Below are 57,671 nucleotides of genomic sequence, written 5' to 3' on the forward strand. Positions count from 1 at the left end.
TTGATCATGGCTCAGATTGAACGCTGGCGGCAGGCCTAACACATGCAAGTCGAGCGGAAACGACAACATTGAGCCTTCGGGTGATTTGTTGGGCGTCGAGCGGCGGACGGGTGAGTAATGCCTAGGAAATTGCCCTGATGTGGGGGATAACCATTGGAAACGATGGCTAATACCGCATAAGTGCCTACGGGCCAAAGAGGGGGACCTTCGGGCCTCTCCGCGTCGGGATATGCCTAGGTGGGATTAGCTAGTTGGTGAGGTTAAGAGCTCACCAAGGCGACGATCCCTAGCTGGTCTGAGAGGATGATCAGCCACACTGGAACTGAGACACGGTCCAGACTCCTACGGGAGGCAGCAGTGGGGAATATTGCACAATGGGCGCAAGCCTGATGCAGCCATGCCGCGTGTATGAAGAAGGCCTTCGGGTTGTAAAGTACTTTCAGTCGTGAGGAAGGGGATATCGTTAATAGCGGTATTCTTTGACGTTAGCGACAGAAGAAGCACCGGCTAACTCCGTGCCAGCAGCCGCGGTAATACGGAGGGTGCGAGCGTTAATCGGAATTACTGGGCGTAAAGCGCATGCAGGTGGTTTGTTAAGTCAGATGTGAAAGCCCGGGGCTCAACCTCGGAATAGCATTTGAAACTGGCAGACTAGAGTACTGTAGAGGGGGGTAGAATTTCAGGTGTAGCGGTGAAATGCGTAGAGATCTGAAGGAATACCAGTGGCGAAGGCGGCCCCTGGACAGATACTGACACTCAGATGCGAAAGCGTGGGGAGCAAACAGGATTAGATACCCTGGTAGTCCACGCCGTAAACGATGTCTACTTGGAGGTTGTGGCCTTGAGCCGTGGCTTTCGGAGCTAACGCGTTAAGTAGACCGCCTGGGGAGTACGGTCGCAAGATTAAAACTCAAATGAATTGACGGGGGCCGCACAAGCGGTGGAGCATGTGGTTTAATTCGATGCAACGCGAAGAACCTTACCTACTCTTGACATCCAGAGAAGCCGGAAGAGATTCTGGTGTGCCTTCGGGAGCTCTGAGACAGGTGCTGCATGGCTGTCGTCAGCTCGTGTTGTGAAATGTTGGTTAAGTCCCGCAACGAGCGCAACCCTTATCCTTGTTTGCCAGCGAGTAATGTCGGGAACTCCAGGGAGACTGCCGGTGATAAACCGGAGGAAGGTGGGGACGACGTCAAGTCATCATGGCCCTTACGAGTAGGGCTACACACGTGCTACAATGGCGCATACAGAGGGCGGCGAGCCAGCGATTGGTGAGCGAATCCCAAAAAGTGCGTCGTAGTCCGGATTGGAGTCTGCAACTCGACTCCATGAAGTCGGAATCGCTAGTAATCGTGGATCAGAATGCCACGGTGAATACGTTCCCGGCCTTGTACACACCGCCCGTCACACCATGGGAGTGGGCCTGCAAAAGAAGTAGGTAGTTTAACCTTCGGGGGGACGCTTACCACTTTGTGGTTCATGACTGGGGTGAAGTCGTAACAAGGTAGCGCTAGGGGAACCTGGCGCTGGATCACCTCCTTATACGAAAGATTATTGCGATGAGTGTTCACACAGATTGATGGTTTAGAAGCGAAAGCTTCGAGCTATAATTGCTCTTTAACAATTTGGAAAGCTGACTGATAACAACAACGTTGTTATCAAGTAAAGTTCTCAATGTTTATCGTAAAGATAAACACCAAAACAACACATTCAAGTGTTCTTGGGAATATCACTATTGCAGTGATTATTCGAAATTGAGTCCGGCAAAATCGAAATGTCTCTCGCTCATTCAAATAATGAGAGACAACTTTGGTGATTTGAACATCAACTCGAAACTCCTTCGGGTTGTATGGTTAAGTGACTAAGCGTACACGGTGGATGCCTTGGCAGTCAGAGGCGATGAAGGACGTATTAACTTGCGATAAGCCCAGATTAGGCAGTAAAAGCCACTTGAGTCTGGGATTTCCGAATGGGGAAACCCACTTACATAAGTAAGTATCGCTGCGTGAATACATAGCGTAGCGAGGCGAACCGGGGGAACTGAAACATCTAAGTACCCCGAGGAAAAGAAATCAACCGAGATTCCGAAAGTAGCGGCGAGCGAAATTGGACTAGCCCTTAAGCTTTATAGGCGTCAGGTGAACAAGCTGGAAAGCTTGGCGATACAGGGTGATAGCCCCGTAACTGACGACGCATATGCAGTGAAATCGAGTAGGGCGGGACACGTGATATCCTGTCTGAATATGGGGGGACCATCCTCCAAGGCTAAATACTACTGACTGACCGATAGTGAACCAGTACCGTGAGGGAAAGGCGAAAAGAACCCCTGTGAGGGGAGTGAAATAGAACCTGAAACCGTGTACGTACAAGCAGTAGGAGCACCTTCGTGGTGTGACTGCGTACCTTTTGTATAATGGGTCAGCGACTTATATTCAGTGGCAAGGTTAACCATCTAGGGGAGCCGTAGCGAAAGCGAGTGTTAACTGCGCGACTTAGTCTCTGGATATAGACCCGAAACCAGGTGATCTAGCCATGGGCAGGTTGAAGATTGAGTAACATCAATTGGAGGACCGAACCGACTAATGTTGAAAAATTAGCGGATGACTTGTGGCTAGGGGTGAAAGGCCAATCAAACCTGGAGATAGCTGGTTCTCCCCGAAAGCTATTTAGGTAGCGCCTCGGACGAATACTACTGGGGGTAGAGCACTGTTAAGGCTAGGGGGTCATCCCGACTTACCAACCCTTTGCAAACTCCGAATACCAGTAAGTACTATCCGGGAGACACACGGCGGGTGCTAACGTCCGTCGTGGAGAGGGAAACAACCCAGACCGCCAGCTAAGGTCCCAAATTACTACTAAGTGGGAAACGATGTGGGAAGGCTCAGACAGCCAGGATGTTGGCTTAGAAGCAGCCATCATTTAAAGAAAGCGTAATAGCTCACTGGTCGAGTCGGCCTGCGCGGAAGATGTAACGGGGCTAAGTAGTAAACCGAAGCTGCGGCAATACTCTTTGAGTATTGGGTAGGGGAGCGTTCTGTAAGCGGTTGAAGGTGTGTCGTAAGGCACGCTGGACGTATCAGAAGTGCGAATGCTGACATGAGTAACGATAATGGGGGTGAAAAACCTCCACGCCGGAAGACCAAGGGTTCCTGTCCAACGTTAATCGGGGCAGGGTGAGTCGACCCCTAAGGCGAGGCCGAAAGGCGTAGTCGATGGGAAACGGGTTAATATTCCCGTACTCAATCAAATTGCGATGGGGGGACGGAGAAGGCTAGGTGGGCCTGGCGACGGTTGTCCAGGTTCAAGTGCGTAGGCTGAAGAGTTAGGTAAATCCGGCTCTTTTTAAGGCTGAGACACGACGTCGAGCATCTACGGATGTGAAGTCATTGATGCCATGCTTCCAGGAAAAGCCTCTAAGCTTCAGATTTGATGGAATCGTACCCCAAACCGACACAGGTGGTCGGGTAGAGAATACCAAGGCGCTTGAGAGAACTCGGGTGAAGGAACTAGGCAAAATGGTACCGTAACTTCGGGAGAAGGTACGCTCTTGGCGGTGAAGTCCCTTGCGGATGGAGCTACTAGGAGTCGCAGATACCAGGTGGCTGCAACTGTTTATTAAAAACACAGCACTGTGCAAAATCGTAAGATGACGTATACGGTGTGACGCCTGCCCGGTGCCGGAAGGTTAATTGATGGGGTTAGACTTCGGTCGACGCTCTTGATCGAAGCCCCGGTAAACGGCGGCCGTAACTATAACGGTCCTAAGGTAGCGAAATTCCTTGTCGGGTAAGTTCCGACCTGCACGAATGGCGTAATGATGGCCACGCTGTCTCCACCCGAGACTCAGTGAAATTGAAATCGCTGTGAAGATGCAGTGTACCCGCGGCTAGACGGAAAGACCCCGTGAACCTTTACTACAGCTTGGCACTGAACATTGACCCTACATGTGTAGGATAGGTGGGAGCCTTTGAAGCACGTACGCCAGTATGTGTGGAGGCAACCTTGAAATACCACCCTTGTAGTGTTGATGTTCTAACTTAGCCCCCTCATCGGGGGTGAGGACAGTGCCTGGTGGGTAGTTTGACTGGGGCGGTCTCCTCCCAAAGCGTAACGGAGGAGCACGAAGGTGGGCTAAACACGGTTGGACATCGTGTGGTTAGTGCAATGGCATAAGCCCGCTTGACTGCGAGAATGACAATTCGAGCAGGTGCGAAAGCAGGTCATAGTGATCCGGTGGTTCTGAATGGAAGGGCCATCGCTCAACGGATAAAAGGTACTCCGGGGATAACAGGCTGATACCGCCCAAGAGTTCATATCGACGGCGGTGTTTGGCACCTCGATGTCGGCTCATCACATCCTGGGGCTGAAGTCGGTCCCAAGGGTATGGCTGTTCGCCATTTAAAGTGGTACGCGAGCTGGGTTTAGAACGTCGTGAGACAGTTCGGTCCCTATCTGCCGTGGGCGTTGGAGAATTGAAAGGGGCTGCTCCTAGTACGAGAGGACCGGAGTGGACGAACCTCTGGTGTTCGGGTTGTGTCGCCAGACGCATTGCCCGGTAGCTAAGTTCGGGATCGATAACCGCTGAAAGCATCTAAGCGGGAAGCGAGCCTTGAGATGAGTTCTCCCTGATACTTTAAGTATCCTAAAGGGTTGTCGTAGACTACGACGTTGATAGGCAGGGTGTGTAAGTGCTGCGAGGCATTGAGCTAACCTGTACTAATTGCCCGTGAGGCTTAACCATACAACACCCAAGGGGTTTTGATGGGCTCAATACAAGAAAACTTGATTGTGTTAAGAACTGAAACAGCTTTCCAGATTATTAATTACTGCGTTGGCGGTAGTTAAAAAGAATTTGCTTGGCGACCATAGCGTTTTGGCCCCACCTGACTTCCATGCCGAACTCAGAAGTGAAACGAAATAGCGCCGATGGTAGTGTGGGGTTTCCCCATGTGAGAGTAGGACATCGCCAGGCTTTACATTTAGTTTTTACCTTTATAAGTAAAAACAGAAATAAAAAAGCCCGCTCAAAGAGCGGGCTTTTTTACGTTTAGTGAATCTGGAAATTAATACCTGACCTGAGCTCGGGATAAAAATAGGCGGGAACTAAAAGCTGGTTCTTCGATCAGATCTTCGACCAAGAAGGAAATCATCGCAAAGGAACCAGCTACGAAAAAGTTAACCGACCTATTCTGTCATGTCGACGATTTTTGTCAGGCTTTTCTGCCCCAATGGCAAAAACTTCAAATTGAGAGCGGTGAGCGCAAGCGAAACCGTAAAGGACGTATGTCTGAAAGTGAAATAATGACCATCATTATTGCTTTTCATATGACATATCAACGTGATTTCAAGAATTTCTATTTTGGTATCATCCACCGATACCATAAAAATGAATTCCCGACATTACTTAGTTACACACGCTTTCTTGAATTAATGCCTTCTGTGCTTGTTCCCCCCTAGCTCCTTTTTTACTCATGTAAAAGGAGAGCCAACAGGTATTGAGTTTATTGACTCTACCAGTATTAAGGTTTGCCATAATTTGCGCATCCCAAGGCACAAAGTATTTAAAGGAACGGCCGCAAGAGGTAAAGGTACGATGGGCTGGTTCTATGGCTTTAAACTTCACATTATTACCAACCACCTTGGTGATATTGTTGCAGCCAAACTCACTCCAGCAAATACCGATGATAGAAAGCCCGTTCGTGAGTTATCTAAATGTCTACTCGACAAGCTTTACGCTGATAAAGGCTATATCAGTAAAGCACTCACCGAAGATTTAAAAGAAGATGGCATTACGCTAATAACAGCTCATCGAAAAAACATGAAGCCCAGAGTTCTTGCTGCATGGGATAGAGCTATGTTGTCGAAACGCTTCATGATCGAGACCATAAATGACCAATTGAAAAACATATCTCAAATTGAACACTCTCGTCATCGGAGCTTACACGGTTTATGTTGAACTTGCTTGGTGGCTTAATTGCTTATTGTCTAAAACCAGAAAAGCCATCACTCAACATTACCAACACTGAAAAATCTGACTTGATGGCAATAGCTTAAACCGAACTCAGGTTTTGTTAGCTCGCAAGCTTCTTGAAGTTGATATCATAAGGCTATCCATAGCGAATACTGTTGCTTTTGAATAGTCTTAATTCGATCATATTATCTTTTAGATTGGTATAAGTCTTACTGAAAAGGAAATACTCTTAGCCCGGCATAAGCTTGAAATGTTAAGCCATTGTCCGTGACTTCGTTTCCAATATTATCTTGAAATTCTAACCGGGCAACTCCAAAGCCCAACCCAGAAGTTAATTCGAAAAGCGAGTTTAAGCGATAATCGGCACCAATATAGCTTTGAAGTTTATAAATATTACCGGTGATATTATCGAAAGACTCAGTTCCTCCGCCAAAGCCAACAGTGATAAAAGGAACAAACCCATCAATCGGATAATCGACAAAACTCTTTTTGTAGTTTAGTTCGACAAGAGGTTCTTGGTATGAAAGTTCAAAGCGGCTAGACGCATTTGTTTTAAAACCAACCACATACCTTGGTGAGGTGTCTCCCATAAATTGGTCATATTTTAAATGGCTTGCATCTGCTCCCCAAAAAAAATCTGTATTCGGTTTGGCGATTGCTAAACGAAAAGGACTAGCGATCGAGAGCGTAAAAGCGATAAGGCATACTGTATTAGTGCGCATATTTGGTACCATTAATGAAATTAGCTAAATGATATTAATGAGGAAATCATTGAGGTTTTAATAGAGTAACGATGCAACGAGAGGTTAGTTTGGCTAGATATCTTTGTGAATGAAAGATTTGAACAGGGTAAGCAACAATTCACCCCTTATAAGCTAAGCTCAGAGTTCCTTCGTTTTAAGAACACGTGTCTATTACAAAACAATGCGACATTTTATTAAAAAAATTAAATGACGAAGAAGCAAATGTGTGGAGAGCTAATAAACGAAGATGTAAAGAAGGAAAGTAAACGTTCTCTGATGTTGTGCTTACTAATCCAAATAAAAAAGCCCAACACGAGAATGGTGGTTGGGCTTAAGCAGAGCCTTACAGAATGCGCTTTAAAATGCCATCTGCCTTTAAGCGAGTGATTTTTCTTACCAGCCGTTGTACGTCGATAGGGTAGTTTTCTAATTTTTCGAGCTGTTTGTAGGTGCATACGAGGTGAGTGTGCTCAAGAATGCGAGAGACTTCGTCTTCAAATTTATGAGTCAGTTTGGCGTAATCATCTTGAATGAGTAAACCATTTTCTAGATCGAGCGACCAAGCTCTTGGATTGAGGTTATTACCTGTCAGCAGCATATAACGCTTATCGACCCAAATGCCTTTGAGATGGAAGCTGTTGTTGTCGTGTTTCCATAAATGAATCGACAATTTACGCGCGGCAATACTCGCTTCATTCGCTTTTGCGAAGCGGCGTAGATTCACTTCATAAAGATAAGGCAAACCACCTATGGTTTTAAAGTCTTCTTCTGGCGCAATATAAAAGTCATTCGCAGTTTTGTCACCAACGACGATGGTCACTTTAACCCCACGTTTCATTGCTCGTTTTACTTCACGATGAAGCGGTTTAGGGAAATTAAAATATGGCGTGCAAATGAAAATTTCGTTTTTAGCGGCTGCCAGAAGTTTTACTATCTGTTGGTTTAACAGGTTACGGCGTTTTCCTAGGCCCACTAGCGGCGTGATTTTTACATTTTCTTCCGTTGCAGCCTCATGCTCAAATTGATAATTGGCTTGAGTAAGCGACGAGCGTAATTGGCGAATTGCCGACTTAATATCTTTTGTCTCTGGTTTGTTTTGGTCTGCGAGATCATTGACCGCAGGGTGGGCAATCATTTCATCACGAAGAAATTGCGCCATTGAATCTGCTAAAGGTGCATGTTGGATGACATGATAGCGGTCAAAGCGATAACGACCGTGATATTGAAGGTAGACATTGTTCAGACTCGCGCCGCTGTAAATCACTGTGTCGTCGACAATGAAGCCTTTTAAATGAAGTACTCCGAAGACTTCTCGTCCACGAACTGGGATCCCATATACGGGAATCGAATGCTGGTACTTCTTGGCATACGCTTTATAAAGCGCTGAGTTGCCTTCTGATGTTTCCGCACCAATGAGACCGCGTTGAGCTCGATGCCAATCTACACAGATATTGATGTCCAACCCAGGATTGCGTTGCTTTGCTTCGTAAAGCGCGGTGAGAATCTCACGTCCAGCTTCATCATCTTCCAGATATAGAGCGACTAGGTAAATTCGCGACGTTGCTTTGCTGATGGCATCCAAAAGACGAGTTCTGAATGCTTCTGCTGAATGCAGAACCTCAAAGCCTTCAGGATTTACGGCGAAACTTGGCAACTGTTCGAATGGATTCCTACTTACTATCATATCGGTATGAGTACCTTAATTTAGTGCAATATTGCGAACCTACCATTTTACCAAAGATATGATTTCTCTGGCTACAAAAGCACGCACTTTGATGCCATAGATGGGACGAATTGCATTGGAATGAGATCTTTGCCGCTACCGACATAGCGTTGAAAGGCTATTTTGAGTGAGTTCGGTAATTCAGAACTCTCAATGGTTTTAAAACCGTGTTGTGAATAATAGGCTTCCAAATACTTAAACGCAAAGCAATAGTCGCCGTCATTGAAAACTTTGTTTTCGCAATGCCTTAATAACGCTCTTCCTGCTCCAGTGCTTCTGAACTCTGGGAGCACCAACATACCCGTCAATAAACGGGAATTTTCGACGGTTTTCAGGCGCAGTAGGGCCACTATCTTACTTTCATCGCTGGCAGTAAGGATCAATTCATCTCTTTTAGCTCGTCCTGAAGGATAATGAGCTTTGTATAACCTCTTAATAAGAGGAAGCTTGATAGGATTTAACACTTCTATGGTTAATGAGTTAGGCATTGTCACTGCGGTTAAAAGATAACTAATGTAGAATAACCCCAGTTTAAGAGAATTTTATCTGGCGTTGCAAACCTACTATGCAAATTAAAAAAAATGCTAGCCTTAAGGCTTATCACACTTTTGGTATTGAACAATCGTGTTCCTACTTAGCCATCGTTGAATCAGTCGATGATGTTATTCATCTTTTTCAAAGCGCTATGTTTAAAAACTTACCAAAACTTTTTCTAGGCAAAGGCAGTAATGTTCTGTTCACGGAACATTTTGAGGGCCTTGTGATCGTTAACCGACTTATTGGCAAAACGGTGACAGAAACCGATGAGAATTACTTACTACATATCGCCGGTGGTGAAGATTGGCCAGAGTTAGTTTCTTGGTGTGTAGCGCATGGAATCGGCGGAATAGAGAACTTGGCGTTGATTCCGGGTTGCGCTGGTTCGGCTCCCATTCAAAATATTGGTGCTTATGGATTGGAGCTAAAAGATATCTGTGATTATGTCGATATATTGGATCTTTCAACATTCAAAAGCAGAAGAATGAGTGTAAATGCGTGTGAGTTTGGTTATCGCGATTCCATTTTCAAGCACGCATTGCATGACAAGTGCTTTATCACTGCGGTAGGGCTTAAGTTAGACAAGCAATGGCAAGCCATTAACCAATACGGTCCACTACAGAGTATTCCGGATGAACAATTGACTCCTGCTTCTGTCTTTGAGCGTGTTTGCCAAGTGCGTATGGAAAAACTGCCAGATCCAGCCAAAGTGGGTAACGCAGGAAGTTTTTTCAAAAACCCAGTGATCACGCAAGATCATTATGAACGACTTTTAAAGCAACATGATAATTTGATGGCTTATCCTACACTCGGAGGAGTGAAAGTCGCAGCTGGCTGGCTTATCGACCAGTGCGGTTTGAAAGGGAAGTCTGTGAATGGTGCTCAAGTTAACCCAATGCAAGCTTTGGTGCTGACGAATGTCGATAACTGTAGTGCAAATGATGTGGTTGCATTGGCATCTTTGGTGAAAAAAAGCGTATGGGACAAGTATCAGATTGAACTCGAACATGAAGTTCGCTTTATGAATCGTACTGGCGAAACCAGCCTTAATCAGATTGAGGCGGTAGAATGAGAAAAGACCACTCAGCGAAACTACATATTTTGCAGTCACTGAGCGACGGAGAGTTTCACTCGGGTGAGGCATTAGGCCAAGAGCTCAATGTATCTAGAGCCGCGATTGCCAAGCACGTTAAAGGCTTGAGTGAATGGGGCATCGACATCTACCGGGTACAGGGGCGTGGTTACCAACTCGCATCACCGCTACAACTTTTGGATGAAGTGAGGCTTTCTGCTGAATCAACAGCGCTGCTTGAGCTGATTCCCGTCATTGACTCAACTAACCAGTACTTGCTCGAGAGAGTCAGCCAATCTGAGAAAGGGCGTGTCTGTTTGGCGGAATATCAAGCTCACGGCCGTGGTCGCCGTGGTCGTCAGTGGGTTTCACCGTTTGGTTCTAACTTATACTTGTCGATGTACTGGCGGTTGGATGCAGGAATGGCAGCGGCCATGGGGTTGAGCCTTGTTATTGGTATTGCGGCTGTTGAAGCACTAGAAGAAATGGGTATACAAGGCGTTAAACTTAAGTGGCCCAATGATCTGTACTATCAAGACAAAAAGCTTGCTGGGATCTTGGTTGAAATGTCAGGCCAAGCTGGCGGCGCTGCTCATCTAGTGATTGGCATGGGGCTTAATATAGGAATGCCTGATACTCAGCCTGAAATTGATCAACCATGGACGACACTAAACCAAATTTGTGGTGCACGAGAAATTGATAGAAATACACTTGCAGCCAGCTTAATCAAACATTGGAACCTAGCATTAGTAGATTATGAGATGAAAGGGTTAGCAGGTTTTGTGGAGCGCTGGAATCGATTAGATAATTTTCTTGATCGCCAAGTTAAGCTATTAATCGGTCCTAGAGAAGCTCATGGGGTGGTGAGAGGAATCGACCATCAAGGTGGTATTGTACTAGAGACCGAGCAAGGGGTAGAGACTTACATTGGCGGAGAGATCTCATTACGTAAAGGGGAGTAACTCTCGTTATTTTCTTAACGATACATAATCAACCAAGTGGTTGATTCCTTTGTGTAAAATTAGATGAGCCCTTTCTCTGGTAGGGAGAATGTTCTGCTCTAAGTTGAGCCCATTAATATTATGCCAAATTTCTTTCGCTTTGTTCGTCGCTTGTTCGACAGACAGCTGTTTATAGTGACTAAAATATGAGCCTGGTTTAGTAAAAGCCCCTTGGCGAAACTTTAAAAAGCGTTCCACATACCACCGCTCAATAGTCTCCGTTTCTGCATCGACGTAAATCGAGAAGTCTAAAAAATCAGACACAAATACACGATGGGGGTCGTGTGGGTAGTCCATACCGCTTTGTAGTACATTCAACCCTTCAATTATGAGCACATCAGGTCGATCTACCGCCTTCAGTTCGTCAGTAATATCATACGTAATATGAGAGTAAGTCGGCACTTCAAGGTCAGGTTTTCCCGCTTTTACGTCGGACATAAATTCCACTAAACGCTTGATATCGTAGGATTCAGGGAAACCTTTACGATGCATAATCCCGCGCTCTTCGAGTACTTTTTTGGGATATAAAAAACCATCCGTTGTGACTAATGACACTTTCGGATGATTTTCCCAGCGTGAAAGCAGCGCTTTGAGAATACGCGCCGTTGTACTTTTACCGACCGCGACGCTCCCAGCAATACCAATAACAAAGGGAGGGGCGTGCTCTTCGGTATTCAAAAATTGCTGTAAAACTGAATTTCGACTTTGGCGGGCTTGTACATACAAATTCAATAGGCGAGACAAAGGAAGGTAGATTTCTACCGCTTCCTCCATGGTTAAATTTTCGTTGATGCCCTGAAGCGCAGTCAAGTCGTCCTCAGAAAGTGTCATTGGTACAGAGTTTCTCAGTTCTGCCCAATTTGCACGGTCAAATGACAAAAATGGACTCATGGGTCTCTTTTATCCTTGGTTTAGTAGAACAAGAACATACATCAAGCGCACTTCAAAGCAAACGACAAAGGTCGAAGTTTACTTTAAAAAAAGCGTGGTTTGTACGAATTTACAGCAAACGAATCTAAAAAATCGAAATTTGTGATTTTTTTTTAAATACCTATTGCAACCTAGAAAATCATTCAATAGAATGCGCACCACTTATGCCGACTTAGCTCAGTAGGTAGAGCAACTGACTTGTAATCAGTAGGTCACCAGTTCGATTCCGGTAGTCGGCACCATTCTTTCCTTTAGTAGTCTGAATGGCTTGAAAATTTGGAGGGGTTCCCGAGTGGCCAAAGGGAGCAGACTGTAAATCTGCCGGCACTGCCTTCGATGGTTCGAATCCGTCCCCCTCCACCATATTCTTTAGGAAATAGCTCTCAGAGTTACGTGTTGCGGGCATCGTATAATGGCTATTACCTCAGCCTTCCAAGCTGATGATGCGGGTTCGATTCCCGCTGCCCGCTCCACTCTAATTTGAGTGCTGATATAGCTCAGGCGGTAGAGCGCATCCTTGGTAAGGATGAGGTCGGCAGTTCGAGTCTGCCTATCAGCACCAGCTCTCAAGTTTATTTCCTTTTGATATTAGATTTACCAATTATTATTTTTTGGTTGCGTGGTCAATTTGGGCCACCTAAATCCGTACCTAGAGGGACCACTCATGTCTAAAGAAAAATTTGAACGTACGAAACCGCACGTTAACGTTGGTACTATCGGCCACGTTGACCACGGTAAAACAACTCTAACTGCTGCAATCTGTACTACTCTAGCTAAAGTGTACGGCGGTGTTGCAAAAGACTTTGCTTCTATCGATAACGCTCCAGAAGAGCGTGAGCGCGGTATCACTATCGCAACGTCTCACGTTGAGTACGACACTCCAACTCGTCACTACGCACACGTTGACTGTCCAGGACACGCTGACTACGTTAAAAACATGATCACTGGTGCTGCACAGATGGACGGTGGTATCCTAGTTGTTGCTGCGACAGATGGCCCAATGCCACAAACTCGTGAGCACATCCTACTAGGCCGTCAGGTTGGTATCCCATACATCATCGTATTCATGAACAAATGTGACATGGTTGATGATGAAGAGCTACTAGAGCTAGTAGAAATGGAAGTTCGTGAACTTCTATCTGAGTACGATTTCCCAGGTGATGACCTACCAGTTATCCAAGGTTCTGCACTAGGCGCACTAAACGGCGAAGAGCAGTGGGAAGCGAAAATCGTTGAACTAGCTGAAGCACTAGACTCTTACATCCCAGAGCCAGAGCGTGCAGTAGATCAGCCATTCCTAATGCCTATCGAAGACGTATTCTCAATTCAAGGTCGTGGTACAGTAGTAACGGGTCGTATTGAGCGTGGTATCCTAAGAGTTGGTGACGAAGTTGCTATCGTAGGTATCAAGGAAACAACGACTACAACATGTACTGGTGTAGAGATGTTCCGTAAGCTTCTAGACGAAGGCCGTGCTGGTGAAAACGTTGGTGCACTTCTACGTGGTACTAAGCGTGACGACGTAGAGCGTGGTCAAGTACTGGCTAAGCCTGGTTCAATCACCCCACACACTAAGTTCGAATCAGAAGTATACGTACTGTCTAAAGATGAAGGTGGTCGTCACACTCCATTCTTCAAAGGCTACCGTCCACAGTTCTACTTCCGTACAACTGACGTAACTGGTGACATCCAGCTACCAGAAGGCGTAGAAATGGTAATGCCTGGTGACAACGTACAAATGACTGTTGAGCTAATCGCACCAATCGCAATGGACGAAGGTCTACGTTTCGCGATCCGTGAAGGTGGCCGTACAGTAGGTGCTGGTGTTGTTGCTAAGATCTTTGACTAATTCATAGCGAATTAGGAGATGTTTTCGGAAAATCTTGAATTAGATTTGACGAACCAGTAGCAAAAAGGGCATCATTTGATGCCCTTTTTCTGCACTCAATATTATTTTTGTTGTTTTCTTGTTCAGAAGTGAGTTGAGTGTAGAGCAAGATTAAGCAAAGAGGCTTAATCTTAAGAAGTGTACGCTGATTTTTTCAGCGATATGGAGTTTGCCCTGCAACAGCGGGGTCGTCGTCGTCTATATTAAGACTTGTAACAGGTTGGTTTTATGAAAGCAAATAATGCTGAAACTCCTGATAGCTCAAACGCAGCAGATACGTTTAAGTGGGTAGCCGCTTTCGTATTAGCAGCTACCGCTGTTGTGGGTAATTACCTGTATGGTGAAATGTCTGTAGTCATTCGTGCTGCAGGCGTTGTTGTTCTTATTGCAGCTGCCTTAGGCGTTGCAGCAACAACGACTAAAGGTAAAGCAGCGATCAGTTTTGCAAAAGAATCACGTATGGAAGTACGTAAAGTTGTTTGGCCTACGCGCCAAGAAACCATGCAAACCACACTGATCGTTTTAGCTGTAAGTATTGTAATGGCTCTAGTGCTATGGGGTATTGACGGAATTATGGTTCGTCTAGTATCTCTAGTAACTGGGGTATAGAGGGTTTTTATTCATGAGTGAAGCTCCAAAAAAACGCTGGTATGTGGTTCAAGCCTTCTCTGGATTTGAAGGTCGTGTAGCTCAATCTCTGCGTGAGTACATCAAAATGCACGGCATGGAAGAACTATTCGGTGAAGTACTGGTTCCTACTGAAGAGGTAGTGGAAATGCGCGCGGGTCAGCGTCGCAAATCTGAGCGTAAGTTCTTCCCAGGTTACGTCCTTGTTCAGATGATTATGAACGATGAATCATGGCACTTAGTACGTAGTGTGCCGCGTGTCATGGGCTTCATTGGTGGTACCTCAGATCGTCCTGCACCGATCACGGATAAAGAAGCTGACGCGATTCTTAATCGTCTTGAGAAAGCGAGTGAAGCGCCTCGCCCACGAACTATGTACGAAGCGGGTGAAGTGGTACGTGTTAACGAAGGTCCATTTGCTGACTTTAACGGTACTGTTGAAGAAGTGGATTACGAGAAGAGCCGCCTGAAAGTGTCTGTTTCGATCTTTGGTCGTGCAACACCAGTTGAGCTTGAATTTGGTCAGGTTGAAAAACTGGACTAATACTCTTACTTAAAAGAGTATAAAAAATCACCTTTTTAGGGTTGTATCAGGCGCGGATTATGACTATAATTTCGCGCCTTTTTACTTCTCTTGAAGTGAAAAGCTTTTGTTGAAACGGGGAGCTGATCAGTTGATTAGCGCTGGTACCCAAAATTAGGAATAATCATGGCTAAGAAAGTTGAAGCTTACATCAAGCTACAGGTTGCTGCTGGCGCTGCAAACCCAAGTCCACCAGTTGGTCCTGCACTAGGTCAACACGGTGTTAACATCATGGAATTCTGTAAAGCGTTCAACGCAAAAACAGAATCTATCGAGAAAGGTCTTCCTACCCCAGTTGTTATCACTGTATACAGCGACCGCTCTTTCACGTTCGTAACTAAGACTCCACCTGCAGCAGTTCTTCTTAAGAAAGCGGCTGGCGTTAAGTCTGGTTCTGGTCGTCCAAACACTGAAAAAGTGGGTACGGTAACTGACGCTCAAATCCAAGAAATCGCAGAAACTAAAGCTGCTGATATGACTGGTGCTGATATCGAAGCAATGAAGCGTTCAATTGCGGGTACTGCTCGTTCAATGGGCCTAGTGGTAGAGGGTTAATAAGATGGCTAAACTAACTAAGCGCATGCGCGTAATCCGCGAAAAAGTTGACGTAACTAAAGAATACGAAATCAACGAAGCTGTAACTCTTCTTCAAGAACTAGCAACTGCTAAGTTCGTTGAATCTATTGACGTTGCTGTTAACCTAGGTATCGATGCTCGTAAATCTGACCAGAACGTACGTGGTGCAACTGTACTACCTCACGGTACTGGCCGAGACATTCGCGTTGCAGTGTTCACTCAAGGTGCAAACGCTGAAGCGGCTAAAGAAGCTGGCGCAGACATTGTTGGTATGGAAGATCTTGCTGAGCAAGTGAAAAAAGGCGAACTGAACTTTGACGTAGTTGTTGCTTCTCCTGATGCAATGCGCGTTGTAGGTCAACTAGGTACTATCCTAGGTCCTCGCGGTCTAATGCCAAACCCTAAAGTTGGTACTGTAACTCCTAACGTCGCTGAAGCAGTTAAGAATGCTAAAGCAGGTCAGGTTCGTTACCGTAACGACAAGAACGGCATCATCCATACTACTATCGGTAAAGCAAACTTCTCTGCTGAGCAGATCAAAGAGAACCTAGAAGCACTTCTAGTGGCTCTGAAGAAAGCTAAGCCATCTTCTGCTAAGGGTACATTCCTTCAGAAAGTAAGCATCTCTACGACAATGGGTGCTGGTGTTGCTGTTGATCAGGCTAGCCTGAGCACGCAAGCATAATTTATTTGATTAGGCGTAAAATTAGTGTATAATTTTGCGCCTAATATTTGTGGTTGGGGCTGAACTTTGGTTCATCGAATTCGTTAAGAGTTCACTGTGAATTATGACCCAGTCTCCATCCAAGACCGTAGGTGCCTATTTTTAAAATAGGCTTAATGTTCCTACGTAGATGGTGCCCGAACTGACAGAAAGCTCTATGTAAATAGTTACCTTTCTTCTGGGAAGCACCTCAATAGCTCTCACTGTTGTGATAATAGTGAGTGGTGTAACGACAACCAGGAGTAAATCCAAGATGGCTTTAAACCTTCAAGACAAAAAAGCAATTGTTGCTGAAGTCAACGAAGCTGCCAGTGGTGCACTTTCTGCAGTTGTAGCTGACTCTCGTGGCGTTGAAGTGGGCGCGATGACTTCTCTACGTAAACAGGCTCGTGAAGCTGGTGTTTATGTACGAGTTGTTCGTAACACTCTAATGCGTCGTGCGGTTCAGGGTACAGATTATGAATGTCTTACTGAGACATTTACTGGTCCTACTCTGATCGCATTCTCTAACGAGCACCCAGGTGCTGCAGCGCGTCTTTTTAAAGACTTCGCTAAAGAGAATAAAAACTTCGAGATCAAAGCTGCTGCTTATGAAGGCGCTCTAACTGACGCTGAAGTACTAGCAACACTACCAACTTACGACGAAGCAATTGCACGCCTAATGATGTGCATGAAAGAAGCTTCGGCTGGCAAGCTGGCGCGTACTATCGCAGCTATCCGCGATCAAAAACAAGAAGCAGCGGCATAGGCCTTGCTTTTTACTGGTTGCTTAATAAACTTATTGTTGACTTAAAAGAGAATTGTTATGTCTATTACTAACGAGCAAATCCTAGATGCAGTTGCAGAAATGTCTGTAATGCAAGTTGTTGAACTAATCGAAGCAATGGAAGAGAAATTCGGTGTTTCTGCTGCTGCTGCTGTTGTAGCTGGCGGCGCAGGCGCAGGCGAAGAAGTTGCTGAGCAAACTGAATTTGATGTAGTCCTAGAAGCTGCTGGCGGTAACAAAGTTGCTGTAATCAAAGCAGTACGTGCTGCAACTGGTCTAGGTCTTAAAGAAGCTAAAGCTCTTGTAGACGGCGCTCCTGCACCTCTTAAAGAAGGTGTTGAGAAAGAAGAAGCTGAAGCGCTTAAAGCGACTTTAGAAGAAGCTGGTGCAACTGTTGCTGTTAAGTAATTATTGCTTAGTTTCTTAGCCTAACGGCTAACTGGCTGGTGGTTTTTAACCACCGGCCTTTTTGCGCTGTAGGGTATAGGTGAATTTCCCCGCTGTTTAAGCGCCTGATACCCGAGCAAAAAACATTTCATTCTTACGAAATGAAATGTCACTACAGTAAACAGCTATATTAGTCACTGTCCCTTACCCCCCTTAAGTAACTAGGAACGGGCGGACAGTTTGGGTCACTTATCAGCGAGCTGAGGAACCCCATGGTTTACTCTTATACCGAGAAAAAGCGCATCCGTAAGGACTTTGGTACTCGTCCACAAGTTTTGGACATTCCATACCTGCTATCGATCCAGCTCGATTCGTTCGACAAATTCATCGAACAGGATCCTGAAGGTCAATACGGTCTTGAAGCCGCTTTCCGTTCTGTATTTCCGATTCAGAGCTACAACGGCAATTCTGAGCTGCAATACGTTAGCTACCGTCTTGGTGAGCCAGTTTTTGACGTTAAAGAATGTCAAATCCGCGGTGTAACTTACTCAAAGCCACTACGTGTAAAACTACGCCTAGTTATCTTTGATAAAGACGCGCCAGCAGGTACTGTAAAAGATATTAAAGAGCAAGAAGTCTACATGGGTGAAATCCCACTCATGACAGACAATGGTACCTTCGTAATCAACGGTACCGAGAGGGTTATCGTATCCCAGCTGCACCGAAGCCCAGGCGTGTTCTTCGACAGCGATAAGGGTAAGACCCACTCTTCAGGTAAAGTTTTATACAACGCACGTGTTATTCCTTACCGTGGTTCATGGCTTGATTTCGAGTTTGACCCTAAGGATAACCTGTACGTTCGTATCGACCGCCGTCGTAAGCTACCAGCGTCGATCATCCTTCGTGCACTAGGTAAATCGACAGAAGAAATCTTAGATCTCTTCTTCGAAAAAGTGAACTTCGAAGTGAAAGACCAAACTCTACTGATGGAGTTGGTGCCAGATCGCCTACGTGGTGAAACTGCGTCATTTGATATCGAAGCGAATGGTAAAGTTTACGTTGAGCAAGGTCGTCGTGTGACAGCTCGTCACATCCGCCAACTAGAAAAAGATGGCATTGATCACATCGAAGTACCGGTTGAGTACATCGTTGGTAAAGTTGCAGCGAAAGATTACATCAACGATGCAACGGGCGAGATCATTGTTAACGCTAACCAGGAAATCAGCCTGGAAGCATTAGCAAATCTATCTCAGGCTGGCCACAAAGCGCTAGAGGTTCTATTCACGAACGATCTAGACCACGGTCCATTCATGTCAGAAACACTGCGAATCGACAGTACCGTTGATCGTATTTCTGCGTTGGTAGAAATCTATCGCATGATGCGCCCTGGTGAGCCGCCAACAAAAGAAGCTGCAGAAGCGTTATTCGAAAGCCTATTCTTCTCTGAAGAACGTTACGATCTATCGACGGTTGGTCGTATGAAGTTCAATAGCTCTATCGGCCGTGAAGATGCCCAAGAGCAAGGCACACTTGATGAAAACGATATCATCGAAGTGATGAAGAAGCTGATCGGAATCCGTAACGGCATCGGTGAAGTCGATGATATCGACCACTTAGGTAACCGTCGTATCCGTTCTGTAGGCGAAATGGCTGAGAACCAGTTCCGTGTCGGTCTAGTACGTGTTGAGCGTGCAGTTAAAGAGCGTCTAAGCCTAGGCGATCTTGATGCTATCATGCCTCAAGACCTGATCAACGCGAAGCCAATTTCTGCGGCAGTGAAAGAATTCTTTGGCTCTTCACAGCTTTCACAGTTTATGGACCAAAACAACCCGTTATCAGAAGTAACGCACAAGCGTCGTATTTCTGCATTGGGTCCTGGCGGTCTGACTCGTGAACGTGCTGGCTTTGAAGTTCGAGACGTACACGTAACGCACTACGGCCGTCTATGTCCTATCGAAACGCCGGAAGGTCCAAACATCGGTCTGATCAACTCTCTATCTGCGTTTGCGCGCTGTAACGAGTACGGTTTCCTAGAGACGCCTTACCGTCGCGTGGTAGATGGTGTTGTAACAGACGAAGTCGATTACCTATCTGCAATCGAAGAAGGCCAATTCGTTATCGCCCAGGCGAACGCTATGCTTAACGAAGATGGCACGTTTGCCGATGAGTTGATCACCGCTCGTCAGAAAGGTGAATCTGGTCTACACCCTCGTGAGCACGCTCAGTACATGGACGTTGCGACAAACCAGGTTGTATCTATCGCTGCCTCGCTTATCCCGTTCCTAGAACACGATGATGCGAACCGTGCATTGATGGGCGCGAACATGCAACGTCAGGCTGTTCCAACACTGAAAGCGGATAAACCGCTTGTTGGTACTGGTATCGAACGTAACGTAGCGGTTGACTCAGGTGTAACTGCGGTTGCGAAACGTGGTGGTGTCATCCAGTCTGTAGATGCTTCTCGTATCGTTGTTAAAGTGAACGATGAAGAACTAGTACCTGGTGAAGCAGGTATCGACATCTACAACCTGACTAAATACACACGTTCTAACCAGAACACATGTATTAACCAACGCCCATGTGTGATGCCAGGTGAACCTGTATCACGCGGTGACGTAGTTGCTGATGGTCCTTCAACAGACCTGGGTGAGCTCGCGCTTGGTCAAAACATGCGTATCGCGTTTATGCCTTGGAACGGTTACAACTTCGAGGACTCGATCTTAGTATCTGAGCGCGTAGTTCAAGAAGATCGTTTCACGACTATCCACATTCAAGAACTGACTTGTGTGGCGCGTGATACCAAGCTGGGCTCTGAAGAGATCACCGCGGATATTCCAAACGTAGGTGAATCTGCTCTGTCTAAACTAGACGAGTCAGGTATTGTTTACATCGGTGCTGAAGTTAAGGGTGGTGACATCCTGGTTGGCAAAGTGACACCTAAAGGTGAAACTCAGCTAACGCCAGAAGAGAAGCTACTACGAGCAATCTTCGGCGAAAAAGCATCTGATGTTAAAGACACTTCACTACGTGTACCTAACTCTGTGTCAGGTACAATTATCGACGTTCAAGTCTTCACTCGCGATGGCGTAGAGAAAGACAAGCGTGCGCTTGAAATCGAGCAAATGCAGCTGAAAGAAGCGAAGAAAGACCTAACTGAAGAATTCCAGATTCTTGAGGGTGGCCTTTTAAACCGTGTGAAAGCTGTATTGATCGACGGTGGTTACACCGAAGCGAAGCTTGACTCTATCGATCGTAAGAAGTGGCTAGAGCTAACGCTTGAAGATGACGCCCTACAAACTCAGCTAGAACAACTTGCTGAGCAGTGGGACGAACTAAAAGCGGATTTCGATAAGAAATTCGAAACCAAGCGTCGTAAGATCACTCAAGGTGATGATCTCGCCCCTGGCGTACTGAAGATTGTTAAGGTTTACCTAGCGGTTAAACGTCGTATCCAGCCGGGTGATAAGATGGCGGGTCGTCATGGTAACAAGGGTGTAATCTCTAAGATCAACCCAGTTGAAGACATGCCATACGATGAAAAAGGTCAGCCTGTCGACATCGTACTTAACCCATTGGGTGTACCTTCACGTATGAACATCGGTCAGATCCTAGAAGTACACTTAGGTCTGGCAGCGAAAGGTATCGGTGACAAGATCACTCAAATGGTGAAAGAGCAACAAGAACTGGCGAAATTCCGCGAGTTCCTGCAGAAAGTTTACGATCTCGGCGATACACGTCAGAAAGTAGACATTGCTTCTCTATCAGATGACGAAGTACGCACGCTGATCAAGAACCTACGTGGCGGTCTACCAATCGCAACGCCAGTATTCGATGGTGCAAACGAGACATCAATCAAAGAGCTTCTAAAACTAGGTGACCTACCAGAGTCTGGTCAGCTAACGCTATTTGATGGTCGTACAGGCGATGAATTTGAGCGTCCGGTAACCGTTGGTTACATGTACATGCTCAAACTGAACCACCTTGTTGATGACAAGATGCACGCTCGTTCAACTGGTTCGTACAGCCTAGTAACTCAGCAACCACTTGGTGGTAAAGCTCAGTTCGGTGGTCAGCGTTTCGGTGAGATGGAAGTATGGGCACTAGAAGCATACGGTGCGGCTTACACTTTACAAGAAATGCTAACGGTTAAGTCGGATGACGTTAACGGCCGTACTAAGATGTACAAGAACATCGTTGACGGTAACCACAGCATGGAACCTGGCATGCCAGAATCATTCAACGTACTGTTGAAAGAGATCCGCTCGCTAGGTATCAACATCGAGCTAGAAGACGAAGAGTAATCCCTTTCCTTAACAGAGAAAGCTGATTATCGGTAGAAAGGTGCTCACTTTTGCGGGTGAGCTCCTTTTAACTCCTTACAGGAGCTGATTGTGAAAGACTTATTAAACTTTCTAAAAGCACAGCATAAGACCGAAGAGTTTGATGCAATCAAAATCGGTCTATCTTCACCAGACATGATCCGTTCGTGGTCTTTCGGTGAGGTTAAAAAACCTGAAACGATCAACTATCGTACGTTCAAACCTGAACGCGATGGTTTGTTCTGTGCGCGTATTTTTGGTCCAGTTAAAGACTACGAGTGTCTTTGTGGTAAGTACAAGCGCCTGAAACACCGTGGTGTTATCTGTGAGAAGTGTGGTGTAGAAGTTACACAAACTAAAGTTCGTCGTGACCGCATGGGCCATATCGAACTTGCTTCACCAGTAGCTCACATCTGGTTCCTAAAATCGCTACCGTCTCGTATCGGTCTACTAATGGATATCCCTCTGCGTGATATCGAACGTGTTCTTTACTTCGAAATGTACGTTGTAACTGAACCAGGTATGACGGATCTAGAAAAAGGTCAGATGCTTACTGAAGAAGAGTATCTAGACCGTCTAGAAGAGTGGGGCGACGAGTTCACTGCTAAGATGGGTGCAGAAGCTATCAAAGACCTCTTAGGTTTTATGGATATGCACGCTGAAGCTGAACAAATGCGCGAAGAGCTTGAGACCACAAACTCTGAAACTAAGCGCAAGAAAGTCACGAAGCGTTTGAAGTTGGTAGAAGCGTTCATCTCATCAGGTAATAACCCAGAGTGGATGATCTTGACTGTACTTCCAGTACTTCCGCCAGATCTACGTCCTCTAGTACCACTAGATGGCGGTCGCTTCGCAACTTCAGATTTGAACGATCTATACCGCCGTGTGATCAACCGTAACAACCGTTTGAAGCGTCTTCTAGAGCTAGCGGCTCCGGACATTATCGTACGTAACGAAAAACGTATGTTGCAAGAGTCTGTTGATGCGCTACTAGATAACGGTCGTCGTGGTCGTGCGATTACAGGCTCGAACAAGCGTCCTCTGAAATCTCTTGCTGATATGATCAAGGGTAAACAGGGTCGTTTCCGTCAGAACCTTCTAGGTAAACGTGTAGACTACTCTGGTCGTTCTGTAATCACAGTAGGTCCATACCTGCGTCTACACCAGTGTGGTCTTCCTAAGAAGATGGCACTTGAGCTATTCAAACCATTTATCTATAGCAAACTAGAAACTCGTGGTCTTGCGACGACAATCAAAGCTGCTAAGAAGATGGTCGAGCGTGAAGAAGCGGTTGTTTGGGATATCCTAGATGAAGTCATCCGTGAACACCCAGTACTATTGAACCGTGCACCGACACTTCACCGTCTTGGTATCCAGGCGTTTGAACCGGTACTTATCGAAGGTAAAGCGATTCAGCTACACCCACTTGTGTGTGCGGCGTACAACGCGGACTTCGATGGCGACCAAATGGCGGTTCACGTCCCTCTAACTCTAGAGGCACAGCTTGAAGCTCGTACGCTGATGATGTCGACAAACAACATTCTGTCGCCAGCGTCAGGTGATCCGATCATCGTACCTTCTCAGGACGTTGTATTGGGTCTGTACTACATGACTCGTGAAAAGATCAACGTGAAAGGTGAAGGCATGTACCTTTCTGGGCCAGCTGAGGCCGAGAAAGCATACCGCACGAAACAAGCTGAACTTCACGCACGCGTTAAAGTACGTATTACAGAAACCGTTGTCGACGAAGACGGCAATAGCACAACCGAAACTAAGATGGTGGATACCACTGTCGGTCGTGCAATGCTATGGCAAATCGTACCAACAGGCTTACCATTTAGCATCGTTAACCAAAAACTAGGTAAGAAGCAAATCTCTAACCTACTTAACGAGGCATATCGTAAGCTAGGTCTTAAAGATACGGTTATCTTCGCTGACCAAATCATGTACACAGGTTTTGCTTACGCAGCACTTTCTGGTGTCTCTGTTGGTATCGACGATATGGTTGTTCCAGCTGCGAAGTACACTGAAATTGCCGAAGCGGAAGAAGAAGTACGTGAAATCCAAGAACAATACCAGTCTGGTCTTGTTACTGCGGGTGAGCGTTACAACAAAGTTATCGATATCTGGGCATCGACCAACGACCGCGTTGCGAAAGCAATGATGGCAAACCTTTCCTCTGAAACGGTAATCAACCGTGACGGTGAAGAGGAACAACAAGAGTCGTTCAACAGCATCTACATGATGGCTGACTCGGGCGCTCGTGGTTCCGCTGCGCAGATTCGTCAGCTTGCTGGTATGCGTGGTCTGATGGCGCGTCCGGATGGTTCAATCATCGAAACGCCAATCACTGCAAACTTTAAAGAAGGTCTAAACGTACTTCAGTACTTTATCTCAACGCACGGTGCTCGTAAGGGTCTTGCGGATACAGCACTGAAAACAGCGAACTCGGGTTATCTAACTCGTCGTCTCGTAGACGTAGCTCAAGACGTTGTTGTTACTGAACATGACTGTGGCACTCACGAGGGCGTTGATATGATGCCTCATATCGAGGGTGGTGATGTTAAAGTTGCACTTACTGAGCTCGTTCTGGGTCGTGTCGTTGCTGAAGATGTGCTTAAACCAGGTACAGAAGATGTTCTGATCCCACGTAATACTCTAATTGATGAGAAGTGGTGTCAGATCATGGAAGAGAACTCAGTCGACAACATGAAAGTTCGCTCTGTAGTTACTTGTGATTCTGACTTCGGTTGTTGTGCACAGTGTTATGGTCGTGATCTAGCGCGTGGTCACCTAGTGAACCAAGGTGAGGCAGTTGGCGTTATTGCTGCTCAGTCTATCGGCGAACCGGGTACTCAGCTTACTATGCGTACGTTCCACATCGGTGGTGCAGCATCGACAGCAGCAGCAGAGAACAGCGTTCAAGCGAAGAACAATGGTTCTATCAAACTGCACAATGCTAAGTCAGTAGTGGCGGATGATGGTAAGATCGTTATCACCTCTCGTGCGACAGAGCTAACCATCATCGATGAGTTTGGCCGTACGAAAGAGAAGCACAAACTGCCTTACGGTACACTGCTAAGCAAAGGTGATGGTGACTCAGTTCAAGCGGGTGAAACTATCGCAAACTGGGAAGCGCATACACTACCTATCATCACTGAGGTAGCTGGCCGTATCCAGTTTGTAGACATGATCGACGGTGTAACAGTTTCTCGTCAGACAGATGACCTAACCGGTCTATCTTCAAGCGAAGTCACTGATCCAGCCGCTCGCCCATCAGCAGGTAAAGATATGCGTCCAGCTATCAAACTTGTCGATGAACAAGGTAAAGATGTAATGATTCCTGGCACCGATATGCCAGCTCACTATTTCCTACCTGGTAAGGCGATTGTGAACATCGAAGATGGCGCTGCAGTAGGCGTAGGTGCAACACTAGCACGTATTCCTCAGAAGTCTGGCGGTAACAAAGATATCACTGGTGGTCTTCCACGAGTTGCTGACTTATTCGAAGCTCGTAAACCGAAAGAGCCTGCAATTCTTGCTGAACACACTGGTACAGTGAGCTTTGGTAAAGAGACCAAAGGTAAACGTCGCCTTGTGATCACTCGTGAAAACGGTGAAGCTTACGAAGAGATGATTCCTAAGCATCGTCAGCTTAACGTATTCGAAGGTGAAAAAGTTGAGCGTGGTGATGTGATTGCAGATGGCCCAGAATCGCCACATGACATCCTACGTCTGCGTGGCGTACACGCTGTGACGGAATACATCGCGAACGAGGTTCAAGAAGTTTACCGTCTACAAGGCGTTAAGATTAACGATAAGCACATTGAAACTATTGTTCGTCAGATGCTACGTAAGTGTACAATTACTCACACTGGTGACTCTGAGTTCTTACCTGGCGAGCAAATTGAATACTCACAAGTTAAGATTGCTAACCGTGATCTAGAAGCAGAAGGCAAAGAGCCTGCACGTTTTGAGCGTGAGCTTTTAGGTATCACGAAAGCATCTCTTGCGACTGAGTCGTTCATCTCTGCGGCATCGTTCCAAGAAACAACTCGCGTACTAACAGAAGCAGCCGTTTCTGGTAAACGCGATGACTTACGTGGTCTGAAAGAAAACGTAATTGTTGGTCGTTTGATTCCTGCAGGTACAGGTTTCGCATACCACCAAGAGCGTCAAGCTAAACGTTCTGAAGCGCAAGATGGCCCTTCTGCTGAACAAGCAACGGATAACCTAGCAGCACTTCTAAACGCTGGTTTTTCTTCGGAAGAATAAAGCTTTGTAACGAGTAATCGTTTAAGAAAAAAGGCACCTTCGGGTGCCTTTTTGGTTTTTTACTGTTTGCATTACCGCACAGCATTAGCTGGCGGTTGTTCAGAAAAAGAAAAAGCTGACGTTTAGCGTCAGCTCTTGATGTCAATTAAGTCTCTTCTAGCCTGTTGATAACTAGGCTCCTGGTGGCATAGACAAACTTTCTGCGATTTGTTGGATTAAGTAGTCTTCGACTTCAAAGCGAGTCTCAAGAGTCTCGCCGATTAAACACATATCCGAGTCAAAGTCGGCTAACTCATCGTATTCGGTGACATCTGAGTACTTATCGTTAAAGTTTAATATGGGATCTGTGGTAAATATAATTTGCTCGTAGGTTTGATTGATCTCATCTGTGACGACAAAGCCCGTTGCTTTCCAACGATCCATGACCATATCGTAAATTTTGAAATGGCCTTCGGAGATATAATCGACTAGGTGCTGACAGAAATTCTGCAATTCTGAAGGAGATGGGAGTTCAATAACGTTTGTTTTCGAACAAGGTTGCAGTGCTGCAAGCTTACAATATTCAACAATCAAGGATTGTCTCATTTCTAGCCAGTGATCAATAACATCACTGTAGCCACCCCACTGGTCTTGTGTTTGTTTGAATTTTTTTAGCATGACCATGCCCTCATGATCTGATCGTCCGTTGACGAACGTATCCTTTGCATAGCAAAGTTAGTAAAGTTATTACAAACTCTTGTCCTTACTAGAATTTATAGTTGCAAACTTGTCTAACGACAAACTCTAGTATGAAATTAGATTGCCAGTAAAATGAATGAACTTCAAGCAAAGGGATGGTTTAATGTTAAGAAAAGGTGATGTTAACCGCGCAATAAATGCTTATTGGTGTGTTGTTTCTGGAAGTGAAATTTGGCTGGTGGATGGTGCTGTGCCTTTTGGGTCTGCGGAGCAGTTATCACTACCTGAAGCGAGTGCGAGACAAATCGGTGAGTATTTAGATTCGCCAGTTATGTGGCTTAATTTTTCAGATTTGGTGCAAGATTTGCCGTTAGTTTCACTTCGTGACTGTCTGCATTTTCATGAGCCATTATTCATGTTGTTGAGTAGAGCGGTACAATATGGGCACATGACGCAAAGTCTGCGCTTTTGCCCACAATGTGGTGGTAGAAACTTCCTTAACAATAACCAATTGGCTATGCAGTGTGGCGAGTGTAGAACGCTGCACTATCCTCGCATCTTTCCATGCATCATCGTGGGCGTACGGAAAGGCAATCAAATCTTACTGGCCCAGCACCCAAGGCACAGAAATGGTATGTACACCGTGATTGCTGGCTTTCTAGAAGTAGGTGAGACGCTGGAAGAATGCGTCGCGCGCGAAATACACGAGGAAACGGGGATTCATGTCAAAAATATTCGTTATTTTGGTAGCCAACCGTGGGCATTCCCTTCCAGCATGATGATGGCTTTTTTAGCGGATTATGAATCTGGTGAATTGAATCCTGATTATACCGAGTTGTCGGACGCTCAGTGGTTCAACGTTAACGAGATACCACCAGTTGCACCAAAAGGTACCATTGCGAGGGCACTGATAGAGCAGACTCTAGGAGCCATCGAAGAAAATGATTTGAATAATAGATAAAAAAAACCCTCCGAGAGGGAGGGGGTAAGTAAGATGTCGTTATGAGATGCTGAGTACTAGGTACTCAGTTTATAATTATAGTTTTCGCTAGCGAATAAATTTTTAACACTGATATTGATTGGGTGCAAATTAAGCATTGATTTAAAAGTTAATAACTTGATCCAGATTGCAAAGCACACCTCTATTGGACTGAAATCAGTGATAGAATACTTCCTTACACAGAAAGCCCAACAGTTGGAATTACGGAATGACTGAACTAAAAAATGATCGTTATCTGCGTGCACTTTTAAAAGAGCCAGTAGATTACACGCCAGTATGGATGATGCGCCAAGCAGGTCGTTACCTACCAGAATACAAAGCGACCCGTGCAGAAGCGGGTGATTTCATGTCTTTGTGTCGAAACGCAGAATTAGCATCCGAAGTGACACTTCAACCACTACGCCGTTTTCCGCTTGATGCAGCGATCTTGTTCTCTGACATCCTAACGATCCCAGATGCAATGGGGCTTGGTTTGCGCTTTGCGGCTGGTGAGGGCCCTGTTTTTGATAACCCTATTACGTGCAAAGCCGATGTGGAAAAAATTGGTTTACCCGATCCTGAGGGTGAATTGCAGTACGTCATGAATGCGGTACGCCAGATCCGTAAAGACCTAAAAGGTGAAGTACCATTGATCGGTTTTTCTGGTAGTCCATGGACACTTGCTACCTATATGATCGAAGGCGGAAGCTCAAAAGCGTTCACTAAGATTAAGAAGATGATGTATGCAGAGCCTCAAACGCTGCACCTGCTGCTTGATAAACTGGCTGACAGTGTGATTGAGTATCTAAATGCACAAATCAAAGCGGGCGCACAATCGGTGATGGTGTTTGATACGTGGGGTGGTGTATTGACTCCGCGTGATTACAATTTGTTCTCACTGCAATACATGCAAAAAATCGTCGATAGCCTGATCCGTGAAAACGATGGTCGTCGTGTGCCAGTGACACTATTCACTAAAAATGGTGGTATGTGGCTCGAAAAAATCGCGGCAACCGGGTGTGATGCGATTGGTCTCGACTGGACAATCAATATTGCTGATGCGAAAGCGCGTGTTGGTGACAAAGTTGCACTGCAAGGAAATATGGATCCGTCCATGCTTTATGCCCAGCCTGAGCGTATTCGTCAAGAAGTGGCGTCAATTCTGGAAGGCTTTGGTGATACCGGTACGGGCCATGTATTTAACCTTGGTCACGGCATTCATTTGGATGTACCACCAGAAAACGCAGGTGTGTTTGTTGAAGCGGTACATGAGCTATCTAAGCCATACCACAAGTAATCTCGGCTTATTGAAATCCAATACCGGCACTGAGTGCCGGTATTTTTTTGTCTAAAGTTCAGGCTTGTGCAGCTTAATTAGCATTTGGTCTACTATGATCTAATTACCGCCCAGGCTGTACGTTTTGGATTAAATTTCCTTATAAACAATGTTTTATGGTTGTGATGTTTGTGCGATGCTTCTCTTGTGCAGATTATCAAGCAATGAGAGCATGGGTAACCTAAAGTATCGAGCGAACGCGTTTTTTAAGGTATGGCAGGACGTCAGATTCAAACCAAGGGTTCTTCTTTAACCACAATGTATTGCGTGGAGAAGGGTGAGGGAGCGGGATAAAGTCCGGCTCCCAATCTTGCCATTGCTGAACGGTTTGCGTGAGCGTCTTTGGCTTGTTGGAGAGATAGTGCTGTTGTGCATACTGACCAATCAGAAGAGTCAGCTCTATATTGGGCAGTTGCTCAAGAATCTTTTTATGCCAAGTGGGCGCACATTCTTTGCGAGGCGGTAAATCACCAGAGTTCCCTTTGCCTGGGTAACAAAAGCCCATTGGAATAATCGCGACCTTGTTCGAATCATAAAAAACGTCTTTATCGATAGCTAACCACTGGCGTAGCCTGTCCCCACTGGGGTCATTCCATGGAATTGAGGTTTGGTGCACTCGTGTTCCTGGGGCTTGGCCGATAATGAGTAGGCGTGCTTCTTTACCGGCTTGTACAACAGGGTTCGCCCCTAAAGGTAAATCTTTAGCGCACAACTGGCAGGCTCTCACTTGCTGCAACAGTGCTTCTAGTGACATTGTTAGTAGCCCTTTTCGAAATCTACTTGATAACTGAGTGAAAACCCATCGTGCCAGCGTCGATAATTGTCAGCAAAAATCTCTATGACTTGCTCTGGAAAACTCAGCGCAGCAATGTGGGGAGTGATAGTGACTTGCGGTAGTTTCCAAAACGGATGCTCTACCGATAACGGTTCTTGTTCAAACACATCTAAAAAGGCGTGTTCTACCCAGCGTTTTTTCAGAGCGAGTAGCAACCCAGCGTCATCCAATACATCGCCACGGCCTACGTTAAACAATAATGCCTGACTCAGTTGGCTGAGTGTCTGACGATTGAGTAATTTTCGAGTCTCTGGTGTACTTGGCAATGTATTTACAACAATGTCGGCTTGTTCAAATGCTTTGCCTAATTCATTAATATGAAAGGTCTGGTTAAAATCGCCGCCTGAGGTCGGAATACCTGTGCGGTTAATGCCGATGGTTTTTATCCCCATTGCTTTAGCGGCATTGCCCAAATAACACCCAATGCTACCAGTACCGAGAATCACCATGGTTTTACTTTGTAATGATGTATAAAGGTGGGGCTGCCATCGTTTGTTTTGTTGTTGCTGGTGGTAGCAGGCAAAGTGGCGGTAGTGGGCGAGACTATAACCCATTACATACTCTGCAATGAGTGGGCCAAAAATCCCTCGTACATTAGTAAGCGAGTAGTCTTGGCGAAGATTAGGAGATATTAATGCGTTTATGCCAGCAAATGTGGATTGTACCCACTCGAGTTGCGAAAACTCGTCTAACCTTTGAGATAATAAGGGCGGATCAGCAAGGGCTATTTGAGCCTCCTGTGGCTTATCTGTAATACGAAGATCAGGCAGGTTTTTCTCCGTTAGTAATGTTTCGTAGGTGTCACGATGCTCCGAGAGCAGGAAAATCTGATTGGAATGAGGCATTAACTTTTTTCCCTGTGATGAATCAAGTACACTTTCGCTGTTTTCTTCTTCAATGATTGAGTAACTATGCTTAAGAATCCTCTTCAGGTTCGTTTAGAAAAACTAGAACCTTGGCAACAAATTACCTTTATGGCGTGTCTGTGTGAACGCATGTACCCAAACTATGCGCTGTTTTGTGACAATACAGAATTTGCTGACCCGCGTGCTTACCGAGCGATTCTTGATAGTGTATGGGAAATTCTGACAGTTAAGAACGCCAAAGTGAACTTCGAACGTCAATTAGAAAAGCTTGAAGAGCTGTTCCCAAGTTCAGATGAGTATGACTTTTACGGCGTATATCCAGCGATGGATGCGTGTCAGGCGCTGTCGACACTGCTGCATGGTCTATTGGACCGTGATTACCTTTTTGACTCCATGCTGAAAGTGAGTCAGCAGTCGGTACAAACCGTTGCAGATTTAGAGCAAGCACAAGGCAGTGAACCTATCACCAACGACAACCAAAAAGAAAACCAAGCGGTGTGCGAAGAGTGGGACATACAGTGGGCGATTTTTCGTCCGCTACGTGCCGCCACTGAGCGTGATATCAGCTTGATTAAAGACTTGCGTGAAGAACTACGTGAAGAAGGCGTAAGCAATATCGGCATCGCACTGTAATCATTTAGCGAAGATCAAAAAGGCATCCCGTTGGATGCCTTTTTACCTTCTATGAGTTTAGTTGCGAAGTTGTTTTGGAGTCAGACTCTGTTGCTTCATGTTCAGTTTCTGGCGTTTCCTGCATTTCTTCCTCATCATCGTCATCACGGCTTTCAATCACGCCATGCATCTCTTTCCAACTTTCCCAACGTTGGTAAGCCAGTTCTTGCATGTCGGTGCTTTTATCTGCTTCGTCGATGATTTCCTCCCCCAATAGGTGCTCAAAAATATCTTCTAAAGTCACTAAGCCTTGTACCGTACCGTATTCGTCAACCACAATCGCGAGCTGCAGACGGTGAGTCATCATTTGGTCGAACACTTTAGGTAACGCCGTGTTATTCAGAACCACTTGGATAGGACGCATGATGGCGCCCAGCTGTTTCTGTCCACAGCCTGACTGCTGTAACTTAAATAGCTCTAGGCGGTGTACAAAGCCAATGATGTTGTCTTTCTGCTCACTGTAAATTAATGGGCGAGAGAAAGGGGTATCTTGGTGTTTTTCTAGAAACTCATTGATGGTCATGGTGGCATCGACACGGAACACCACTGGACGAGGCGTCATGACGTGAGTCACTGGCACATCTTGGATACCTAATAAGTTGCTTAGGATTTTTGATTCACCTTCTGCAAATTCACCGTTTTCACGAGCAAGGATCGCCATCGCAGACAGTTCATCACGCATCTTAGGAGCTTGATGGTTGCGCGCAAGACGCTTGGTGATTTGCTCAGAGAACCACACGAATGGCGTTAGCGCCCAAACCATCCAGCGCAGTGAAACCGCTGCGGTAGGGGCGAGTTGACGCCAGTACGTCGCGCCTATTGTTTTCGGTACGATCTCTGATAACACAAGGATCGCTAGTGTCAGAACCGCAGAGAAGATACCCAGCGCCTCACTGCCAAACACGACGGCCGCTTGTGCGCCTGCAGTGGCCGCACCAATGGTATGGGCAATAGTATTGAGGGTCAAAATCGACGCTAATGGACGATCGATGTCTGACTTGAGTTTCGCAAGTTGCTCCGCTGCAGGGTGCTCCTGTTGATTGAGCTGTGCAATGTAGCTCGGACTGATACTGAGCAGTACCGCCTCCAGTACCGAACAGATAAACGAAATGCCGATAGCAATAGAGATATAAATGGATAACAGCAGCATAGTTGCCCTTGAAAGTAGTTAAATAGTGATATTAGCAGTGGTTATAACCGCCAAAGTGCCTTATAAATTGGTCCAAATACCTCGGAAAGCAAGGGGTTTCAGTGAGTATGTGGTAACAAATTGTGAGTTGTTGCTCATATTGTGGCTAAAAGTACGTCAGAAAATCGAAAGATCGCCCACAAACCTTTGCCAGACAGGGCATTTATGCTTTAGAGTGAGACGATTCGATAACATATAAGAAGGGAAACCTAATGAACAAGACCCAATTAATCGACTTTATCGCAGAGAAAGCAGACCTATCAAAAGCACAAGCAAAAGCTGCTCTTGAAGCGACTCTTGATGGTGTAACTGGCGCACTGAAAGAGGGTGACCAAGTTCAACTAATTGGTTTTGGTACATTCAAAGTAAACCACCGCGCTGCACGTACTGGTCGTAACCCTAAGACTGGTGACGAGATTCAAATCGCAGCAGCTAACGTACCTGCATTCGTAGCAGGTAAAGCGCTGAAAGAATCAGTAAACTAAGTTAGAATGCACCGAGGTATCCTGCCTCGGTGCAACTTCATGAAAAAACATCTACTTACTTCACTTCTCTTATCTAGCCTTAGCCTTTTTGGCTGTTCGTCGGTTGAAACCCCTAATTTAGAACAATTCACTCACTTCTCTGGCGGAAAAGTTGCTGGGGACGCAAGTAGCTTGTACTGGGTGACCGAGAAACTCACTCGCGTGAGTACGGCGGCTGATTATGTGTTTATGGGGGACAATGGCTGGTTTCAAAGTGATTACCGTTGGAATGAAGGTGAGCTGCGAGAGTTGATTCGAAAAGGTGAGCAAGTTGATACCAAGCAAGTGTTGGTGCCTTTTCAAATCCACATCCGTTTTAATAAAGATGGCGAAGCGGTTTACCAACAATATCGCGTTAACCGTAAAGTCTTACCACTTCAGCATGAACAACTAGAACGCTACAAAGCAGAAGCGAATGACGTCGTGGCGTCGGTTAAGGCGCAGTCTCGTAACAGTCAGAGCCTCATTCAAGGTTATTGGAATGGTCAATCGTTTGAAACCTGCAAAGGTAAAGCGTTCTCGACACTCGAGTTTAATCAGACGCTGCCAAAATTTATCATCGAGCGATTGTCATCCGTAGACAGTTATGTGGCTTTTGTCGGCAAGCAGTCACGAAATAAAGCAACGGTAGATGAACTGTTGATGCTCAATGATGATGACTTTGATTGTGTACCACGACCAGCATTACTCACTGAGTAAGCTAGGTTAGACTTATTTGCTGACAGAGTAATAAAAAAGGCGCTGAATGCGCCTTTTGTTTTTTAGCCAACTTAAGTTGTTTTTATTTTTCTTGCTCACGTGCAATCGCACGGTAGCCGATGTCACTGCGATGGAACATGCCGTCCCAACTGATCTGTTTTGCAAGCTCGTAAGCGCGTTGCTGCGCTTCTGATACGCTGTTGCCCAGTGCGGTTGCACAAAGTACGCGCCCACCATTTGTCACGATGTCGCCATCTTTGTTATCTGTACCCGCGTGGAAGACTTTCTCGCCTTCAATTTCAACTTGAGGCAGACCAGAGATCACGTCGCCTTTGTTGTACGCTGCTGGGTAGCCGCCAGCCGCTAGCACGATACCAATCGATGCACGCGGATCCCACTTTGATTCCACTTGATCCAGTTTTTGGTCAACCGCAGCCAAGCAAAGATCAACCAGATCCGATTCCATACGCATCATGATCGGTTGCGTTTCTGGGTCACCAAAGCGGCAGTTGTACTCGATCACTTTCGGTGTGCCGTCTTTGTCGATCATCAGGCCCGCGTATAGGAAACCTGTATACGGGTGACCTTCAGAAGCCATGCCGTGTACGGTTGGGTAAATCACTTCTTCCATGATGCGGTTGTGGAGTTCCTGTGTCACGACTGGAGCAGGTGAGTAAGCGCCCATACCACCCGTATTAGGGCCCGTGTCTTTATCGCCGACACGTTTGTGATCTTGGCTGGTGGCCATTGGCAGAACGTTCTCACCATCCACCATCACGATGAAGCTTGCTTCTTCGCCATCTAGGAATTCTTCGATAACTACTCGGCTACCAGCGTCACCAAATGCATTGCCTGCGAGCATGTCTTTGATTGCGTCTTCAGCTTCTTCTAGTGTCATCGCAACGATAACGCCTTTACCGGCAGCAAGGCCGTCGGCTTTCACCACAATTGGCGCACCTTGTTCACGCACGTAAGCAAGAGCAGGCTCGATTTCAGTAAAGTTTGCGTATGAACCCGTTGGGATTTGGTGACGAGCAAGGAAGTCTTTAGTAAACGCTTTAGAGCCTTCAAGCTGCGCTGCGGCTTGTGTCGGGCCGAAGATTGACAGACCAGCTTCGCGGAACGCATCAACCACACCAATCACAAGTGGTGCTTCAGGGCCAACGATAGTCAGTTCAATGGCTTTTTCTTTTGCAAAATCAACCAGACCTGAGATGTCTTCTACATCGATGTTTACGTTCTCTAGTTTTGGCTCTAGAGCCGTACCTGCGTTGCCTGGTGCAATGTAGATAGTCTCAACATTTGGGTTTTGTGCCGCTTTCCAGCCTAGCGCATGTTCACGACCGCCTGAACCAATGATTAAAACTCGCATATGAAAATCCTTAATCTTATAAATACCGTTTGCTCAAACTCAGATATTTCGAAAAGACCTGAGTATGGCCTCTCTAATTCAGTGGGACGAGGACAAGTGAACGCCGTCAACGCAGTTATCGTCCCAGTGAAGACGAGAGGATTAGTGGCGGAAGTGGCGCATACCGGTAAAGATCATCGCCATGTTGTGCTCATCTGCTGCTACGATAACTTCATCATCACGCATAGATCCACCTGGTTGAATCACGCACTTAATGCCAGCTTCTGCAGCGGCATCGATACCGTCGCGGAATGGGAAGAACGCATCAGAGGCCATTACGCTGCCCGCCACTTCTAGACCTTCGTCTGCCGCTTTGATACCGGCGATTTTTGCTGAGTAAACGCGGCTCATTTGACCTGCGCCCACACCGATAGTCATGTCACCTTTCGCGTAAACAATCGCGTTTGATTTCACGTATTTCGCTACCTTCCAGCAGAATAGGGCGTCTTTGAGCTCTTCTTCAGTCGGTTGACGCTTAGAAACCACTTTAAGGTCGTCTAGGCTTACCATGCCTTGGTCACGGTCTTGAACCAGTAGACCACCGTTGACGCGTTTCACGTCAAAGCCCGTTGTCTTCGTTGACCACTCGCCACACTCGAGTAGGCGAACGTTCTTCTTCGCCGCAACCACTTCAATCGCTTCAGCAGAAACAGAAGGTGCAATGATCACTTCAACGAATTGACGCTCAACGATAGCGCTAGCCGTTTCTGCATCTAGCGCTTGGTTGAATGCAATGATGCCGCCGAATGCAGATGTTGGGTCAGTTTGGTAAGCACGGTTGTATGCTTCTAAGATGTCTTTACCTAGCGCGACACCACATGGGTTGGCGTGTTTAACGATCACACATGCTGGCTCGTCGAACTCTTTCACACACTCAAGTGCGGCGTCCGTGTCTGCGATGTTGTTGTAAGAAAGAGCTTTACCTTGGATTTGGCGAGCAGTAGAAACAGACGCTTCTTGTGGATTGGCTTCTACGTAGAAAGCTGCGGCTTGGTGGCTGTTCTCACCGTAGCGCATGTCTTGTTTCTTCTCGAACTGTTGGTTGAATGTGCGAGGGAATTTACTCTCTTCATCGCCTTCCTTGTTCTCACCGTAAGATGGAACCATGGTGCCGAAGTAGTTTGCGATCATGCCATCGTAAGCCGCAGTGTGCTCGAATGCTGCGATAGCAAGGTCGAAACGCGTGTCGAGAGTTAGGGACTTGTCGTTGGAATCCATTTCTGCAATTACGCGGTCGTAGTCTGAAGCGTTCACAACGATAGTCACGTCTTTGTGGTTTTTCGCTGCAGAGCGAACCATCGTTGGGCCGCCGATATCGATGTTTTCAACCGCGTCAGCCAGTGTACAGCCTTCTTTGGCGACGGTTTCTGCGAATGGGTATAGGTTAACAACGACCATGTCGATTGGATTGATGCCATGTTTTGCCATCACCTCGTCATCTTGACCACGACGACCAAGCACACCACCGTGAACTTTCGGGTGAAGCGTTTTAACGCGGCCGTCCATCATTTCTGGGAAACCAGTGTAGTCAGAGACTTCTGTTACTGCGATGCCTTGTTCGGCAAGTAGGCGTGCTGTACCACCAGTAGATAGGATATCGACACCGCGCTCAGCAAGAGCTTGTGCAAACTCAACAATACCTGTTTTGTCTGATACGCTGATAAGCGCACGGCGAATAGGGCGAGCGTTGTTCATGCTTCCATTTTCCTCAAATTCACGGAGTTAAAGATGTTTGCCAAAAATGAACTTGTTTTTACCTCTTGGGGTAAAATATTGGCCAGTTTTGGTAAAGACCTTTGCCGGATGTTTTCTGGTTAGAAAACAGTCTCCACATTTGATGGCGCGTATTCTAACCAATTTATTACAAAAAAGCTTGCGCAATCGATTGGCATCGCAAAAATAATTGTAAAAAAGACGTTCGTTAGCTTTAAAAGTAACGAGATAGTTAATAGGGAAAATTATGTTTCAGATAGGTGAACTGGCAAAACGCTGTGGTGTGACGGCAGATACGCTCCGTTTTTATGAGAAAAACGCGCTGATAAAGCCCGCAGGTCGGAGTGAATCAGGTTATCGTCTCTATAATGAAGAGAATCAAAAACAGGTGCACTTTATCCTTAAAGGTAAAGAGCTGGGCTTGAGCTTAGATGAGATTAAAGAGCTACTAGAAATCAAATTAGAAGCGACAGAACATAGCTGTGCAGAGGTGAAAGCCATTACTTCTGCTAAGTTAGAGCTGATTGATGGAAAAATTAACGAGCTAACGAAAATTCGTCGAGCATTGAAGAAGATCAATGATGCTTGCTGTGGTCATACTCATGACGATGCTGGTCATTGCTCGATTTTAGCTGCCCTTGAATAGGCAGTAGACAGAGAGAGGGTTGTTGCTTAACAGGTTCTCGTCTTCATTTGATGTCCTAAAATAACGGTCGTAGTGACAAACTTGGTTTTCGACAGTTTATTTACAGTACGAAGTTCATTAAGAGTTGTTAGATTGTAAACACATCTATTTAGACAGTGCTTGGATGCTTTACATTAACTTCAAATGTTCAAGGCAGAGTGTTTACCAGACACAATTATACACAAACTGTCCGTTAGCTCGATTATCACAAGTAACAATGACTCAGATGAAAGATGATTTCGATAAAGGTTCTTTCAACGAAGTATTTATAATGCAAGACTCTATCGATATAGCAGTTCATTTAGATTACGCATATACAGAGGCTAAATGTGTAGAAGTTGATAGCAATAGCTGGTTCAACAGGAAGAATCAATACAACAAATTGTTGGAGCCTAGAACCAAGTTTATAAGAAGGCGTACCTATGTAAGCTCTGTTATCTGGAGTGAAAAAGCCTTGCAAGCCCCTCAGGAACAGCCCGTTTGTTGCTTACTTGTCCGTTATGCTCGTTATTTGTTCGCTTGAGTTTTTTTTTGTAAAAAACGCTTGTGCTAATTTCTCAGCTCCCTATACTGCGCATCCACCGACACGGAGTGAGACGAGAGTCACACGAGAGTCGGAAAAGAGAGAAAAGAAATTTGAAAAAATGCTTGACTCTCTCGCGGTGCAAAGTAAGATACGCACCCCTAACGTCGAGTAAGCAAGCTGCTGAAAGCGTTAGAAAAGCTCTTTAACAATATAGACCTATCAATCTGTGTGGGCACTCGTTGATGATAATCAAATTAGAAGCTTAGGCTTCAAATACGGTTTCAATGAACTGAGTGACCAATCGAGATTAACTTGTTTAATCTTGGCACAGTCAATTCATTATCGTTCTGTTGGAACGATAATAGCTTTAAAATTACGTTTGTAGTTTTGAAGTCAGTATTCGTTGAGCCGACAAAATCTTAAATTGAAGAGTTTGATCATGGCTCAGATTGAACGCTGGCGGCAGGCCTAACACATGCAAGTCGAGCGGAAACGACAACATTGAGCCTTCGGGTGATTTGTTGGGCGTCGAGCGGCGGACGGGTGAGTAATGCCTAGGAAATTGCCCTGATGTGGGGGATAACCATTGGAAACGATGGCTAATACCGCATAATGCCTACGGGCCAAAGAGGGGGACCTTCGGGCCTCTCGCGTCGGGATATGCCTAGGTGGGATTAGCTAGTTGGTGAGGTAAGAGCTCACCAAGGCGACGATCCCTAGCTGGTCTGAGAGGATGATCAGCCACACTGGAACTGAGACACGGTCCAGACTCCTACGGGAGGCAGCAGTGGGGAATATTGCACAATGGGCGCAAGCCTGATGCAGCCATGCCGCGTGTATGAAGAAGGCCTTCGGGTTGTAAAGTACTTTCAGTCGTGAGGAAGGGGATATCGTTAATAGCGGTATTCTTTGACGTTAGCGACAGAAGAAGCACCGGCTAACTCCGTGCCAGCAGCCGCGGTAATACGGAGGGTGCGAGCGTTAATCGGAATTACTGGGCGTAAAGCGCATGCAGGTGGTTTGTTAAGTCAGATGTGAAAGCCCGGGGCTCAACCTCGGAATAGCATTTGAAACTGGCAGACTAGAGTACTGTAGAGGGGGGTAGAATTTCAGGTGTAGCGGTGAAATGCGTAGAGATCTGAAGGAATACCAGTGGCGAAGGCGGCCCCCTGGACAGATACTGACACTCAGATGCGAAAGCGTGGGGAGCAAACAGGATTAGATACCCTGGTAGTCCACGCCGTAAACGATGTCTACTTGGAGGTTGTGGCCTTGAGCCGTGGCTTTCGGAGCTAACGCGTTAAGTAGACCGCCTGGGGAGTACGGTCGCAAGATTAAAACTCAAATGAATTGACGGGGGCCCGCACAAGCGGTGGAGCATGTGGTTTAATTCGATGCAACGCGAAGAACCTTACCTACTCTTGACATCCAGAGAAGCCGGAAGAGATTCTGGTGTGCCTTCGGGAGCTCTGAGACAGGTGCTGCATGGCTGTCGTCAGCTCGTGTTGTGAAATGTTGGGTTAAGTCCCGCAACGAGCGCAACCCTTATCCTTGTTTGCCAGCGAGTAATGTCGGGAACTCCAGGGAGACTGCCGGTGATAAACCGGAGGAAGGTGGGGACGACGTCAAGTCATCATGGCCCTTACGAGTAGGGCTACACACGTGCTACAATGGCGCATACAGAGGGCGGCGAGCCAGCGATGGTGAGCGAATCCCAAAAAGTGCGTCGTAGTCCGGATTGGAGTCTGCAACTCGACTCCATGAAGTCGGAATCGCTAGTAATCGTGGATCAGAATGCCACGGTGAATACGTTCCCGGGCCTTGTACACACCGCCCGTCACACCATGGGAGTGGGCTGCAAAAGAAGTAGGTAGTTTAACCTTCGGGGGGACGCTTACCACTTTGTGGTTCATGACTGGGGTGAAGTCGTAACAAGGTAGCGCTAGGGGAACCTGGCGCTGGATCACCTCCTTATACGAAAGATTATTGCGATGAGTGTTCACACAGATTGATACGGTTTATAAAGTTTAAGAGACGATACTGGGTCTGTAGCTCAGGTGGTTAGAGCGTTCGCCTGATAAGCGAGAGGTCGGTGGTTCGAGTCCACTCAGACCCACCAATTTCCTTCCCAGAAAATTGGCATACAGTATCGACACCTGATGGGGCTATAGCTCAGCTGGGAGAGCGCCTGCCTTGCACGCAGGAGGTCTGCGGTTCGATCCCGCATAGCTCCACCATCTTTAAGTGCATTCAATGAGTGCGTTTAAACATGGTTTTCATTAGAAAACTTTGCTCTTTAACAATTTGGAAAGCTGACTGATAACAACAACGTTGTTATCAAATAAAGTTCTCAATGTTTATCGTAAAGATAAACACCAAAACAACACATTCAAGTGTTCTTGGGAATATCACTATTGCAGTGATTATTCGAAATTGAGTCCGGCAAAATCGAAATGTCTCTCGCTCATTCAAATAATGAGAGACAACTTTGGTGATTTGAACATCAACTCGAAACTCCTTCGGGTTGTATGGTTAAGTGACTAAGCGTACACGGTGGATGCCTTGGCAGTCAGAGGCGATGAAGGACGTATTAACTTGCGATAAGCCCAGATTAGGCAGTAAAAGCCACTTGAGTCTGGGATTTCCGAATGGGGAAACCCACTTACATAAGTAAGTATCGCTGCGTGAATACATAGCGTAGCGAGGCGAACCGGGGGAACTGAAACATCTAAGTACCCCGAGGAAAAGAAATCAACCGAGATTCCGAAAGTAGCGGCGAGCGAAATTGGACTAGCCCTTAAGCTTTATAGGCGTCAGGTGAACAAGCTGGAAAGCTTGGCGATACAGGGTGATAGCCCCGTAACTGACGACGCATATGCAGTGAAATCGAGTAGGGCGGGACACGTGATATCCTGTCTGAATATGGGGGGACCATCCTCCAAGGCTAAATACTACTGACTGACCGATAGTGAACCAGTACCGTGAGGGAAAGGCGAAAAGAACCCCTGTGAGGGGAGTGAAATAGAACCTGAAACCGTGTACGTACAAGCAGTAGGAGCACCTTCGTGGTGTGACTGCGTACCTTTTGTATAATGGGTCAGCGACTTATATTCAGTGGCAAGGTTAACCATCTAGGGGAGCCGTAGCGAAAGCGAGTGTTAACTGCGCGACTTAGTCTCTGGATATAGACCCGAAACCAGGTGATCTAGCCATGGGCAGGTTGAAGATTGAGTAACATCAATTGGAGGACCGAACCGACTAATGTTGAAAAATTAGCGGATGACTTGTGGCTAGGGGTGAAAGGCCAATCAAACCTGGAGATAGCTGGTTCTCCCCGAAAGCTATTTAGGTAGCGCCTCGGACGAATACTACTGGGGGTAGAGCACTGTTAAGGCTAGGGGGTCATCCCGACTTACCAACCCTTTGCAAACTCCGAATACCAGTAAGTACTATCCGGGAGACACACGGCGGGTGCTAACGTCCGTCGTGGAGAGGGAAACAACCCAGACCGCCAGCTAAGGTCCCAAATTACTACTAAGTGGGAAACGATGTGGGAAGGCTCAGACAGCCAGGATGTTGGCTTAGAAGCAGCCATCATTTAAAGAAAGCGTAATAGCTCACTGGTCGAGTCGGCCTGCGCGGAAGATGTAACGGGGCTAAGTAGTAAACCGAAGCTGCGGCAATACTCTTTGAGTATTGGGTAGGGGAGCGTTCTGTAAGCGGTTGAAGGTGTGTCGTAAGGCACGCTGGACGTATCAGAAGTGCGAATGCTGACATGAGTAACGATAATGGGGGTGAAAAACCTCCACGCCGGAAGACCAAGGGTTCCTGTCCAACGTTAATCGGGGCAGGGTGAGTCGACCCCTAAGGCGAGGCCGAAAGGCGTAGTCGATGGGAAACGGGTTAATATTCCCGTACTCAATCAAATTGCGATGGGGGGACGGAGAAGGCTAGGTGGGCCTGGCGACGGTTGTCCAGGTTCAAGTGCGTAGGCTGAAGAGTTAGGTAAATCCGGCTCTTTTTAAGGCTGAGACACGACGTCGAGCATCTACGGATGTGAAGTCATTGATGCCATGCTTCCAGGAAAAGCCTCTAAGCTTCAGATTTGATGGAATCGTACCCCAAACCGACACAGGTGGTCGGGTAGAGAATACCAAGGCGCTTGAGAGAACTCGGGTGAAGGAACTAGGCAAAATGGTACCGTAACTTCGGGAGAAGGTACGCTCTTGGCGGTGAAGTCCCTTGCGGATGGAGCTACTAGGAGTCGCAGATACCAGGTGGCTGCAACTGTTTATTAAAAACACAGCACTGTGCAAAATCGTAAGATGACGTATACGGTGTGACGCCTGCCCGGTGCCGGAAGGTTAATTGATGGGGTTAGACTTCGGTCGACGCTCTTGATCGAAGCCCCGGTAAACGGCGGCCGTAACTATAACGGTCCTAAGGTAGCGAAATTCCTTGTCGGGTAAGTTCCGACCTGCACGAATGGCGTAATGATGGCCACGCTGTCTCCACCCGAGACTCAGTGAAATTGAAATCGCTGTGAAGATGCAGTGTACCCGCGGCTAGACGGAAAGACCCCGTGAACCTTTACTACAGCTTGGCACTGAACATTGACCCTACATGTGTAGGATAGGTGGGAGACTTTGAAGCCGGTACGCCAGTATCGGTGGAGTCAACCTTGAAATACCACCCTTGTAGTGTTGATGTTCTAACTTAGCCCCCTCATCGGGGGTGAGGACAGTGCCTGGTGGGTAGTTTGACTGGGGCGGTCTCCTCCCAAAGCGTAACGGAGGAGCACGAAGGTGGGCTAAACACGGTTGGACATCGTGTGGTTAGTGCAATGGCATAAGCCCGCTTGACTGCGAGAATGACAATTCGAGCAGGTGCGAAAGCAGGTCATAGTGATCCGGTGGTTCTGAATGGAAGGGCCATCGCTCAACGGATAAAAGGTACTCCGGGGATAACAGGCTGATACCGCCCAAGAGTTCATATCGACGGCGGTGTTTGGCACCTCGATGTCGGCTCATCACATCCTGGGGCTGAAGTCGGTCCCAAGGGTATGGCTGTTCGCCATTTAAAGTGGTACGCGAGCTGGGTTTAGAACGTCGTGAGACAGTTCGGTCCCTATCTGCCGTGGGCGTTGGAGAATTGAAAGGGGCTGCTCCTAGTACGAGAGGACCGGAGTGGACGAACCTCTGGTGTTCGGGTTGTGTCGCCAGACGCATTGCCCGGTAGCTAAGTTCGGGATCGATAACCGCTGAAAGCATCTAAGCGGGAAGCGAGCCTTGAGATGAGTTCTCCCTGATACTTTAAGTATCCTAAAGGGTTGTCGTAGACTACGACGTTGATAGGCAGGGTGTGTAAGTGCTGCGAGGCATTGAGCTAACCTGTACTAATTGCCCGTGAGGCTTAACCATACAACACCCAAGGGGTTTTGATGGACTCAATACAAGAAAACTTGATTGTGTTAAGAACTGAAACAGCTTTCCAGATTATTAATTACTGCGTTGGCGGTAGTTAAAAAGAATTTGCTTGGCGACCATAGCGTTTTGGACCCACCTGACTTCCATGCCGAACTCAGAAGTGAAACGAAATAGCGCCGATGGTAGTGTGGGGTTTCCCCATGTGAGAGTAGGACATCGCCAGGCTTTAATTTCGACTTTGCTTATTCGTTAAGCAAGTCACCATAGAGTTCTAAATTTGTTTAGAATTTTATGTTGACTTTCAAAGTGGGAAGCGTATTATACGCACCTCGCTTAAGTGCTAAGGCACTGAAAGCCAAGTTCTTTAACAATATAGACCTATCAATCTGTGTGGGCACTCGTTGATGATAATCGAATTAGAAGCTTTTGCTTCAAATACGGTTTCAATGAACTGAGTGACCAATCGAGATTAACTTGTTTAATCTTGGCACAGTCAATTCATTATCGTTCTGTTGGAACGGTAATAGCTTTAAAATTACGTTTGTAGTTTTGAAGTCAGTATTCGTTGAGCCGACAAAATCTTAAATTGAAGAGTTTGATCATGGCTCAGATTGAACGCTGGCGGCAGGCCTAACACATGCAAGTCGAGCGGAAACGACAACATTGAGCCTTCGGGTAATTTGTTGGGCGTCGAGCGGCGGACGGGTGAGTAATGCCTAGGAAATTGCCCTGATGTGGGGGATAACCATTGGAAACGATGGCTAATACCGCATAATGCCTACGGGCCAAAGAGGGGGACCTTCGGGCCTCTCGCGTCGGGATATGCCTAGGTGGGATTAGCTAGTTGGTGAGGTAAGAGCTCACCAAGGCGACGATCCCTAGCTGGTCTGAGAGGATGATCAGCCACACTGGAACTGAGACACGGTCCAGACTCCTACGGGAGGCAGCAGTGGGGAATATTGCACAATGGGCGCAAGCCTGATGCAGCCATGCCGCGTGTATGAAGAAGGCCTTCGGGTTGTAAAGTACTTTCAGTCGTGAGGAAGGGGATATCGTTAATAGCGGTATTCTTTGACGTTAGCGACAGAAGAAGCACCGGCTAACTCCGTGCCAGCAGCCGCGGTAATACGGAGGGTGCGAGCGTTAATCGGAATTACTGGGCGTAAAGCGCATGCAGGTGGTTTGTTAAGTCAGATGTGAAAGCCCGGGGCTCAACCTCGGAATAGCATTTGAAACTGGCAGACTAGAGTACTGTAGAGGGGGGTAGAATTTCAGGTGTAGCGGTGAAATGCGTAGAGATCTGAAGGAATACCAGTGGCGAAGGCGGCCCCCTGGACAGATACTGACACTCAGATGCGAAAGCGTGGGGAGCAAACAGGATTAGATACCCTGGTAGTCCACGCCGTAAACGATGTCTACTTGGAGGTTGTGGCCTTGAGCCGTGGCTTTCGGAGCTAACGCGTTAAGTAGACCGCCTGGGGAGTACGGTCGCAAGATTAAAACTCAAATGAATTGACGGGGGCCCGCACAAGCGGTGGAGCATGTGGTTTAATTCGATGCAACGCGAAGAACCTTACCTACTCTTGACATCCAGAGAAGCCGGAAGAGATTCTGGTGTGCCTTCGGGAGCTCTGAGACAGGTGCTGCATGGCTGTCGTCAGCTCGTGTTGTGAAATGTTGGGTTAAGTCCCGCAACGAGCGCAACCCTTATCCTTGTTTGCCAGCGAGTAATGTCGGGAACTCCAGGGAGACTGCCGGTGATAAACCGGAGGAAGGTGGGGACGACGTCAAGTCATCATGGCCCTTACGAGTAGGGCTACACACGTGCTACAATGGCGCATACAGAGGGCGGCGAGCCAGCGATGGTGAGCGAATCCCAAAAAGTGCGTCGTAGTCCGGATTGGAGTCTGCAACTCGACTCCATGAAGTCGGAATCGCTAGTAATCGTGGATCAGAATGCCACGGTGAATACGTTCCCGGGCCTTGTACACACCGCCCGTCACACCATGGGAGTGGGCTGCAAAAGAAGTAGGTAGTTTAACCTTCGGGGGACGCTTACCACTTTGTGGTTCATGACTGGGGTGAAGTCGTAACAAGGTAGCGCTAGGGGAACCTGGCGCTGGATCACCTCCTTATACGAAAGATTATTGCGATGAGTGTTCACACAGATTGATACGGTTTATAAAGTTTAAGAGAAAGTAAGTGCCCAACACTTACACTAGTGTCCCGTTCGTCTAGAGGCCTAGGACACCGCCCTTTCACGGCGGTAACAGGGGTTCGACTCCCCTACGGGATACCATTGGGTCGTTAGCTCAGTTGGTAGAGCAGTTGACTTTTAATCAATTGGTCGCAGGTTCGAATCCTGCACGACCCACCATTTCCTTCCACGGAAATGCTTACTTTAGGTAAGAAAACAATGTGGGCGATTAGCTCAGTTGGGAGAGCACCTGCCTTACAAGCAGGGGGTCACTGGTTCGAGCCCGGTATCGCCCACCATTCTCTAAGTATTTTTGGAATAAAACTCAAAACCAGAGCAAGCAATTGATACTGGTTCGCACTGTTGGATCTAAAAGTCTTTAGAAAATGAACTTCTTAGGAAGTGATTTGCTCTTTAACAATTTGGAAAGCTGACTGATAACAACAACGTTGTTATCAAGTAAAGTTCTCAATGTTTATCGTAAAGATAAACACCAAAACAACACATTCAAGTGTTCTTGGGAATATCACTATTGCAGTGATTATTCGAAATTGAGTCCGGCAAAATCGAAATGTCTCTCGCTCATTCAAATAATGAGAGACAACTTTGGTGATTTGAACATCAACTCGAAACTCCTTCGGGTTGTATGGTTAAGTGACTAAGCGTACACGGTGGATGCCTTGGCAGTCAGAGGCGATGAAGGACGTATTAACTTGCGATAAGCCCAGATTAGGCAGTAAAAGCCACTTGAGTCTGGGATTTCCGAATGGGGAAACCCACTTACATAAGTAAGTATCGCTGCGTGAATACATAGCGTAGCGAGGCGAACCGGGGGAACTGAAACATCTAAGTACCCCGAGGAAAAGAAATCAACCGAGATTCCGAAAGTAGCGGCGAGCGAAATTGGACTAGCCCTTAAGCTTTATAGGCGTCAGGTGAACAAGCTGGAAAGCTTGGCGATACAGGGTGATAGCCCCGTAACTGACGACGCATATGCAGTGAAATCGAGTAGGGCGGGACACGTGATATCCTGTCTGAATATGGGGGGACCATCCTCCAAGGCTAAATACTACTGACTGACCGATAGTGAACCAGTACCGTGAGGGAAAGGCGAAAAGAACCCCTGTGAGGGGAGTGAAATAGAACCTGAAACCGTGTACGTACAAGCAGTAGGAGCACCTTCGTGGTGTGACTGCGTACCTTTTGTATAATGGGTCAGCGACTTATATTCAGTGGCAAGGTTAACCATCTAGGGGAGCCGTAGCGAAAGCGAGTGTTAACTGCGCGACTTAGTCTCTGGATATAGACCCGAAACCAGGTGATCTAGCCATGGGCAGGTTGAAGATTGAGTAACATCAATTGGAGGACCGAACCGACTAATGTTGAAAAATTAGCGGATGACTTGTGGCTAGGGGTGAAAGGCCAATCAAACCTGGAGATAGCTGGTTCTCCCCGAAAGCTATTTAGGTAGCGCCTCGGACGAATACTACTGGGGGTAGAGCACTGTTAAGGCTAGGGGGTCATCCCGACTTACCAACCCTTTGCAAACTCCGAATACCAGTAAGTACTATCCGGGAGACACACGGCGGGTGCTAACGTCCGTCGTGGAGAGGGAAACAACCCAGACCGCCAGCTAAGGTCCCAAATTACTACTAAGTGGGAAACGATGTGGGAAGGCTCAGACAGCCAGGATGTTGGCTTAGAAGCAGCCATCATTTAAAGAAAGCGTAATAGCTCACTGGTCGAGTCGGCCTGCGCGGAAGATGTAACGGGGCTAAGTAGTAAACCGAAGCTGCGGCAATACTCTTTGAGTATTGGGTAGGGGAGCGTTCTGTAAGCGGTTGAAGGTGTGTCGTAAGGCACGCTGGACGTATCAGAAGTGCGAATGCTGACATGAGTAACGATAATGGGGGTGAAAAACCTCCACGCCGGAAGACCAAGGGTTCCTGTCCAACGTTAATCGGGGCAGGGTGAGTCGACCCCTAAGGCGAGGCCGAAAGGCGTAGTCGATGGGAAACGGGTTAATATTCCCGTACTCAATCAAATTGCGATGGGGGGACGGAGAAGGCTAGGTGGGCCTGGCGACGGTTGTCCAGGTTCAAGTGCGTAGGCTGAAGAGTTAGGTAAATCCGGCTCTTTTTAAGGCTGAGACACGACGTCGAGCATCTACGGATGTGAAGTCATTGATGCCATGCTTCCAGGAAAAGCCTCTAAGCTTCAGATTTGATGGAATCGTACCCCAAACCGACACAGGTGGTCGGGTAGAGAATACCAAGGCGCTTGAGAGAACTCGGGTGAAGGAACTAGGCAAAATGGTACCGTAACTTCGGGAGAAGGTACGCTCTTGGCGGTGAAGTCCCTTGCGGATGGAGCTACTAGGAGTCGCAGATACCAGGTGGCTGCAACTGTTTATTAAAAACACAGCACTGTGCAAAATCGTAAGATGACGTATACGGTGTGACGCCTGCCCGGTGCCGGAAGGTTAATTGATGGGGTTAGACTTCGGTCGACGCTCTTGATCGAAGCCCCGGTAAACGGCGGCCGTAACTATAACGGTCCTAAGGTAGCGAAATTCCTTGTCGGGTAAGTTCCGACCTGCACGAATGGCGTAATGATGGCCACGCTGTCTCCACCCGAGACTCAGTGAAATTGAAATCGCTGTGAAGATGCAGTGTACCCGCGGCTAGACGGAAAGACCCCGTGAACCTTTACTACAGCTTGGCACTGAACATTGACCCTACATGTGTAGGATAGGTGGGAGACTTTGAAGCACGGTACGCCAGTATCGGTGGAGTCAACCTTGAAATACCACCCTTGTAGTGTTGATGTTCTAACTTAGCCCCCTCATCGGGGGTGAGGACAGTGCCTGGTGGGTAGTTTGACTGGGGCGGTCTCCTCCCAAAGCGTAACGGAGGAGCACGAAGGTGGGCTAAACACGGTTGGACATCGTGTGGTTAGTGCAATGGCATAAGCCCGCTTGACTGCGAGAATGACAATTCGAGCAGGTGCGAAAGCAGGTCATAGTGATCCGGTGGTTCTGAATGGAAGGGCCATCGCTCAACGGATAAAAGGTACTCCGGGGATAACAGGCTGATACCGCCCAAGAGTTCATATCGACGGCGGTGTTTGGCACCTCGATGTCGGCTCATCACATCCTGGGGCTGAAGTCGGTCCCAAGGGTATGGCTGTTCGCCATTTAAAGTGGTACGCGAGCTGGGTTTAGAACGTCGTGAGACAGTTCGGTCCCTATCTGCCGTGGGCGTTGGAGAATTGAAAGGGGCTGCTCCTAGTACGAGAGGACCGGAGTGGACGAACCTCTGGTGTTCGGGTTGTGTCGCCAGACGCATTGCCCGGTAGCTAAGTTCGGGATCGATAACCGCTGAAAGCATCTAAGCGGGAAGCGAGCCTTGAGATGAGTTCTCCCTGATACTTTAAGTATCCTAAAGGGTTGTCGTAGACTACGACGTTGATAGGCAGGGTGTGTAAGTGCTGCGAGGCATTGAGCTAACCTGTACTAATTGCCCGTGAGGCTTAACCATACAACACCCAAGGGGTTTTGATGGACTCAATACAAGAAAACTTGATTGTGTTAAGAACTGAAACAGCTTTCCAGATTATTAATTATCGCGTTGGCGGTAGTTAAAAAAGAATTTGCTTGGCGACCATAGCATTTTGGACCCACCTGACTTCCATGCCGAACTCAGAAGTGAAACGAAATAGCGCCGATGGTAGTGTGGGGTTTCCCCATGTGAGAGTAGGACATCGCCAGGCTTTATTTATAGCTTTTGAATTTACCTTAATATTAAGGTGCTTCTGAAAGCAAAACTAAAATTTAGCATGATAAATAAGACTAAGTTTTAGTAACAATTTGTGGAGAGATGGCTGAGTGGTTGAAAGCACCGGTCTTGAAAACCGGCATACGTTAATAGCGTATCTAGGGTTCAAATCCCTATCTCTCCGCCACTTTTAATGAAAAACCGCTGTTCTTACAGCGGTTTTTTCGTATCTGTTACCTTAAAACTATCTTGCATCGAAAAAAGTTCTGATGGGTTTACGCTTTACGTGCATAACTGTTTATCCTAAATTGTTCAAACGCCCGATAACGGCATTACATTTTGCCTTATTCTTAAGCATTTTCCCGACGCTATTTCTGACCACTGACTGAAGTGAGTAATATTGCCGAAGTTCCACTCCACCCGATGGAATCACCAAATATCACTTTATTATTCCTGCTCGAATCGTTGCCGTTGGATAAAAATCGACACTTTGATAGAGTTCGCAGCGCATGCACGCACAATTCAGATGGAGGATTAATGAAGTTACTGTACTGGTTAGATGAATGGCTGGCTCTTTCCCGAGACGATCAGCAAACCAAGTTACCGATCTCTGGGAGTGACTTACTTGACGATGTTTTTGTTAAGTATGAGCTCGCGGATTTGAATCAACCGCTACTGTTTACCTTCTCTCCCTCCGGTACTGATATTCAGAAGCAGGACTTAAACCCTAATTTTGTCCCTTGGGGCTATCCTCTCGCACAAAAACACAAAGTGAATATTATTGCCTTTCAGCATCTAGGTAAAAGCAATTGGTTCCGAAGCCGCAATTTGATTTTCTTTCTGGAACAATTATCCCCACTGTTGACGCCCTTTATGTGTCGTTTGGGTTATGGCCAGAGTCGCGGCGGTTTTGCCATTGGCGCATTCGCCAAATTACTTAAACTCAATCATGTTCTGTTGTTTTACCCTGTCAGTACAAAGAACAAGACTCTGGTTCCATGGGATGATCGATCGAGTACTGAATTGGCTCAACAGTTTGACTGGGAGGGGGATTATTACGACCGAGAGCTAGGAGATGCCAAAGGTTATATCATTTATGACCCTACTAATGATATCGACAGACTCCATGCTAAACGTTATCCAGAGCTGACTCATTTAAGAGTCGTTGGTATGGGTCATGGTACGCATTCCACTTATTTGAATAAGTTGGATTTTTATGATCAGGTGGAGGCGTCGTTTATTCTTCACCAGCAAATAGATATCGCCCAGTTTAGCGATCAAATGAAAATTTTTTGTTTGAAAGAGGACGAATCACATAGCCCCGACAATGGGGAAACGATACACACTAAAGACTAGATTTTTTAATACAATTGCGAAGCGCAATTTAGATGGAGGATAAATGAAGTTACTGTACTGGTTGGATGAATGGTTAACGCTTTCTCGAGAAGAGCAGCAAACCAGACTACCTATGTCCGGAGAAGATTTACTTGACGATGTGTTTGTTAAGTATGAGTTTGTTGATCTAAACAAACCATTGTTGTTCACCTTCTCTCCTGCGGGAACCAACATACAGGAACAGGACTTACATCCGGATTTTGCGCCGTGGGGTTACCGCCTCGCCCAGAAACAGGAAGTGAATATTATTTCCTTTCAGCACCTAGGTAAAAGCAATTGGTTCCGCAGCCGAAATGTGATTTTCTTTCTTGAACAATTATCGACATTGTTAAAGCCCTTCGAGTCTCGCTTAGGCTATGGATTGAGTCGAGGTGGTTTTGCTATTGGTGCTTTCGCTAAATTACTTAAACTGGATCAGGTGTTGTTGTTTCATCCAATTAGTACCAAGAATAAAGCACTAGTTCCTTGGGATGATCGATCCAGTACAGAGTTGGCTCAACAGTTTGATTGGGAAGGTGACTATCACGATGTAGATCTAGGAGAGGCCAAAGGTTATATTATTTATGACCCTACCAATTACATTGATCGACGCCATGCCAAACGTTATCCAGAGCTAACGCATTTGAGGGTCTATGGTATGGGGCACGGCACTCACGCGACTTACTTGAATAAGTTTGGCTTTTATAAACAGGTCGCGGTGGATTTTATTCGCCACCAACAGATAGACATCGCTCAGTTTCGTCATCAAACTAAAACCTTGCGCCTGAAAGAGGACTACTATCAAAGTCTGAACAAGGCCAACGCCAACTCCGTCCACCGTTTGGGGTTACTGAGTAAGGCTCATAATGTATTGATTGATGAGAAAAAGGCGCACGTGAAGGAGCATCAGGCACAAATTGATATTCAGCCGTTGGTTGAGATTGCGCTTAAACATCAGCAAGAAAACCCGCAAGATGCGGTACAACTGTTGGAAGTGGCCCAGCAACTGGTGCCTGACGATCCTGTGGTAGAGTATAAGTTGCAACAATTGTTATAGCCCGAAAGGCAAACGCGAAGGTATGCCGTTGAGAAAAGGTCAGTTGTTCGGCTTCTGACCTTTACGCTCATTCACTCTGGCTATATATGTCATCCAGCGGTTGTATTTTCGTTGGTAGCCGTAGGGAAAATAAAAAAGCCCAAGTCAATGCTTAGGCTTGGATGTGGTGATATTGATTAAGCTTCTTTAAAACTCTTTTGGTGCGAAACCTGTCATTACGTCTAGGCGCAGCTCTTTACCTACTTTAGTCAATGGATGCACAATAACTAGGCCGCGGACGCGTTTTTTAAGCTTACCGATGTCTGCTTGCTCTTCTTTGGTGATTTCACGAGAGAATGGCATATCAAGTAGATTTTTACGCTCTTGATTAAGCTCGTATGTTTGCTTGTGCTTAAGTTGGTTAAGCTTCTTAGATAACTGCTCGACGTTATCCGTGAACTTTGAAATCATTTCGTGATCACCACGAGTACGAGCCGCATCAAGTTTACGTTGGTAATTATCTAAACGGTTGTGCAGCTTTTGAATATCAGTTTTTATGCTCATGGTAATTTGGCTCAAATTTAAATAATCGAGTAGTATAGCATAGCTGAATTCAGACGCTCTACTATACCGCTCGATTCGTACCTAGTTAATCAGTTCATTACCAGATATTTTTCCAGAAAAAAATGCTTCTGCGTTGCTAAGCGTTACTGAAGCAATATTATTTAAAGCCTCATGAGTCAAGAACGCTTGATGGCCAGTGAACAACACGTTGTGACAAGCTGAAAGACGACGGAACACATCATCGACGATAACATCGTTAGACTTGTCTTGGAAAAATAAGTCCTTTTCATTGTCGTAGACATCCAAACCAAGCGCGCCGATTTTACCTTGTTTTAGCGCTTCAATCGCGGCGAGAGAATCCAGTAACTCACCACGACTGGTATTAATGATCATCACACCGTCTTTCATTTGTGCGAAAGCTTTTTCGTCCAACAAGTGGTAGTTTTCTTCACTCATTGGGCAATGGAGAGAGATAATGTCGGCATTTGCGTAAATTTCTTTAAGTGAGCAGTAGCGAGCGCCCATTTCTAGAGCCAATGCGTTCTCGTAAGGGTCATAACATAGGAGCTCCATACCAAGCCCTTTGAAGATTCTCATTGTCGCAATACCGATCTTACCCGTTCCAATAACACCAACGGTTTTACCGAAAAAGTTAAAGCCTACTAACCCTTCTAGAGAAAAATTAGCATCACGAGTACGCTGGTAAGCTTTATGTAGTCGGCGGTTTAGGCACATCATCAAACCAACGGTATGTTCGGCAACGGCTTCAGGAGAGTAGGCCGGAACTCTAACCACTTGTAATCCGAGTTCTTTAGCAGCTTGTTGATCAACTTTATCAAAACCTGCACATCGCATAGCAATGAGTTTTGTGCCACCTAAAGCCAGTTGTTTTAAAACCGGTGCAGAAAGGTCATCATTAACGAAAGCACACACCACATCACAATCATGAGCCATTTTGGCGGTCTTGGCCGTTAACCGAAAATCGTGGTAATGAAACGCGAAGTCTCGGTTGTTTTTGATTTTATTAAAAGAGGCTTCGTCGTAGGACTTTGCACTGAAAAAAGCAATGTTAATCATGGTTCCCCCTGAGAAAATGCAGACTTTATAAATAAATATACTTATAAAGTAATGTAACTTAAGCATGATGAATAGTGAAATCTACTCTGTTGCTGTTGTAATATCAAAATGCCATTAATTTGAGGCTACCCCAAGTCATTTTGAACTACTTATTTTAGAGAACTTGACCTAGTGCAGTCTCGGTAATATTCAGAATACCGTACCTTCAAGTCACTTGATTGTAGTATGTTCCAGCGAGATGTACCGTTTGCTTTATGGTTTATAACTGACTAGCATAATCGCTCTTTTATTGTTCATTTTTTCTTAGGTAGGCGTTCTGACGATGTCAGCAAAATGGTGCTCTTTATTCTTTTGTTATTTCTTTACCATCAGTTCCCATGCGGCTGTTGATCTTGTCAAAATCGATAAGTCGAAGCGTCGAATGTATTTGCTCGACCAAGGGACAATATTAAAAGAATTCCGCATCGCGTTAGGAGCGAACCCGAAAGGGCATAAACAAGAAGAGGGCGACAATCGTACACCTGAGGGCAAGTACAGCTTAGATTACGTTATTGCAGACTCTGCTTTTTATCGTTCCGTGCATATTAGTTACCCAGATGCCATTGATACGCTTGAAGCGCACCGGCGCGGTGTTTCACCAGGTGGTAACATCAAAATTCATGGTTTAAAAAACGATGAAAGTCAGGAGCCGAACTATATCCAGAGTTTTGACTGGACGAACGGTTGTATTGCGATTACCAATCAAGAGATGGATGAGTTTCTCCAACTGGTGGAGATGGGAACACCGATTACGATTGAGTGGTAGATCCCATCTGTGTACTCCCTTTCATGTGCGGTTTATTTTAAGACATGAAGCGCTGCGGATGATCACTGAAAATACCATCTAACGAAGGCAAGTGTTTCAGTTTTTTGGGGTGATTGACGGTGTAGCACATCACTTTATAACCCGCTCGCTGCAGTTGGTTAATTTGATGGCAACGAACCCAATTAATGTTGAGGTTGCAACTATAGGCGTTGACTTCTTCGAGTAGACGCTGGTCTTTCGAGGTTAAGAACTCACTCAAAACGCCCAATCGATATCCTTCGCAGTGCTGATGAAGCGCTCTGATTACGTCATGGCTGAAGCTTGAGAGCAGAAGGCTGTTTTTAGGCATTGAGCTTGATGCCAGTGTTTTAGCAAGTACTTGTGCTACGCCTTTTGCTGGATGGCGGTCAACCTTTACTTCGATATTCAAGTGAAGATTATTTTCTGCCGCTAAGGAAAGCAGTTCATCCAGCGTCATGATCGTTTCACCAGAAAAATCCTTATTGAACCATCCACCAAAATCTAAATTTTTTAGTTCTTCCACCGTGTGTTCATCCACACGGCCATTGCCATTACTGCATCGATTTATAGTGTGATCGTGGCACACCACCAAAATATTATCCTTGCTTGGTTGGACATCGACTTCTACCCAAGTCAACCCAAGATCCATCGCGGCTTGAACACTGACTTTCGTATTTTCTGGGTATGAACCAGCAACACCACGATGACCAATTAACAGCGTTTCCATTTTCTTTATCTTCTCTTTTATGATGAATAGATTGTACCCGTTTTTTTCTGCGAATATAGGGGGAGAAAGCCGTCGTTATATTCGCTCAATACGGTTGACGCGATATGGTTGTGCAATCTGTAAATGAGTAATATAATGCGAAGCATTTTCATTTAATGGTTGAGTGGTAATGTCTCGAGTTTTGATAGTGGATGATGACGTTTCTTTGTGTGAACTGTTAGAAGCCGTATTGCGTGAAGAGGGTTATATGGTGTCTTCCGTTCATTGCGGTGAAAGTGCGTTGCAATATATGGAAAAAGCATCGGTGGACCTTGTATTGCTTGATGTCATGTTGCCAAACCTAAATGGGATGCAAGTGGCCCGTCGTATCTGTCAACGCTTTGCTACGCCGATCCTGATGCTGACTGCTTTAAATGATGAAAACTCAATGCTTGATGGCTATCAAGCAGGTGCGGACCAGTACATCGGCAAACCTTTTCATGTCCCAGAGCTTCTCATGCGTATTAAGGCGATTCTTCGTCGTGTTGGTCTTGAGCGTCAACGCCAGACCATGTGCAGTACCGTTCAGACGATCAGCCGTCAGATTAGCAGTTTGCCCCTAACCAGCACTGAAGCGGATTTATTGAGCTACTTGGTTAAAAATCAAGGTGTTGTTATTTCCAAGTCAGAGCTTCAAACCGAAGTGTTAAAGAAGGCATTGAGTCCTTTTGACCGAAATCTCGATATGCATATCAGTAATATACGTCGCAAATTAGTTGAGGCCGGCTTATCGAAACAGCATATCAAGACCTTCCGTGGTAAAGGATATAGTTACTTAGAGGCCGTAAACGGTTAATGAAGCTTACTTGTCCATCTTATATTGCCAAACGTAAAGACAGTTTAGCGTTTAAACTCTTTAGCTACATGACTGTGATAGTGTTGAGCATTTTGGTCGTACAGGCTCTCACCGAGCAAGCTTTAGTGAAAGCCATGTTGAAAGTGCCTGACAGTGTGCGGGCAGAGATGCTAGATCTTGCGGATCAAGCCAATGTCTTAATTGAAAATGGCGACATGGATGAACTTGCGGATTGGGCTAATGCACAACGTTTTTATCTGTTCGTATTGGACGCACATCAGCAGCCCTTAACACACCGTCATATGCATCCTCATTTTGAGTTCAAGCTTCAATTTAAAAGGAGTATTGATGATCAACTTGAGGGGAAAGTGAATCGCCCGATTATCAATCTCCCTCTAATACAAAATAATAGTTTAGTGATCCAGCTCCCGTATCGGTTGCACCCTGCTCATGACTTCATTTTGTATTTTTCTATTCTTAAAATCGTGATTGCCGCAGTGATCCTAGCGTTGTTTTCGCTACTGATGGCACGCAATCTACAGCAACCACTCGATCGTTTAAGAGAAGCGAGCAAAAAGTTATCCAATGGCGATTTTAATGTCAGTGTGGTGAAGGCGCTCAAGTCGAATACACGTGAGTTCAATGAGCTGGCACAAGACTTTGACTACATGACGCAGCAAATTCATTCTCTAGCGGAAAAACAGCGATTACTGATAAGAGATGTTTCCCACGAACTTCGAACCCCTTTAGCGCGACATAACTTAGTTCTACATCTGCTGCGCAAGCGTGTAGGAGCAAACGAGCAAAGTCTAGTCACGAGGCTAGAAGATGAAGCCAAAGAGTTAAACCATCTTATCAGCGAGATATTAGAGTTCAGCCGTTTGGAAAATGCTCGTTACGACCATGCGATTAAACGTCGTGATTTAGAAGTCTTGCTCGCACCGCAGGTCGAGCGATGCAAAATCGATTTAAAACCAGGACAAACATTGTCATTCTGTTCGGAAACGGTGTGTGCAACAGCTTATTGTGAGGAAACATTGATTGTACGTTGTCTCAATAATTTAGTCGGCAATGCAATCAAATATTCAGGGGAGAATTCGCAGATAGAGGTATCGTTGGCAAGTCATTACGAAGCTGGGCAACAGGTTGTCACGCTCTCCGTATTTGATAATGGGCCAGGAATTCCAGAGAACAAGCTGGTTGATATCTTTGATCCGTTTACCCGCTTAGACACGTCGCGAGATAAGAAATTAGGCGGGTACGGCATCGGCCTCGCAATTGTAAAAGAATCCATGCGGATTATGAGGGGAACTGTAACGGCAAAGAACCGTGAACAAGGTGGTCTTAGTGTTACCTTGATGTTCCAGTGATGCGTTTAACAAATCCTGAATTATCGCCACTCGGATCACAAAAATGACTTCGAATCATTAGAGCGTTCTTTACAAAAATCTGCCAATGCAAAGAATGTAAATTTAATGCAAATAGTAATGATTATCACTTATATTCGCTAGCGAAGTCATTAAGAGGGAATCGCATTCAGTAAATGTGCGGCCCGAAAATAATAATCGGAGTGAAAGGATATGTTTACTAAGAGCTCG

The 57,671-nt window shown here is 46.2% G+C and carries 36 protein-coding genes, 10 tRNA genes, 9 rRNA genes and 1 pseudogene (1 of these 56 running past the window's edge); 43 read left to right on the top strand and 13 right to left on the bottom strand.

What is annotated here, in order from left to right; genetic code table 11:
- The 4 genes and pseudogenes from ATG66_RS00635 to ATG66_RS00650 all read left to right on the top strand — a co-directional run.
- Positions 1 to 1,542, top strand: a 16S ribosomal RNA gene (locus ATG66_RS00635); the annotation flags it as partial.
- 309 nt (positions 1,543 to 1,851) lie between these two features.
- Positions 1,852 to 4,741, top strand: a 23S ribosomal RNA gene (locus ATG66_RS00640).
- Positions 4,742 to 4,855: 114 nt separating this feature from the next.
- A 5S ribosomal RNA gene (rrf, locus tag ATG66_RS00645) occupies positions 4,856 to 4,972 on the top strand.
- Positions 4,973 to 5,148: 176 nt separating this feature from the next.
- A pseudogene (locus ATG66_RS00650) lies at positions 5,149 to 6,054 on the top strand (IS982 family transposase).
- 126 nt (positions 6,055 to 6,180) lie between these two features.
- On the opposite strand, the gene ATG66_RS00655 reads toward ATG66_RS00650, so the two are convergent.
- From ATG66_RS00655 to ATG66_RS00665, 3 genes are all read right to left on the bottom strand, one after another.
- Positions 6,181 to 6,693 carry a hypothetical protein gene (locus ATG66_RS00655; protein WP_098413506.1) on the bottom strand — a complete coding sequence of 171 codons (513 nt, stop codon included), beginning with the start codon at positions 6,691 to 6,693 and terminating at the stop codon, positions 6,181 to 6,183.
- Positions 6,694 to 7,057: 364 nt separating this feature from the next.
- Positions 7,058 to 8,398 carry a CDP-diacylglycerol--serine O-phosphatidyltransferase gene (gene pssA, locus ATG66_RS00660; protein WP_098413507.1) on the bottom strand — a complete coding sequence of 447 codons (1,341 nt, stop codon included), beginning with the start codon at positions 8,396 to 8,398 and terminating at the stop codon, positions 7,058 to 7,060.
- Positions 8,399 to 8,469: 71 nt separating this feature from the next.
- On the bottom strand, positions 8,470 to 8,901 hold the full coding sequence (locus ATG66_RS00665) for a GNAT family N-acetyltransferase (protein ID WP_179885602.1): 432 nt from the start codon (positions 8,899 to 8,901) through the stop codon (positions 8,470 to 8,472).
- Positions 8,902 to 9,002: 101 nt separating this feature from the next.
- Here ATG66_RS00665 and murB point away from each other — a divergent pair, with 101 nt between their 5' ends.
- Both murB and birA read left to right on the top strand, forming a co-directional pair.
- The gene (gene murB / locus ATG66_RS00670) at positions 9,003 to 10,046 is read left to right on the top strand and encodes a UDP-N-acetylmuramate dehydrogenase (protein WP_098413509.1); all 1,044 of its coding nucleotides are present in this window, start codon (positions 9,003 to 9,005) and stop codon (positions 10,044 to 10,046) included.
- On the top strand, positions 10,043 to 11,008 hold the full coding sequence (gene birA, locus ATG66_RS00675; RefSeq protein ID WP_098413510.1) for a bifunctional biotin--[acetyl-CoA-carboxylase] ligase/biotin operon repressor BirA: 966 nt from the start codon (positions 10,043 to 10,045) through the stop codon (positions 11,006 to 11,008). The genes murB and birA overlap by 4 nt, the downstream gene beginning before the upstream one ends.
- A gap of 6 nt (positions 11,009 to 11,014) precedes the next feature.
- On the opposite strand, the gene coaA is transcribed toward birA, so the two are convergent.
- The gene (coaA, locus tag ATG66_RS00680) at positions 11,015 to 11,938 is read right to left on the bottom strand and encodes a type I pantothenate kinase (protein ID WP_098413511.1); all 924 of its coding nucleotides are present in this window, start codon (positions 11,936 to 11,938) and stop codon (positions 11,015 to 11,017) included.
- A 205-nt stretch (positions 11,939 to 12,143) separates the two neighbouring features.
- On the opposite strand from coaA, the gene ATG66_RS00685 reads away from it, so the two are divergent.
- From ATG66_RS00685 to rpoC, 13 genes are all read left to right on the top strand, one after another.
- Positions 12,144 to 12,219, top strand: a tRNA-Thr gene (locus ATG66_RS00685).
- Between the two features lie 36 nt (positions 12,220 to 12,255).
- Positions 12,256 to 12,340 (top strand) — tRNA-Tyr (locus ATG66_RS00690).
- A 35-nt stretch (positions 12,341 to 12,375) separates the two neighbouring features.
- Positions 12,376 to 12,450: transfer RNA gene (locus ATG66_RS00695), tRNA-Gly, on the top strand.
- A 13-nt stretch (positions 12,451 to 12,463) separates the two neighbouring features.
- A tRNA-Thr gene (locus ATG66_RS00700) sits at positions 12,464 to 12,539 on the top strand.
- Between the two features lie 102 nt (positions 12,540 to 12,641).
- Complete coding sequence (tuf, locus tag ATG66_RS00705; RefSeq protein WP_098413512.1) at positions 12,642 to 13,826, top strand: elongation factor Tu; 1,185 nt, start codon at positions 12,642 to 12,644, stop codon at positions 13,824 to 13,826.
- Between the two features lie 267 nt (positions 13,827 to 14,093).
- Positions 14,094 to 14,474: a preprotein translocase subunit SecE gene (gene secE, locus ATG66_RS00715; protein WP_098413513.1), complete on the top strand. Its 381-nt coding sequence runs from the start codon at positions 14,094 to 14,096 to the stop codon at positions 14,472 to 14,474.
- A gap of 13 nt (positions 14,475 to 14,487) precedes the next feature.
- Positions 14,488 to 15,036 (top strand): transcription termination/antitermination protein NusG, encoded by a 549-nt coding sequence (gene nusG, locus ATG66_RS00720; RefSeq protein ID WP_098413514.1) that lies wholly within the window; start codon positions 14,488 to 14,490, stop codon positions 15,034 to 15,036.
- A 165-nt stretch (positions 15,037 to 15,201) separates the two neighbouring features.
- The gene (rplK, locus tag ATG66_RS00725; RefSeq protein WP_005440554.1) at positions 15,202 to 15,630 is read left to right on the top strand and encodes a 50S ribosomal protein L11; all 429 of its coding nucleotides are present in this window, start codon (positions 15,202 to 15,204) and stop codon (positions 15,628 to 15,630) included.
- Positions 15,631 to 15,634: 4 nt separating this feature from the next.
- The gene (gene rplA / locus ATG66_RS00730) at positions 15,635 to 16,336 is read left to right on the top strand and encodes a 50S ribosomal protein L1 (RefSeq protein WP_098413515.1); all 702 of its coding nucleotides are present in this window, start codon (positions 15,635 to 15,637) and stop codon (positions 16,334 to 16,336) included.
- A 292-nt stretch (positions 16,337 to 16,628) separates the two neighbouring features.
- A complete protein-coding gene (gene rplJ / locus ATG66_RS00735) occupies positions 16,629 to 17,123 on the top strand; it encodes a 50S ribosomal protein L10 (RefSeq protein ID WP_098413516.1) in 495 nt (164 codons plus the stop codon).
- A gap of 57 nt (positions 17,124 to 17,180) precedes the next feature.
- On the top strand, positions 17,181 to 17,549 hold the full coding sequence (gene rplL, locus ATG66_RS00740) for a 50S ribosomal protein L7/L12 (protein WP_098413517.1): 369 nt from the start codon (positions 17,181 to 17,183) through the stop codon (positions 17,547 to 17,549).
- 251 nt (positions 17,550 to 17,800) lie between these two features.
- Positions 17,801 to 21,829 (top strand): DNA-directed RNA polymerase subunit beta, encoded by a 4,029-nt coding sequence (gene rpoB / locus ATG66_RS00745; protein WP_098413518.1) that lies wholly within the window; start codon positions 17,801 to 17,803, stop codon positions 21,827 to 21,829.
- A 90-nt stretch (positions 21,830 to 21,919) separates the two neighbouring features.
- Positions 21,920 to 26,122, top strand: a complete 4,203-nt coding sequence (gene rpoC, locus ATG66_RS00750) for a DNA-directed RNA polymerase subunit beta' (protein ID WP_098413519.1) — start codon at positions 21,920 to 21,922, stop codon at positions 26,120 to 26,122.
- A 171-nt stretch (positions 26,123 to 26,293) separates the two neighbouring features.
- On the opposite strand, the gene rsd is transcribed toward rpoC, so the two are convergent.
- Complete coding sequence (gene rsd / locus ATG66_RS00755) at positions 26,294 to 26,785, bottom strand: sigma D regulator (RefSeq protein WP_098413520.1); 492 nt, start codon at positions 26,783 to 26,785, stop codon at positions 26,294 to 26,296.
- Positions 26,786 to 26,963: 178 nt separating this feature from the next.
- Between rsd and nudC the strand changes: the two genes are divergently transcribed.
- Both nudC and hemE read left to right on the top strand, forming a co-directional pair.
- Positions 26,964 to 27,761 carry an NAD(+) diphosphatase gene (nudC, locus tag ATG66_RS00760; protein WP_098413521.1) on the top strand — a complete coding sequence of 266 codons (798 nt, stop codon included), beginning with the start codon at positions 26,964 to 26,966 and terminating at the stop codon, positions 27,759 to 27,761.
- 247 nt (positions 27,762 to 28,008) lie between these two features.
- Positions 28,009 to 29,076, top strand: coding sequence for a uroporphyrinogen decarboxylase (gene hemE / locus ATG66_RS00765; RefSeq protein WP_098413522.1), 1,068 nt, complete (start codon positions 28,009 to 28,011; stop codon positions 29,074 to 29,076).
- A gap of 220 nt (positions 29,077 to 29,296) precedes the next feature.
- Here hemE and ATG66_RS00770 read toward each other — a convergent pair whose 3' ends face one another.
- Positions 29,297 to 29,869 carry a uracil-DNA glycosylase family protein gene (locus ATG66_RS00770; RefSeq protein ID WP_098413523.1) on the bottom strand — a complete coding sequence of 191 codons (573 nt, stop codon included), beginning with the start codon at positions 29,867 to 29,869 and terminating at the stop codon, positions 29,297 to 29,299.
- 2 nt (positions 29,870 to 29,871) lie between these two features.
- Complete coding sequence (locus ATG66_RS00775; protein ID WP_098413524.1) at positions 29,872 to 30,795, bottom strand: D-2-hydroxyacid dehydrogenase; 924 nt, start codon at positions 30,793 to 30,795, stop codon at positions 29,872 to 29,874.
- A gap of 66 nt (positions 30,796 to 30,861) precedes the next feature.
- On the opposite strand from ATG66_RS00775, the gene ATG66_RS00780 reads away from it, so the two are divergent.
- Positions 30,862 to 31,449, top strand: a complete 588-nt coding sequence (locus ATG66_RS00780; protein WP_098413525.1) for a YjaG family protein — start codon at positions 30,862 to 30,864, stop codon at positions 31,447 to 31,449.
- 49 nt (positions 31,450 to 31,498) lie between these two features.
- On the opposite strand, the gene ATG66_RS00785 is transcribed toward ATG66_RS00780, so the two are convergent.
- A complete protein-coding gene (locus tag ATG66_RS00785) occupies positions 31,499 to 32,638 on the bottom strand; it encodes a CNNM domain-containing protein (protein ID WP_098413526.1) in 1,140 nt (379 codons plus the stop codon).
- 251 nt (positions 32,639 to 32,889) lie between these two features.
- On the opposite strand from ATG66_RS00785, the gene hupA reads away from it, so the two are divergent.
- Together hupA and ATG66_RS00795 are read left to right on the top strand one after the other, a co-directional pair.
- Positions 32,890 to 33,162 (top strand): nucleoid-associated protein HU-alpha, encoded by a 273-nt coding sequence (hupA, locus tag ATG66_RS00790; RefSeq protein ID WP_005382524.1) that lies wholly within the window; start codon positions 32,890 to 32,892, stop codon positions 33,160 to 33,162.
- A gap of 39 nt (positions 33,163 to 33,201) precedes the next feature.
- Positions 33,202 to 33,900, top strand: coding sequence for a DUF1481 domain-containing protein (locus tag ATG66_RS00795; protein ID WP_179885555.1), 699 nt, complete (start codon positions 33,202 to 33,204; stop codon positions 33,898 to 33,900).
- Between the two features lie 82 nt (positions 33,901 to 33,982).
- Here ATG66_RS00795 and purD read toward each other — a convergent pair whose 3' ends face one another.
- On the bottom strand, positions 33,983 to 35,272 hold the full coding sequence (purD, locus tag ATG66_RS00800) for a phosphoribosylamine--glycine ligase (RefSeq protein WP_098413528.1): 1,290 nt from the start codon (positions 35,270 to 35,272) through the stop codon (positions 33,983 to 33,985).
- Positions 35,273 to 35,413: 141 nt separating this feature from the next.
- A complete protein-coding gene (purH, locus tag ATG66_RS00805) occupies positions 35,414 to 37,006 on the bottom strand; it encodes a bifunctional phosphoribosylaminoimidazolecarboxamide formyltransferase/IMP cyclohydrolase (protein WP_098413529.1) in 1,593 nt (530 codons plus the stop codon).
- A gap of 265 nt (positions 37,007 to 37,271) precedes the next feature.
- Here purH and zntR point away from each other — a divergent pair, with 265 nt between their 5' ends.
- The 15 genes from zntR to ATG66_RS00890 all read left to right on the top strand — a co-directional run bounded on the left by zntR (position 37,272) and on the right by ATG66_RS00890 (position 52,065).
- Positions 37,272 to 37,670 carry a Zn(2+)-responsive transcriptional regulator gene (zntR, locus tag ATG66_RS00815; RefSeq protein ID WP_098413531.1) on the top strand — a complete coding sequence of 133 codons (399 nt, stop codon included), beginning with the start codon at positions 37,272 to 37,274 and terminating at the stop codon, positions 37,668 to 37,670.
- Positions 37,671 to 38,656: 986 nt separating this feature from the next.
- A 16S ribosomal RNA gene (locus ATG66_RS00825) occupies positions 38,657 to 40,209 on the top strand.
- A gap of 68 nt (positions 40,210 to 40,277) precedes the next feature.
- Positions 40,278 to 40,354, top strand: a tRNA-Ile gene (locus ATG66_RS00830).
- A gap of 42 nt (positions 40,355 to 40,396) precedes the next feature.
- A tRNA-Ala gene (locus tag ATG66_RS00835) sits at positions 40,397 to 40,472 on the top strand.
- Between the two features lie 293 nt (positions 40,473 to 40,765).
- Positions 40,766 to 43,655, top strand: a 23S ribosomal RNA gene (locus ATG66_RS00840).
- A 114-nt stretch (positions 43,656 to 43,769) separates the two neighbouring features.
- A 5S ribosomal RNA gene (gene rrf / locus ATG66_RS00845) occupies positions 43,770 to 43,886 on the top strand.
- 358 nt (positions 43,887 to 44,244) lie between these two features.
- A 16S ribosomal RNA gene (locus ATG66_RS00850) occupies positions 44,245 to 45,796 on the top strand.
- An 88-nt stretch (positions 45,797 to 45,884) separates the two neighbouring features.
- Positions 45,885 to 45,960 (top strand) — tRNA-Glu (locus ATG66_RS00855).
- Between the two features lie 2 nt (positions 45,961 to 45,962).
- Positions 45,963 to 46,038: transfer RNA gene (locus ATG66_RS00860), tRNA-Lys, on the top strand.
- 43 nt (positions 46,039 to 46,081) lie between these two features.
- Positions 46,082 to 46,157 (top strand) — tRNA-Val (locus ATG66_RS00865).
- A gap of 349 nt (positions 46,158 to 46,506) precedes the next feature.
- Positions 46,507 to 49,397: ribosomal RNA gene (locus ATG66_RS00870) — 23S ribosomal RNA — on the top strand.
- A 115-nt stretch (positions 49,398 to 49,512) separates the two neighbouring features.
- Positions 49,513 to 49,629: ribosomal RNA gene (rrf, locus tag ATG66_RS00875) — 5S ribosomal RNA — on the top strand.
- Positions 49,630 to 49,730: 101 nt separating this feature from the next.
- Positions 49,731 to 49,821: transfer RNA gene (locus ATG66_RS00880), tRNA-Ser, on the top strand.
- A gap of 350 nt (positions 49,822 to 50,171) precedes the next feature.
- Entirely contained in the window at positions 50,172 to 50,990 is an 819-nt protein-coding gene (locus tag ATG66_RS00885; RefSeq protein WP_098413533.1) for a cytosolic protein, read from the top strand.
- Between the two features lie 43 nt (positions 50,991 to 51,033).
- Entirely contained in the window at positions 51,034 to 52,065 is a 1,032-nt protein-coding gene (locus tag ATG66_RS00890; RefSeq protein WP_098413534.1) for a cytosolic protein, read from the top strand.
- 186 nt (positions 52,066 to 52,251) lie between these two features.
- Here the strand turns inward: ATG66_RS00890 and ATG66_RS00895 are convergent, their stop codons facing one another.
- Positions 52,252 to 52,608, bottom strand: a complete 357-nt coding sequence (locus tag ATG66_RS00895; protein WP_098413535.1) for a YibL family ribosome-associated protein — start codon at positions 52,606 to 52,608, stop codon at positions 52,252 to 52,254.
- A gap of 81 nt (positions 52,609 to 52,689) precedes the next feature.
- The gene (locus tag ATG66_RS00900; RefSeq protein ID WP_098413536.1) at positions 52,690 to 53,685 is read right to left on the bottom strand and encodes a 2-hydroxyacid dehydrogenase; all 996 of its coding nucleotides are present in this window, start codon (positions 53,683 to 53,685) and stop codon (positions 52,690 to 52,692) included.
- 322 nt (positions 53,686 to 54,007) lie between these two features.
- Between ATG66_RS00900 and ATG66_RS00905 the strand changes: the two genes are divergently transcribed.
- Positions 54,008 to 54,490 carry a L,D-transpeptidase family protein gene (locus ATG66_RS00905; RefSeq protein ID WP_098413537.1) on the top strand — a complete coding sequence of 161 codons (483 nt, stop codon included), beginning with the start codon at positions 54,008 to 54,010 and terminating at the stop codon, positions 54,488 to 54,490.
- 37 nt (positions 54,491 to 54,527) lie between these two features.
- On the opposite strand, the gene ATG66_RS00910 is transcribed toward ATG66_RS00905, so the two are convergent.
- The gene (locus ATG66_RS00910) at positions 54,528 to 55,238 is read right to left on the bottom strand and encodes a glycerophosphodiester phosphodiesterase family protein (RefSeq protein ID WP_098413538.1); all 711 of its coding nucleotides are present in this window, start codon (positions 55,236 to 55,238) and stop codon (positions 54,528 to 54,530) included.
- A 169-nt stretch (positions 55,239 to 55,407) separates the two neighbouring features.
- On the opposite strand from ATG66_RS00910, the gene ATG66_RS00915 reads away from it, so the two are divergent.
- The 3 genes from ATG66_RS00915 to ATG66_RS00925 form a co-directional block, all read left to right on the top strand.
- Complete coding sequence (locus tag ATG66_RS00915) at positions 55,408 to 56,073, top strand: response regulator transcription factor (RefSeq protein ID WP_098413539.1); 666 nt, start codon at positions 55,408 to 55,410, stop codon at positions 56,071 to 56,073.
- Positions 56,073 to 57,443 carry a sensor histidine kinase gene (locus tag ATG66_RS00920; RefSeq protein ID WP_098413540.1) on the top strand — a complete coding sequence of 457 codons (1,371 nt, stop codon included), beginning with the start codon at positions 56,073 to 56,075 and terminating at the stop codon, positions 57,441 to 57,443. The genes ATG66_RS00915 and ATG66_RS00920 overlap by 1 nt, the downstream gene beginning before the upstream one ends.
- 210 nt (positions 57,444 to 57,653) lie before the next feature.
- A protein-coding gene (locus ATG66_RS00925; protein ID WP_098413541.1) for a TonB-dependent siderophore receptor crosses the window boundary here: on the top strand, positions 57,654 to 57,671 show its 5' end (the start). Its footprint extends 2,064 nt past the window's final position; only the first 18 of its 2,082 coding nucleotides appear in the window; it begins with the start codon at positions 57,654 to 57,656; its stop codon lies off the right edge, out of view.

The sequence above is a fragment of the Vibrio sp. ES.051 genome (genome assembly GCF_002563795.1).
In the GTDB taxonomy this organism is placed as follows: Bacteria; Pseudomonadota; Gammaproteobacteria; order Enterobacterales; family Vibrionaceae; genus Vibrio.

What these genes read in the sequence shown, in the direction of transcription:
- purD (WP_098413528.1), bottom strand. Translation starts at nt 35,272, where the DNA reads ATGCGAGTTTTAATCATTGGTTCAGGCGGTCGTGAACATGCGCTAGGC.
- coaA (WP_098413511.1), bottom strand. Translation starts at nt 11,938, where the DNA reads ATGAGTCCATTTTTGTCATTTGACCGTGCAAATTGGGCAGAACTGAGA.
- pssA (WP_098413507.1), bottom strand. Translation starts at nt 8,398, where the DNA reads ATGATAGTAAGTAGGAATCCATTCGAACAGTTGCCAAGTTTCGCCGTA.
- nusG (WP_098413514.1), top strand. Translation starts at nt 14,488, where the DNA reads ATGAGTGAAGCTCCAAAAAAACGCTGGTATGTGGTTCAAGCCTTCTCT.
- ATG66_RS00910 (WP_098413538.1), bottom strand. Translation starts at nt 55,238, where the DNA reads ATGGAAACGCTGTTAATTGGTCATCGTGGTGTTGCTGGTTCATACCCA.
- ATG66_RS00785 (WP_098413526.1), bottom strand. Translation starts at nt 32,638, where the DNA reads ATGCTGCTGTTATCCATTTATATCTCTATTGCTATCGGCATTTCGTTT.
- zntR (WP_098413531.1), top strand. Translation starts at nt 37,272, where the DNA reads ATGTTTCAGATAGGTGAACTGGCAAAACGCTGTGGTGTGACGGCAGAT.
- rpoB (WP_098413518.1), top strand. Translation starts at nt 17,801, where the DNA reads ATGGTTTACTCTTATACCGAGAAAAAGCGCATCCGTAAGGACTTTGGT.
- rplJ (WP_098413516.1), top strand. Translation starts at nt 16,629, where the DNA reads ATGGCTTTAAACCTTCAAGACAAAAAAGCAATTGTTGCTGAAGTCAAC.
- secE (WP_098413513.1), top strand. Translation starts at nt 14,094, where the DNA reads ATGAAAGCAAATAATGCTGAAACTCCTGATAGCTCAAACGCAGCAGAT.
- nudC (WP_098413521.1), top strand. Translation starts at nt 26,964, where the DNA reads ATGTTAAGAAAAGGTGATGTTAACCGCGCAATAAATGCTTATTGGTGT.
- ATG66_RS00780 (WP_098413525.1), top strand. Translation starts at nt 30,862, where the DNA reads ATGCTTAAGAATCCTCTTCAGGTTCGTTTAGAAAAACTAGAACCTTGG.
- rplL (WP_098413517.1), top strand. Translation starts at nt 17,181, where the DNA reads ATGTCTATTACTAACGAGCAAATCCTAGATGCAGTTGCAGAAATGTCT.
- ATG66_RS00795 (WP_179885555.1), top strand. Translation starts at nt 33,202, where the DNA reads ATGAAAAAACATCTACTTACTTCACTTCTCTTATCTAGCCTTAGCCTT.
- ATG66_RS00885 (WP_098413533.1), top strand. Translation starts at nt 50,172, where the DNA reads ATGAAGTTACTGTACTGGTTAGATGAATGGCTGGCTCTTTCCCGAGAC.
- murB (WP_098413509.1), top strand. Translation starts at nt 9,003, where the DNA reads ATGCAAATTAAAAAAAATGCTAGCCTTAAGGCTTATCACACTTTTGGT.
- ATG66_RS00900 (WP_098413536.1), bottom strand. Translation starts at nt 53,685, where the DNA reads ATGATTAACATTGCTTTTTTCAGTGCAAAGTCCTACGACGAAGCCTCT.
- hemE (WP_098413522.1), top strand. Translation starts at nt 28,009, where the DNA reads ATGACTGAACTAAAAAATGATCGTTATCTGCGTGCACTTTTAAAAGAG.
- hupA (WP_005382524.1), top strand. Translation starts at nt 32,890, where the DNA reads ATGAACAAGACCCAATTAATCGACTTTATCGCAGAGAAAGCAGACCTA.
- purH (WP_098413529.1), bottom strand. Translation starts at nt 37,006, where the DNA reads ATGAACAACGCTCGCCCTATTCGCCGTGCGCTTATCAGCGTATCAGAC.
- ATG66_RS00775 (WP_098413524.1), bottom strand. Translation starts at nt 30,795, where the DNA reads ATGCCTCATTCCAATCAGATTTTCCTGCTCTCGGAGCATCGTGACACC.
- ATG66_RS00770 (WP_098413523.1), bottom strand. Translation starts at nt 29,869, where the DNA reads ATGTCACTAGAAGCACTGTTGCAGCAAGTGAGAGCCTGCCAGTTGTGC.
- ATG66_RS00920 (WP_098413540.1), top strand. Translation starts at nt 56,073, where the DNA reads ATGAAGCTTACTTGTCCATCTTATATTGCCAAACGTAAAGACAGTTTA.
- ATG66_RS00915 (WP_098413539.1), top strand. Translation starts at nt 55,408, where the DNA reads ATGTCTCGAGTTTTGATAGTGGATGATGACGTTTCTTTGTGTGAACTG.
- birA (WP_098413510.1), top strand. Translation starts at nt 10,043, where the DNA reads ATGAGAAAAGACCACTCAGCGAAACTACATATTTTGCAGTCACTGAGC.
- tuf (WP_098413512.1), top strand. Translation starts at nt 12,642, where the DNA reads ATGTCTAAAGAAAAATTTGAACGTACGAAACCGCACGTTAACGTTGGT.
- rplK (WP_005440554.1), top strand. Translation starts at nt 15,202, where the DNA reads ATGGCTAAGAAAGTTGAAGCTTACATCAAGCTACAGGTTGCTGCTGGC.
- ATG66_RS00655 (WP_098413506.1), bottom strand. Translation starts at nt 6,693, where the DNA reads ATGCGCACTAATACAGTATGCCTTATCGCTTTTACGCTCTCGATCGCT.
- ATG66_RS00905 (WP_098413537.1), top strand. Translation starts at nt 54,008, where the DNA reads ATGTCAGCAAAATGGTGCTCTTTATTCTTTTGTTATTTCTTTACCATC.
- ATG66_RS00895 (WP_098413535.1), bottom strand. Translation starts at nt 52,608, where the DNA reads ATGAGCATAAAAACTGATATTCAAAAGCTGCACAACCGTTTAGATAAT.
- ATG66_RS00890 (WP_098413534.1), top strand. Translation starts at nt 51,034, where the DNA reads ATGAAGTTACTGTACTGGTTGGATGAATGGTTAACGCTTTCTCGAGAA.
- rsd (WP_098413520.1), bottom strand. Translation starts at nt 26,785, where the DNA reads ATGGTCATGCTAAAAAAATTCAAACAAACACAAGACCAGTGGGGTGGC.
- rplA (WP_098413515.1), top strand. Translation starts at nt 15,635, where the DNA reads ATGGCTAAACTAACTAAGCGCATGCGCGTAATCCGCGAAAAAGTTGAC.